At 61.4% G+C, this 57,671-nt stretch carries 47 protein-coding genes and 2 tRNA genes (2 of these 49 running past the window's edge); 29 read left to right on the top strand and 20 right to left on the bottom strand.

The genetic code is table 11. From position 1 onward, the window contains the following. On the bottom strand, positions 1 to 563 hold the 5' portion of the coding sequence (locus HBO11_RS12240) for an iron-sulfur-binding ferredoxin reductase (RefSeq protein WP_169954642.1). It extends 370 nt beyond the left edge of the window; the window shows 563 of its 933 coding nt (coding positions 1–563); it begins with the start codon at positions 561 to 563; the stop codon falls past the left edge of the window. A 243-nt stretch (positions 564 to 806) separates the two neighbouring features. Here HBO11_RS12240 and HBO11_RS12235 point away from each other — a divergent pair, with 243 nt between their 5' ends. The 4 genes from HBO11_RS12235 to HBO11_RS12220 all read left to right on the top strand — a co-directional run bounded on the left by HBO11_RS12235 (position 807) and on the right by HBO11_RS12220 (position 7,241). Next, a complete protein-coding gene (locus tag HBO11_RS12235; protein WP_131062231.1) occupies positions 807 to 2,330 on the top strand; it encodes a fumarate hydratase in 1,524 nt (507 codons plus the stop codon). Positions 2,331 to 2,551: 221 nt separating this feature from the next. Continuing rightward, positions 2,552 to 4,318 (top strand): ATP-binding protein, encoded by a 1,767-nt coding sequence (locus HBO11_RS12230; protein WP_169954641.1) that lies wholly within the window; start codon positions 2,552 to 2,554, stop codon positions 4,316 to 4,318. Then, positions 4,312 to 5,646 carry a sigma-54 dependent transcriptional regulator gene (locus HBO11_RS12225; RefSeq protein WP_169954640.1) on the top strand — a complete coding sequence of 445 codons (1,335 nt, stop codon included), beginning with the start codon at positions 4,312 to 4,314 and terminating at the stop codon, positions 5,644 to 5,646. Before HBO11_RS12230 ends, HBO11_RS12225 begins: the two co-directional genes overlap by 7 nt. A 275-nt stretch (positions 5,647 to 5,921) precedes the next feature. Next, complete coding sequence (locus tag HBO11_RS12220; protein WP_169954639.1) at positions 5,922 to 7,241, top strand: MFS transporter; 1,320 nt, start codon at positions 5,922 to 5,924, stop codon at positions 7,239 to 7,241. A gap of 63 nt (positions 7,242 to 7,304) precedes the next feature. Here the strand turns inward: HBO11_RS12220 and HBO11_RS12215 are convergent, their stop codons facing one another. Next, a complete protein-coding gene (locus tag HBO11_RS12215) occupies positions 7,305 to 8,060 on the bottom strand; it encodes a hypothetical protein (RefSeq protein ID WP_169954638.1) in 756 nt (251 codons plus the stop codon). 196 nt (positions 8,061 to 8,256) lie between these two features. On the opposite strand from HBO11_RS12215, the gene HBO11_RS12210 reads away from it, so the two are divergent. Then, a complete protein-coding gene (locus tag HBO11_RS12210) occupies positions 8,257 to 8,889 on the top strand; it encodes a flavin reductase family protein (protein WP_169954637.1) in 633 nt (210 codons plus the stop codon). 163 nt (positions 8,890 to 9,052) lie between these two features. Here HBO11_RS12210 and HBO11_RS12205 read toward each other — a convergent pair whose 3' ends face one another. Next, positions 9,053 to 9,334 (bottom strand): hypothetical protein, encoded by a 282-nt coding sequence (locus HBO11_RS12205; RefSeq protein WP_169954636.1) that lies wholly within the window; start codon positions 9,332 to 9,334, stop codon positions 9,053 to 9,055. A gap of 8 nt (positions 9,335 to 9,342) precedes the next feature. Beyond that, the gene (locus HBO11_RS12200; RefSeq protein WP_169954635.1) at positions 9,343 to 9,684 is read right to left on the bottom strand and encodes an antibiotic biosynthesis monooxygenase family protein; all 342 of its coding nucleotides are present in this window, start codon (positions 9,682 to 9,684) and stop codon (positions 9,343 to 9,345) included. A 326-nt stretch (positions 9,685 to 10,010) separates the two neighbouring features. On the opposite strand from HBO11_RS12200, the gene HBO11_RS12195 reads away from it, so the two are divergent. After that, complete coding sequence (locus HBO11_RS12195) at positions 10,011 to 10,940, top strand: AraC family transcriptional regulator (RefSeq protein ID WP_169954634.1); 930 nt, start codon at positions 10,011 to 10,013, stop codon at positions 10,938 to 10,940. A 119-nt stretch (positions 10,941 to 11,059) separates the two neighbouring features. On the opposite strand, the gene HBO11_RS12190 is transcribed toward HBO11_RS12195, so the two are convergent. The 4 genes from HBO11_RS12190 to edd all read right to left on the bottom strand — a co-directional run bounded on the left by HBO11_RS12190 (position 11,060) and on the right by edd (position 16,141). Next, positions 11,060 to 12,514, bottom strand: coding sequence for an ATP-binding protein (locus tag HBO11_RS12190; RefSeq protein WP_169954633.1), 1,455 nt, complete (start codon positions 12,512 to 12,514; stop codon positions 11,060 to 11,062). Beyond that, entirely contained in the window at positions 12,504 to 13,235 is a 732-nt protein-coding gene (locus HBO11_RS12185; RefSeq protein WP_169954632.1) for a response regulator transcription factor, read from the bottom strand. The genes HBO11_RS12190 and HBO11_RS12185 overlap by 11 nt, the downstream gene beginning before the upstream one ends. 126 nt (positions 13,236 to 13,361) lie before the next feature. Next, positions 13,362 to 14,318, bottom strand: coding sequence for a glucokinase (locus HBO11_RS12180; protein ID WP_169954631.1), 957 nt, complete (start codon positions 14,316 to 14,318; stop codon positions 13,362 to 13,364). Then, positions 14,315 to 16,141: a phosphogluconate dehydratase gene (edd, locus tag HBO11_RS12175; protein WP_169954630.1), complete on the bottom strand. Its 1,827-nt coding sequence runs from the start codon at positions 16,139 to 16,141 to the stop codon at positions 14,315 to 14,317. Before edd ends, HBO11_RS12180 begins: the two co-directional genes overlap by 4 nt. A gap of 221 nt (positions 16,142 to 16,362) precedes the next feature. Here edd and gap point away from each other — a divergent pair, with 221 nt between their 5' ends. From gap to HBO11_RS12140, 7 genes are all read left to right on the top strand, one after another. Next, positions 16,363 to 17,364 (top strand): type I glyceraldehyde-3-phosphate dehydrogenase, encoded by a 1,002-nt coding sequence (gene gap, locus HBO11_RS12170; protein WP_029295415.1) that lies wholly within the window; start codon positions 16,363 to 16,365, stop codon positions 17,362 to 17,364. Positions 17,365 to 17,565: 201 nt separating this feature from the next. Then, entirely contained in the window at positions 17,566 to 18,084 is a 519-nt protein-coding gene (locus HBO11_RS12165; protein WP_169954629.1) for a sigma-70 family RNA polymerase sigma factor, read from the top strand. A gap of 74 nt (positions 18,085 to 18,158) precedes the next feature. Further along, entirely contained in the window at positions 18,159 to 19,127 is a 969-nt protein-coding gene (locus HBO11_RS12160; protein ID WP_169954628.1) for a FecR domain-containing protein, read from the top strand. Between the two features lie 115 nt (positions 19,128 to 19,242). Beyond that, the gene (locus tag HBO11_RS12155; RefSeq protein WP_169954627.1) at positions 19,243 to 21,810 is read left to right on the top strand and encodes a TonB-dependent receptor; all 2,568 of its coding nucleotides are present in this window, start codon (positions 19,243 to 19,245) and stop codon (positions 21,808 to 21,810) included. Positions 21,811 to 21,937: 127 nt separating this feature from the next. Continuing rightward, positions 21,938 to 22,546: a biliverdin-producing heme oxygenase gene (locus HBO11_RS12150; protein WP_169954626.1), complete on the top strand. Its 609-nt coding sequence runs from the start codon at positions 21,938 to 21,940 to the stop codon at positions 22,544 to 22,546. Positions 22,547 to 22,724: 178 nt separating this feature from the next. After that, positions 22,725 to 23,129, top strand: coding sequence for a YbaN family protein (locus HBO11_RS12145; protein WP_169954625.1), 405 nt, complete (start codon positions 22,725 to 22,727; stop codon positions 23,127 to 23,129). 126 nt (positions 23,130 to 23,255) lie between these two features. Beyond that, entirely contained in the window at positions 23,256 to 25,394 is a 2,139-nt protein-coding gene (locus tag HBO11_RS12140; RefSeq protein ID WP_170058887.1) for a methyl-accepting chemotaxis protein, read from the top strand. Positions 25,395 to 25,598: 204 nt separating this feature from the next. On the opposite strand, the gene HBO11_RS12135 is transcribed toward HBO11_RS12140, so the two are convergent. Beyond that, positions 25,599 to 26,162 carry a nitroreductase family protein gene (locus HBO11_RS12135; RefSeq protein WP_169954623.1) on the bottom strand — a complete coding sequence of 188 codons (564 nt, stop codon included), beginning with the start codon at positions 26,160 to 26,162 and terminating at the stop codon, positions 25,599 to 25,601. A gap of 148 nt (positions 26,163 to 26,310) precedes the next feature. On the opposite strand from HBO11_RS12135, the gene HBO11_RS12130 reads away from it, so the two are divergent. From HBO11_RS12130 to HBO11_RS12100, 7 genes are all read left to right on the top strand, one after another. Then, complete coding sequence (locus tag HBO11_RS12130) at positions 26,311 to 27,741, top strand: di-heme oxidoredictase family protein (protein ID WP_169954622.1); 1,431 nt, start codon at positions 26,311 to 26,313, stop codon at positions 27,739 to 27,741. Positions 27,742 to 27,772: 31 nt separating this feature from the next. Then, positions 27,773 to 28,837 carry an imelysin family protein gene (locus tag HBO11_RS12125; protein WP_169954621.1) on the top strand — a complete coding sequence of 355 codons (1,065 nt, stop codon included), beginning with the start codon at positions 27,773 to 27,775 and terminating at the stop codon, positions 28,835 to 28,837. 2 nt (positions 28,838 to 28,839) lie between these two features. After that, entirely contained in the window at positions 28,840 to 29,937 is a 1,098-nt protein-coding gene (locus HBO11_RS12120) for a DUF1513 domain-containing protein (protein ID WP_169954700.1), read from the top strand. 224 nt (positions 29,938 to 30,161) lie between these two features. Next, positions 30,162 to 31,298: an efflux RND transporter periplasmic adaptor subunit gene (locus HBO11_RS12115; protein WP_169954620.1), complete on the top strand. Its 1,137-nt coding sequence runs from the start codon at positions 30,162 to 30,164 to the stop codon at positions 31,296 to 31,298. Beyond that, on the top strand, positions 31,295 to 34,330 hold the full coding sequence (locus HBO11_RS12110) for a multidrug efflux RND transporter permease subunit (protein ID WP_169954619.1): 3,036 nt from the start codon (positions 31,295 to 31,297) through the stop codon (positions 34,328 to 34,330). The genes HBO11_RS12115 and HBO11_RS12110 overlap by 4 nt, the downstream gene beginning before the upstream one ends. 173 nt (positions 34,331 to 34,503) lie before the next feature. Next, positions 34,504 to 35,667, top strand: a complete 1,164-nt coding sequence (locus HBO11_RS12105; protein ID WP_169954618.1) for an efflux RND transporter periplasmic adaptor subunit — start codon at positions 34,504 to 34,506, stop codon at positions 35,665 to 35,667. Between the two features lie 3 nt (positions 35,668 to 35,670). Continuing rightward, positions 35,671 to 38,703 (top strand): multidrug efflux RND transporter permease subunit, encoded by a 3,033-nt coding sequence (locus HBO11_RS12100; protein WP_170058886.1) that lies wholly within the window; start codon positions 35,671 to 35,673, stop codon positions 38,701 to 38,703. Positions 38,704 to 38,944: 241 nt separating this feature from the next. Here HBO11_RS12100 and HBO11_RS28665 read toward each other — a convergent pair whose 3' ends face one another. The 5 genes from HBO11_RS28665 to colR all read right to left on the bottom strand — a co-directional run bounded on the left by HBO11_RS28665 (position 38,945) and on the right by colR (position 42,714). Beyond that, complete coding sequence (locus HBO11_RS28665) at positions 38,945 to 39,172, bottom strand: hypothetical protein (protein ID WP_262376938.1); 228 nt, start codon at positions 39,170 to 39,172, stop codon at positions 38,945 to 38,947. Further along, entirely contained in the window at positions 39,172 to 39,888 is a 717-nt protein-coding gene (locus HBO11_RS12095) for a lipopolysaccharide kinase InaA family protein (protein ID WP_169954616.1), read from the bottom strand. The genes HBO11_RS28665 and HBO11_RS12095 overlap by 1 nt, the downstream gene beginning before the upstream one ends. 4 nt (positions 39,889 to 39,892) lie before the next feature. Beyond that, complete coding sequence (locus HBO11_RS12090; protein ID WP_169954615.1) at positions 39,893 to 40,573, bottom strand: class I SAM-dependent methyltransferase; 681 nt, start codon at positions 40,571 to 40,573, stop codon at positions 39,893 to 39,895. A 187-nt stretch (positions 40,574 to 40,760) separates the two neighbouring features. Further along, on the bottom strand, positions 40,761 to 42,041 hold the full coding sequence (locus HBO11_RS12085; protein WP_169954614.1) for a HAMP domain-containing sensor histidine kinase: 1,281 nt from the start codon (positions 42,039 to 42,041) through the stop codon (positions 40,761 to 40,763). Beyond that, on the bottom strand, positions 42,031 to 42,714 hold the full coding sequence (gene colR, locus HBO11_RS12080) for a two-component system response regulator ColR (RefSeq protein WP_029295378.1): 684 nt from the start codon (positions 42,712 to 42,714) through the stop codon (positions 42,031 to 42,033). The genes HBO11_RS12085 and colR overlap by 11 nt, the downstream gene beginning before the upstream one ends. A gap of 201 nt (positions 42,715 to 42,915) precedes the next feature. Here colR and HBO11_RS12075 point away from each other — a divergent pair, with 201 nt between their 5' ends. Further along, positions 42,916 to 44,865 carry an LTA synthase family protein gene (locus HBO11_RS12075; protein WP_169954613.1) on the top strand — a complete coding sequence of 650 codons (1,950 nt, stop codon included), beginning with the start codon at positions 42,916 to 42,918 and terminating at the stop codon, positions 44,863 to 44,865. Between the two features lie 74 nt (positions 44,866 to 44,939). On the opposite strand, the gene groL is transcribed toward HBO11_RS12075, so the two are convergent. From groL to HBO11_RS12055, 4 genes are all read right to left on the bottom strand, one after another. Beyond that, positions 44,940 to 46,586: a chaperonin GroEL gene (groL, locus tag HBO11_RS12070; RefSeq protein ID WP_169954612.1), complete on the bottom strand. Its 1,647-nt coding sequence runs from the start codon at positions 46,584 to 46,586 to the stop codon at positions 44,940 to 44,942. 50 nt (positions 46,587 to 46,636) lie between these two features. Beyond that, a complete protein-coding gene (locus HBO11_RS12065) occupies positions 46,637 to 46,933 on the bottom strand; it encodes a co-chaperone GroES (RefSeq protein WP_169954611.1) in 297 nt (98 codons plus the stop codon). A gap of 229 nt (positions 46,934 to 47,162) precedes the next feature. Beyond that, a complete protein-coding gene (locus HBO11_RS12060) occupies positions 47,163 to 47,639 on the bottom strand; it encodes an FxsA family protein (RefSeq protein ID WP_057439377.1) in 477 nt (158 codons plus the stop codon). A gap of 66 nt (positions 47,640 to 47,705) precedes the next feature. Beyond that, positions 47,706 to 48,437 (bottom strand): HugZ family protein, encoded by a 732-nt coding sequence (locus HBO11_RS12055; RefSeq protein ID WP_169954610.1) that lies wholly within the window; start codon positions 48,435 to 48,437, stop codon positions 47,706 to 47,708. 75 nt (positions 48,438 to 48,512) lie between these two features. Here HBO11_RS12055 and HBO11_RS12050 point away from each other — a divergent pair, with 75 nt between their 5' ends. Next, positions 48,513 to 49,271 carry an SDR family oxidoreductase gene (locus HBO11_RS12050; RefSeq protein WP_169954609.1) on the top strand — a complete coding sequence of 253 codons (759 nt, stop codon included), beginning with the start codon at positions 48,513 to 48,515 and terminating at the stop codon, positions 49,269 to 49,271. A gap of 138 nt (positions 49,272 to 49,409) precedes the next feature. On the opposite strand, the gene HBO11_RS12045 is transcribed toward HBO11_RS12050, so the two are convergent. After that, positions 49,410 to 50,417, bottom strand: a complete 1,008-nt coding sequence (locus HBO11_RS12045) for a DUF481 domain-containing protein (RefSeq protein ID WP_169954608.1) — start codon at positions 50,415 to 50,417, stop codon at positions 49,410 to 49,412. A gap of 165 nt (positions 50,418 to 50,582) precedes the next feature. Between HBO11_RS12045 and HBO11_RS12040 the strand changes: the two genes are divergently transcribed. The 4 genes from HBO11_RS12040 to HBO11_RS12025 all read left to right on the top strand — a co-directional run bounded on the left by HBO11_RS12040 (position 50,583) and on the right by HBO11_RS12025 (position 55,387). Continuing rightward, positions 50,583 to 50,936 (top strand): MGMT family protein, encoded by a 354-nt coding sequence (locus HBO11_RS12040; RefSeq protein ID WP_169954607.1) that lies wholly within the window; start codon positions 50,583 to 50,585, stop codon positions 50,934 to 50,936. 43 nt (positions 50,937 to 50,979) lie between these two features. Then, positions 50,980 to 52,512 (top strand): AmpG family muropeptide MFS transporter, encoded by a 1,533-nt coding sequence (locus tag HBO11_RS12035; RefSeq protein WP_169954606.1) that lies wholly within the window; start codon positions 50,980 to 50,982, stop codon positions 52,510 to 52,512. A 185-nt stretch (positions 52,513 to 52,697) separates the two neighbouring features. After that, positions 52,698 to 54,413, top strand: a complete 1,716-nt coding sequence (locus tag HBO11_RS12030) for a proline--tRNA ligase (protein WP_169954605.1) — start codon at positions 52,698 to 52,700, stop codon at positions 54,411 to 54,413. A 20-nt stretch (positions 54,414 to 54,433) separates the two neighbouring features. Beyond that, positions 54,434 to 55,387: a hypothetical protein gene (locus HBO11_RS12025; RefSeq protein ID WP_169954604.1), complete on the top strand. Its 954-nt coding sequence runs from the start codon at positions 54,434 to 54,436 to the stop codon at positions 55,385 to 55,387. 137 nt (positions 55,388 to 55,524) lie between these two features. Here HBO11_RS12025 and dinB read toward each other — a convergent pair whose 3' ends face one another. After that, positions 55,525 to 56,583: a DNA polymerase IV gene (gene dinB / locus HBO11_RS12020; RefSeq protein ID WP_169954603.1), complete on the bottom strand. Its 1,059-nt coding sequence runs from the start codon at positions 56,581 to 56,583 to the stop codon at positions 55,525 to 55,527. A gap of 290 nt (positions 56,584 to 56,873) precedes the next feature. Here dinB and HBO11_RS12015 point away from each other — a divergent pair. From HBO11_RS12015 to mprF, 3 genes are all read left to right on the top strand, one after another. After that, positions 56,874 to 56,950 (top strand) — tRNA-Met (locus HBO11_RS12015). Between the two features lie 194 nt (positions 56,951 to 57,144). Beyond that, positions 57,145 to 57,221 (top strand) — tRNA-Met (locus tag HBO11_RS12010). Positions 57,222 to 57,500: 279 nt separating this feature from the next. Next, positions 57,501 to 57,671 carry the start of a bifunctional lysylphosphatidylglycerol flippase/synthetase MprF gene (mprF, locus tag HBO11_RS12005; RefSeq protein WP_169954602.1) on the top strand. The gene runs 2,472 nt beyond the window's last position, so 171 of the gene's 2,643 nt are visible here — the first part of the coding sequence; the start codon lies at positions 57,501 to 57,503; the stop codon falls past the right edge of the window.

Genomic DNA, 57,671 nt, shown 5'->3' with positions numbered 1-57,671 from the left:
CAGTCCGGATCGTAATGCAACGCCCCGCCGCGCAATTCACCCAGGCGTAATGGGTCACCGGCCTCAAGCCGGCGGGCACGATCGCTGAATTCGCCGGGCAGGCGGCAATCGAGGTGGAACTCCAAAAACGGATCTTCCTGGGGCAGGCTGGCCAGGGAATAAGGCCGCGCCACCGTCCCCGCCCACAACACCAGGTGCTGCCCGGCCCGGTAACGCAGCCCGTGCTGGGGTTGCAGGCGCAGGCGCAACACCGTCGGGTTCAGCCAATCGGCGCTCAGCACCGTTGCCGCCGCGCCGTCGCGCAAGGGGTCAAAGGCCTCGACCTGTACATCGTCTGTGACCTGGCACTGGCAGGCCAGGCGCCAACCGTCCTGGCGCTGGGCCGGGCTCAGCGCGTCGGGCTGCTTGTCCTCGACCTCACCCCGGCAACGCACCAGGCAGGCATGGCAACTGCCCGCGCGGCAACTGTAAGGCACGGCCACACCGGCCTGGTTCAAGGCATCCAGCAGATTGCTGCCGGTGGAGACCGACCACTGGCGTTCGCCGACGTGCAGTTCAGGCATGAAAGGCCTCGAATCAAAATGTGCGATCACTGTAACTGCTTTTTGCAGGAGCCGGCTCCTAGGGTGGTCGGGAGAGTTTGACCATCGTCGGGTGTATCGGCCATCGCGCCGGGTTATACTGCCGCGCCTTTTTAGCGTCGCGCCAGCACTACCCGGCGTGCCTTGGAAAAGGTGGCTTCAGCGACCGATACACCCATCTGAAGCCACCTTTATTGAATGTTCCCTTATAGAGGAGCGCGACTCATGACCGTGATCAAGCAAGACGACCTGATTCAGAGCGTTGCCGACGCCCTGCAATTCATTTCCTACTACCACCCCGTTGACTTCATCCAGGCAATGCACGAAGCCTACCTGCGCGAAGAATCGCCGGCCGCCCGTGACTCCATGGCCCAGATCCTGATCAACTCGCGCATGTGTGCCACCGGCCACCGCCCGATCTGCCAGGACACCGGGATCGTCACCGTGTTCGTACGCGTGGGCATGGATGTACGCTGGGATGGCGCCACCATGGGCCTGGACGACATGATCAACGAAGGCGTGCGTCGCGCCTACAACCTGCCGGAAAACGTGCTGCGTGCCTCGATCCTCGCCGACCCGGCCGGCGCGCGCAAAAACACCAAGGACAACACCCCGGCCGTGATCCACTACTCCATCGTCCCGGGTAACACCGTGGAAGTGGACGTGGCTGCCAAGGGCGGTGGTTCCGAGAACAAGTCGAAAATGGCCATGCTCAACCCGTCCGACTCCATCGTCGACTGGGTGCTCAAGACCGTTCCGACCATGGGTGCCGGCTGGTGCCCACCGGGCATGCTCGGCATCGGCATCGGCGGTACTGCCGAGAAAGCCGCCGTCATGGCCAAGGAAGTGTTGATGGAATCCATCGACATCCACGAGCTGAAAAAGCGCGGCCCGTCCAACCGTATCGAAGAGATGCGCCTGGAGCTGTTCGAGAAGGTCAACCAACTGGGGATCGGCGCCCAGGGCCTGGGTGGCCTGACCACCGTGCTCGACGTGAAGATCATGGATTACCCGACCCACGCCGCTTCGTTGCCGGTGTGCATGATCCCCAACTGCGCCGCCACCCGTCACGCACACTTCGTGCTCGACGGTTCCGGTCCGGCCTCGCTCGAAGCGCCGCCGCTGGACGCCTACCCGGAAATTGTCTGGGAAGCCGGCCCGTCGGCCCGCCGTGTCAATCTCGACACCCTGACCCCGGAAGATGTACAGAGCTGGAAGCCGGGCGAAACCGTACTGCTCAACGGCAAGATGCTCACCGGTCGCGACGCGGCGCACAAGCGTATGGTCGAGATGCTGAACAAGGGTGAAACCCTGCCGGTAGACCTCAAGGGCCGTTTCATCTACTACGTCGGCCCGGTAGATCCGGTGCGCGAAGAAGTGGTTGGCCCGGCTGGCCCGACCACCGCCACGCGGATGGACAAGTTCACCCGCCAGATCCTCGAGCAGACTGGCCTGTTGGGCATGATCGGCAAATCCGAGCGCGGCCCGACCGCCATCGAAGCGATCAAGGACCACAAGGCCGTGTACCTGATGGCAGTCGGCGGTGCGGCCTACCTGGTGGCGCAAGCCATCAAGAAGTCGCGCGTGGTGGCCTTCGCCGAACTGGGCATGGAAGCGATCTACGAGTTCGACGTCAAGGACATGCCGGTCACTGTTGCAGTCGACAGCAAGGGCGAGTCAGTCCACATCACAGGTCCCGCCATCTGGCAGCAAAAGATCAGTGAAAGCCTGGCGGTAGAAGTGCAGTAAGCACGTCCCCGCAAGGATAAAAGGCGACTGTGGCTCCATGCCACAGTCGCCTTTTTTATGACCGGCGATTTTGTGGGAGCGGGCTTGCCCGCGATGCAGGCACTGCGGTCTGGCAGCAGAACGCGTCGATGCAATCGCGGGCAAGCCCGTTCCCACAAGTACTGCGCTCGTCCTGCTGCATGTTATGGTGCTCGCCCCCTACTGCAGCTGTTCATTCTCGTATGATCGCGATCCCTCGCCCATTGCGTTTGACCTTCTACTCCCTGCTGATTATTGCCGGTGCCGTCCTGGCCGCCGCAGTCGCCATGCGCCAGGCGGAACGCCAGTCCCTGGTGGACGATGCCGGCCGTGCGAACCAGCAACTGGCGCTGTATGCCAACTCCTTGCACACCTTGATCGAACGCTACCGCGCCCTGCCCGCCGTGCTGGCCCTGGATTCGGAAATGATCCGCGCCCTGAAAGGCCCGCTGGATCCGGCGACCCAGGAGGTGCTCAACCACAAACTGGAGCGCATCAACGGTGCGGCGCAGTCATCGACCCTGGAACTGATGGACCGCACCGGCCTGGCGGTGGCCGCCAGCAACTGGCGCCTGCCCAGCAGTTATGTCGGCCACAACTATGCGTTCCGCCCCTATTTCAGCCAGACCCGCAGCCAGGGCACCGGGCGTTTTTATGCGGTGGGGGTGACCACCGGGATTCCGGGGTACTTCCTTTCCAGCGCGGTGGTGGATGAGCAGGAGCAGTTCATCGGCGCCATGGTGGTGAAACTGGAGTTTCCGGAGCTGGAGCGCGGATGGGCCCAGGGCGACGACCTGCTGCTGGTCAGCGATGCCCGGGGCATCGTGTTTATCGCCAATAAACCCGGATGGCGTTACCGCAACCTGCGCCCGCTGTCGGCCAACGATCTGGCCGAACTCAAGGCCACGCGCCAATACGACAAGAAGCAATTGCAGCCCCTGGACACCCAGACCTTGCAGCGTTTTGACGAGAACAGTCATCTGGTGCGCGTGGCCGGGCCCGAAGGCAACGCCAACTACATCTGGGAGTCCCTGCCCCTCAAAGCCGAAGGCTGGACCCTGCACCTGCTGCGCAAACCCCAGGTGGCCTTTGAAGACCAACGCAACGCCGGCCTCGCCGCGGCGGGCCTGTGGTTGACCCTGGTGTTCCTGGTGCTGTTCCTCAGCCAGCGCTGGCGCCTGGCCCGCTTGCGCCAGCGCAGCCGCGAAGAGCTGGAGCGCCTGGTGGAAGAACGCACACGCGCCTTGCGCACCGCCCAGGATGGCTTGGTGCAATCGGCCAAGCTGGCGGCGCTGGGACAGATGTCTGCGGCCCTGGCCCATGAAATCAACCAGCCGCTGACCACCCAGCGCATGCAACTGGCTACCTTGCGCCTGCTGCTCGATCACGGGCGCATCGATGACGCCTATCAGGCGCTGACGCCATTGGACGACATGCTCACTCGCATGGCCGCCCTTACCGGCCACCTCAAGACCTTCGCCCGCAAAAGCCCCAGCGGCCTGCGCGAACGCCTGGACCTGGCAACCGTGGTCGACCAGTCCCTGCACTTGCTCGACGCACGCCTGCGCGACGAAGCCATCGGCACCGTGCTCGACCTGACTCGCCCGGCCTGGGTACGCGGCGATGCCATTCGCCTGGAGCAAGTGCTGATCAACTTGTTGCGCAATGCCCTGGATGCCATGGCCGACAAACCGCGCAAGCGCCTGGAAATCCGCCTGCATGCCGATCAACAACTGTGGCACCTGAGCGTCAGCGACAGCGGCGGCGGCATTGCCGAGGAACACCTGAACAACGTGTTCGACCCGTTCTTCACCACCAAGCCGGTGGGTGACGGGCTCGGGCTCGGGTTGGCGGTGTCCTACGCTATCGTGCATGAACTGGGCGGACGCCTGAGTGCGGCCAATCAGGGCGACGGCGCCGTCTTCACCCTGACCCTGCCCATCGCGCTGGAGGCGCCGGACCTATGCTGAACGCGGTGATCGTGGTTGATGACGAGGCCAGCATCCGCACGGCCGTGGAACAGTGGTTGAACCTCTCCGGGTTCGCAGTGCAGTTGTTCAGCCGCGCCGAGGACTGCCTGGCCCACCTGCCCAGGGACTTTCCCGGGGTGATTCTCAGCGATGTGCGCATGCCGGGTCTCAGCGGCCTGGAGCTGCTGGCCGAAGTACAACGGCGCGATGCCGACCTGCCGGTGATCCTCCTGACCGGCCATGGCGACGTGCCGATGGCCGTCGAAGCCATGCGCGACGGTGCCTACGACTTTCTGGAAAAGCCCTTCAGCCCCGACGCCCTGCTCGCCAGCCTGCGCCGGGCCCTGGACAAGCGCGGGCTGATCCTGGAGAACCGCCGCCTACACCAACAGGCCGATCATCGCGCCCAACTGGAGTCGAGCCTGCTGGGGGTGTCGCGCAGCCTGCAGAACTTGCGCCGCCAGGTGCTGGACCTCGCCGCCTTGCCGGTCAACGTGCTGATCCGTGGCGAGACCGGCAGCGGCAAGGAACTGGTCGCCCGCTGCCTGCATGACTTCGGGCCACGGGCCAAAAAACCTTTTGTCGCGCTCAACTGTGCGGCGATTCCCGAGCAATTGTTTGAAGCCGAACTGTTCGGCCATGAAAGCGGCGCTTTCACCGGCGCCCAGGGCAAGCGCATCGGCAAGCTGGAGTACGCCGACGGCGGTACGCTGTTTCTCGATGAGATCGAAAGCATGCCCCTGGCCCAGCAGGTGAAGCTGCTGCGGGTGTTGCAGGAACAGAAGCTGGAGCGCCTGGGCTCGAACCAGAGCATCAAGGTCGACCTGCGCATCATTGCCGCGACCAAGCCCGACCTGCTGGACGAAGCCCGCGCCGGACGTTTTCGCGAAGACCTGGCCTACCGCCTGACCGTGGCGCAACTGCGCCTGCCGCCGCTGCGTGAGCGCCGCGAAGATATCCCGCTGCTGTTCGACCACTTCACCCAGAGCGCCGCCGAACGCCTGGGCCGCGAGGCCGCGCCCCTCAGCGGGCCGCAATTGGGGCGGCTGCTCAGCCATGACTGGCCGGGCAACGTGCGCGAACTGGCCAACGTTGCCGAACGCCAGGTGCTGGGCCTCGGCGAGCCGGAGCCGGAAGGCATCGAGGCCGGGCAATCCCTGGCGGCCCAGCAGGAAGCGTTCGAAGCCCATTGCCTGAAAGCTGCGCTGACCCGGCACAAAGGCGATATCAAGGCGGTGCTGGCCGAGCTGCAACTGCCACGGCGGACCTTCAATGAAAAGCTGCAGCGCCATGGGCTGACCCGGGAAATGTTTCTGTCGCCCGATTGAGAAGGCCCCTTAGGGCCTCATCGCAGGCAAGCCAGCTCCCACACTTGAATGTATTCGCAAATCAAAATGTGGGAGCTGGCTTGCCTGCGATGAGGATAGCCGCCATAAGCGGATTTCCGCTCATCACCAAAAAACCATCAGCGGCTTTCCGCTCAAAAAAATCCCCCAACCCTTCTAGACCGGGCCTCCCCCTGCTTGGCACAGCTCCTGCTATAGCTGCAACCAGGCTGCGCTGACGCGCGCTCCACAAAAACAATGACATGAAGGATCCTTCAATGGATAACTCCAATTCCCTGCCTCTGGGGTCGGCGGCTGCGCCGGCGCAAGAACGCACCACTTCCAGCCGTATCAAGTCGATCTTCAGCGGATCGGTCGGCAACATGGTCGAGTGGTATGACTGGTACGTCTACGCCGCTTTCTCGCTGTACTTCGCCAAAGCCTTCTTCCCTAAAGGCGACACCACCGCCCAACTGCTCAACACCGCCGCGATTTTTGCCGTGGGCTTTTTGATGCGCCCGATTGGCGGCTGGCTGATGGGCCTCTACGCCGACCGCGCAGGCCGTAAAGCCGCGTTGATGGCGTCGGTGCTGCTGATGTGCTTCGGCTCGCTGATCATCGCCCTGAGCCCCGGTTATGAAACCATCGGGGTCGGCGCGCCGATCCTGCTGGTGTTCGCCCGCTTGCTGCAAGGCCTGTCGGTAGGTGGCGAATACGGCACCTCGGCCACCTACCTGAGTGAAATGGCGACCAAGGAACGTCGCGGCTTCTTCTCCAGCTTCCAGTACGTGACCCTGATCTCCGGCCAGCTCATCGCGTTGGCGGTACTGATCGTGCTGCAACAGCTCCTCACCACTGAAGAGTTGTATGCCTGGGGCTGGCGTATCCCGTTCGCCATCGGCGCCCTGTGCGCGGTGGTGGCCCTGTACCTGCGACGTGGCATGGAAGAAACCGAGTCGTTCACCAAGAAGGAAAAAGCCAAGGAAAGCGCGATGCGCACCTTGATGCGCCACCCCAAGGAACTGATGACCGTGGTCGGCCTGACCATGGGCGGCACCCTGGCCTTCTACACCTACACCACCTACATGCAGAAGTACCTGGTGAACACCGTCGGCATGAGCATCTCCGACTCCACCACCATCTCTGCGGCCACGCTGTTCCTGTTCATGTGCCTGCAACCGATTGTCGGCGGCCTGTCCGACAAGGTCGGTCGCCGGCCGATCCTGATCGCCTTCGGCATCCTCGGCACCCTGTTCACCGTGCCGATCCTCACCACCCTGCACACTGTCCAGACCTGGTGGGGCGCGTTCTTCCTGATCATGGCGGCGCTGATCATCGTCAGCGGCTACACCTCGATCAACGCCGTGGTGAAGGCCGAGCTGTTCCCCACCGAAATCCGTGCGCTGGGTGTAGGCCTGCCTTACGCACTGACCGTGTCGATCTTCGGCGGCACCGCCGAATACATCGCGCTGTGGTTCAAGAGCATCGGCATGGAAACCGGCTACTACTGGTACGTCACCGCGTGTATTGCCGTATCGCTGTTGGTCTACATCACCATGAAAGACACCCGCAAGCATTCGCGGATCACCACGGACTAAGCGTTCGCCAGGTGTAGAAAAGGGGCCATGTCATGCAAATGACATGGCCCCTTTTTTATCCCGTCAGGACAGCTCTGCCAGCGGCTGGCGGTTATCCCGGCGCTGTACATACCAGGCACCGGCGATCATCACCAGCAGCACGGCCGCCAGCACCGCCGATGAGCCGACAGTGCCAAAGTCCAGGCCGCCCTTTTCATGGGGTTTGGTCAGGAAGTCCCCGAGGGTCGCGCCAAAGGGCCGGGTCAACACAAACGCTACCCAGAACAACACCACCGACGAAACCGTCGTGCAGTATTTGAGCGCCACCACCAGCAGGATGCTCGCGCCGATCAACATCGCACCGCCAGCAAAGCCCAGGCCCGAGTCGTCGGCCAGGAAGTCCCCCAGGGCCGTGCCCAGGGTGTTGGAGAGCAGGATTGCCACCCAGTAGAACAGCTCGCCGCGCGGGGTCTGCACCTTGTTCACGTTCAGCGAATTGCCGCTCAGGTGCCAGAGGGCGAACACCATCAGTAACAGGACAATCAGGATCATCGAACCGGAGGCGTACCCCAGGCCCAGGGTACGGTCCATAAAATCGGACATGGTGGTGCCCGCCGTGCTCGTCGACAGGATCACGATCCAGTACAGCACTGGGTTGTAGGTTTTCGACCATAACTGCGTCAGCAACGTGATGAGGAACACGCTGAGCAGGATCATCGAACTGATGGCGTAGCCGACATTCAGGGTCATCGACAACAAGTCCCCGGCGGTTTCGCCAAGGGTGGTCGCACAGATCTTCATGACCCAGAACGCCAGGGTAATCTGAGGTAGTTTGTTCATTGTGCAGAAGGCTCCAGAGTTCAGTCTCGAAAGGCCGACTCATGGGGGGGTATCGACCTGGCGTGCAGACTGGCCGTGCAGCTGTGAAAAATAGGTGGGCGATGGATGAAAATTCCATAGGGCAGCGCCAATCCGGTGGAAATCCTGCCCTTGGGCCTGCACTATTGCGCTTTCCCCGCCGCAGGAACCGCCGTCCATGCCTGACGATATCCATTTCTATGAACCCGCCAACGGCCACGGCCTGCCCCATGACCCGTTCAACGCCATCGTCGGCCCGCGCCCGATTGGCTGGATTTCGTCCCAGGACAACCAAGGCCGCCTGAACCTGGCGCCCTACAGTTTTTTCAATGCCTTCAACTACATCCCGCCGATCATTGGTTTTTCCAGTGTCGGGCGTAAAGACAGCCTGAATAACATCGAACAGACCGGCGAGTTTGTCTGGAACCTGGCCACGCGCCCGCTGGCCGAGCAGATGAACCAGAGCTGCGCCGCCGTGTCGCCAGAGGTCAACGAGTTTGAACTGGCCGGGCTGACGCCAGTGGCGTCCAAGGTGATTGCCGTGCCACGGGTCGGCGAAAGCCCGGTGTCGTTCGAGTGCAAGGTCACGCAGATCATTCAGTTGCAGCGGGCCGACAAGGAGCTGGTGCCCAGTTGGCTGGTACTTGGCGAAGTGGTCGCGGTGCACATCGCCAAATGGCTGCTCAAGGATGGGGTGTACGACACCGCAGCGGCCGAGCCGATTCTGCGGGGCGGCGGCCCGGCGGATTATTTCCAGCTGGGACCGCAAGCGCTGTTCAAGATGTACCGACCAGGTGCTACCAAACCCTGATTGAATGCAATGCAGTCAAAAATGTGGGAGCGGGCTTGTGTGGGAGCGGGCTTGCTCGCGAAAGCGGTGGATCAGTTCCAAATTGGCTGGCTGACATGACGCTTTCGCGAGCAAGCCCGCTCCCACACAAAGCCCGCTCCCACAATTGGGTCGGTGGTGTTCTTTAGTTTGCTGCAGTTGCCCAGGCCAACTGGCCCTCTTCATCGATAGCGATCAAACGCTCCAATTGCTGGGCCGCCGCATCGTCGGCGTCGTCGGCAGTCTTGAACAGTTGGCCATCGAGGATCTTGTGAAAGCGCGGTGCGCTCATGCCGTCCAGTGCCTTGACGGCGATGGCGGCGCTATAACCACCCTGGTCTTCGCGTACAAGGGCGGAAACAGCTTCGTGGTGGGCAAACTCTTTACGTGCCATGTTGCAGGTCCTGGCCAATGGAAAGTCGGCCATTCTAAACCTTAACCTGCCAGTTGCAGGTACTCGCCGTAGGCATTGGCGGCGGATGCGTCGGTGAAGGTCTGGAAGTCCATGCTGCGCACGACCATATCGTTCAACAGCTCGGTAAGCAGCATCAGGGCCGGCGAGCTGAAATAAGCGCTCATCGCCTGTTCGCTGCTCCAGAAACCTGAAACCAGCCATACATCGGGGTCAACCTGGGAGTGCTGCAACGAGAATTGCAGGCAACCCTGAGCCTGGCGGCCCGGTTCGATCAAACTGCTCAAGCGTGCACCCAGTTCGGTGCTGCACCCGCTGCGGGCGCGGATAAAGGCCATATGGCTCGCGGGAATGGGGGTGGACATGTTCGACTCTCCCGTTGAGAAGTGATGCTCGGCAAGCACTGTGGGGGCGTGTTGCCACAGGGTCAAAGATACGGGCGCAGGCCCCAGCGCGGTTAGTCGATTCCTGCCGGCTTATTGCACAATCCTGCCAGAAGCGTAGACCCAGGGTTTGGCGTCAGGCTTTATTGCAGGGGTTAGCGCCTTGTTTCAGGCAGATGACAGGCCGTGTGCTTGCCTGATTGAAGACGCGCCGCAGGATCAGGCAAGGATTGTGCAGAATCGACATAACGCTGCTGCACCGCCACCGCTAAGCTGTGCCCATCAAAGAAGCATGCAGAGGACGCCCCATGTCGTCGCCCGAACAGCAGTCCATTCCCCTCGATGCCGAGATGGAAAAACAGCGCGCCGAACTGGCGAGCATTGTGCACCGGCATACCTGGGAAGACGGTTCCTACGGCACAGCGATCACCTCGCTGTACCTGAACCGCCACAACACGCCACGCGACTTCATGCCGGTGCTGGTGGAACCTGCGCTGTGCATCCTCGCCAACGGCAGTAAGGAAGTGCGCCTGGCCGACGAAATTTTTGCCTACGACCCCCTCAACTACCTGGTCTTCTCGGTCGCGATGCCGGTGGCCGGGCGAGTCATCGACGCCACGGTCGAAGACCCCAACCTGTCGGTGCGCATCAATATCGACCCGGCGCAACTGACCGCCCTGATTGCCGAAGCCGGGCCGATGGGCGTGCCCACGCGCCCGACCGCACGCGGCATGTATGTCGACCGGATCGACAGCCAGTTGCTCGACGCCGTATTGCGCCTGGCACGCCTGCTGGATACGCCCAAAGATATCGCGATGTTGGCGCCGTTGATCAATCGCGAGATTCTCTACCGACTACTGCGTGGGCCACAGGGCTATCGCCTGTACGAAATTGCCGTGGCCAATAGCCAGAGCCATCGGGTCAGCCGGGCGATCACCTGGTTGAACGGCAACTATGAACAACCGCTGCGCATCGATGATCTGGCCAAGGAAGTGAATCTCAGCGTGTCGACCCTGCACCACCGCTTCAAGGCCATCACCGCCATGAGCCCGCTGCAGTACCAGAAGCAGTTGCGCTTGCAGGAGGCCCGGCGCCTGATGATCGCCGAAGGCCTGGAAGCCTCGGCGGCGGGGTATCGGGTGGGGTATGAGAGCCCGTCGCAGTTCAGCCGGGAATACAGCCGGTTGTTTGGCGCGCCGCCGTTGCGCGACTTGGCCAGGCTACGCCAGAGCATCTGACCCAACGCCCGTCTGTAGGAGCTGGCTTGCCAGCGATTGCGGTAGGTCAGGTACTGCAAATGTGACTGATGTATCACTATCGCTGGCAAGCCAGCTCCTACAGGGTGACGCGGTGTTGTTTAGTCCAGGGTGCGGGGCAGTTGCAAGGTCACACGCAGGCCACCTTCACGCAAATTTTGCAGGCTGACTTCGCCGCCATGGCTGTGGGCGATATTGCGGGCGATCCCCAGCCCCAGGCCATAACCCTGCTGCTGCCCGGCCAGGCGAAAGTGCGGTTCGAAGACCTGCTCCAGACGCTGCTCCGGCACCCCGGGGCCCTCGTCATCCACATGCAGGATGAACTGCGCGCCATCGTCCTCGATACGCAGATGGGCGTTCTGCCCGTACTTCAGGGCGTTATCGATCAGGTTGCCAATACAGCGCTTGAGCGCCAGCGGCTTGCCCGGATAGGCCGTCAACGCGCGGCCATGCTGGGTCACCCGGCCATTGCCGTTGGGCGCAAGATACGGTTCCACCAGGCAGTCGAGCACATGGTTGAGGTCCACCGGCTCGATGTTCTCGTGGATGTCGGTGTCCTTGACGCACTGCAACGCGCCCTTGACCAGCAGTTCCAGCTCATCCAGGTCGCGGCCGAACTTGGCTTGCAGCTTTTCGTCTTCCAGCAGTTCCACCCGCAGCCGCAGGCGTGTGATGGGGGTGCGCAGGTCGTGGGAAATTGCACTGAACAACTGGCTGCGTTCAGTCAGGTAGCGGCTGATCCGCTCGCGCATGGCATTGAACGCACGGCCCACTTCCACCACTTCGCTGCCGCCACCTTCGGCCACCGGTTCCACATCGGCGCCCAGGGACAGGTCCCGCGCCGCCCGCGCCAGGCGCTTGAGCGGCCGGCTCTGCCAATGCACCAGCAAGCCGATAAACAGCAACAGAAAGCCACTGGTCAGCACGATAAACCACACCTGCTGAGACGGCAGGCCCTGTTCTTCGAGACTGGTGTAGGGCTCGGGCAACAACGAGGCGATATACAGCCATTCGCCGGCGCCCAACTCGATCTGCGTCACCAGTACCGGCGGGTTGACCGGCTCCAGGGTCAGGGCGTAATGCGCCCAGGAGCGTGGCAATTCATCGAGCTTCAGGCCGGCATTGAAGATGCGCAGGTCTTCGGCACTGACAAACTCCACCGAAAAATGCACGTCACTGCCCAGGGTCTGGCGCAGCACTTCGTCCACCGCGCCGAGCACCGCCTGTTTGCGCGGGGTTTGCGGCAAGATCTGCATATCCAGCGGCTTGTCGTTGAGTGTCACCACAAAACGCGTGCCACCCATGCTGCGCAACTGGTCGAGCACCAGCGGCCGATAAGCCACCGGCAGCGAACGGAAATAGCTAACGCTGGCGGTCATCGAATGGGCCAGGCTGCGGGCGCTGGTGACCAGGCCTTCAAGCTGGGTGGCGCGCAGTTGCGAGACCCAGATCACGCTGGATAACGCCTGGGCAAACAGCACCGCCAACAGGGTCAGCAGTAGCATGCGCCCCAGCAATGAACGCGGGACCGGAATGCGCCGGCGTTCAGTGGGCATTGCTGGCAACCACACTGGCCGCCAGTTGGTAACCGCTGCCGCGCACGGTGCGGATCAGCCGTGGAGGTTTCTCGGTATCACGCAGGCGTTGTCGCAGGCGGCTGACAGCCATGTCGACAATACGGTCGAGGGGCATCAGGTCACGGCCACGGGTGGCGTTGCCAATGGTGTCGCGATCAAGAATTTGCTGTGGGTGATCGAGGAACAGCTTGAGCAGGGCAAAGTCGGCACCGGACAGGATGACTTCCTCGCCATCAACGTGAAACAGCCGATGGCTGATCATGTCCAACCGCCACTCATCGAACACCAGCACGTCGCCACCCGTGCGCTCCTGGCCAAACTGGCAGCGGCGCAACAGGGCCTTGATGCGTGCCTGCAACTCCCGCGGGCTGAAGGGTTTACCGATGTAATCGTCGGCGCCCAGTTCCAGGCCGATGACCCGGTCGGCTTCGTCGGAGCTGGCAGTGAGCATGATGATCGGCACCTGGGCCTGGCGCGGGTGCTGGCGCACCCAGCGGCAGAGGCTGAAGCCGTCTTCGTCGGGCAGCATCACATCGAGGATCACCAGGTCGCACGGGGCCTCGTCCATGGCCTGGCGGAACCCCGCGCCATTGGGCACGCCCCGCACCTGGAAGCCGGCGCGACTGAGGTAGGTTTGCAGCAACTCGCGGATTTCCTCGTCGTCGTCGACCAGGAGAATGGATTTACTGATTACGCTCACGGGGGCCTCCTTGTTGTTATGGGGTGCTCTCTAGGGCCCCATCGCGGGCAGGCCCACTCCCACATCTTGATTTGTGAACACCATCAAATGTGGGAGCGGGCTTGCCCGCGATAGGGCCATCACTGCCTACGCAAATGCCTGCTCCAACGCCACACCGGCCCCGGTCAACCCGGAATACGGCGCCGTCACCAACCACACCGGGATACCTTTGAAGTAGTCGCTCATGCAGCCTTTGTCCGCAAAGCTCTTGGCAAAACCACTGTTGATAAAGAACTCGGCAAACCGCGGGATCACCCCGCCCACGATATACACACCACCCCGGGCGCCGGTGGTCAGCACGTTATTGCCGGCCACACGGCCCAGCCAGATGCTGAACTGGTCGAGGACCTCCATCGCCACCGGATCGCCAGCCAGGCCCGCAGCGGTAATCGCCTCCGGGGTTTGCAATACCGCCGGGTGGCCGTCCACCGCGCAGATCGCCCGGTACAAGCGGGGCAAACCGCCGCCGCTCAGGGCCGTCTCGGCGCTGACATGCCCGATTTCGTTGTAGATGTGCTGCCACAACTGGGTTTCCCGTGGGCTGCTCAGGGGCAGGTCGACATGCCCGCCCTCCCCCGGCAACGCAGCCCAGCGGCCGGCGCCCAGGTCGAGCAGAGTGCCCACGCCCAGCCCCGTGCCCGGGCCGATCACCACCGCCGGGCGCCACGGCTCCGGTGTGCCGGCGCAGACCACGCGGTATTCATCAGGCTGCAGGCGAGTCATGCCCAGGGCCATGGCCGAGAAGTCATTGACCAGCAACAGTTCGTCCACTTGCAGCGCCTTGCAGAACGCGGTCTTGCTCAGGCGCCAGTGGTTGTTGGTGAACTTGAACTCGTCACCACTCACCGGCCCCGCCACCGACAGGCACACCGCGCCGATGGACCCCGGCGCCAAACCTTCCTCGGCGAGGTAGACCTGGATCGCCTCCTCGGGGCTGGCGTGATCCGCCGTGGCCAGCACCCGGATCGAATGCAGTGCCTGGTCCCGCCACAACGCAAACCGGGCGTTGGTACCGCCAATATCACCAACCAGCGCAAGCTTCACTTGAGTGTCTCCAGGGCAGAGGTAAAGGCGCTGGCGCCCTGCTCTGCGGAGCTTGCGGCCAGGCGCATAAATGCAAACAGCTCGCGACCGGCCCCCACGTTATTGTCCAACAGGCCCGTGGCAGGCGCGCGCGCTGCAAATTCTTCGGCGTCCACCTTAAGCTCCAGGGTGCCTTTGACGCCATCGATGCGAATGATATCGCCATCCTTGACCCGCGCCAGCGCGCCACCACGCTGGGCTTCGGGGCTGACGTGAATCGCGGCGGGGATTTTACCCGAGGCGCCAGACATACGCCCGTCTGTCACCAATGCGACTTTGAAACCTCGGTCCTGGAGCACGCCGAGGAACGGCGTCATCTTGTGCAATTCCGGCATGCCATTAGAGCGCGGGCCCTGGAAGCGCATCACCGCGACAAAATCCTTCTCCAACTGGCCGGCCTTGAACGCATCGGCCAGGTCCTGCTGGTCCTGGAACACCACGGCTGGCGCTTCGACGATTTGATGTTCGAGGGCCACCGCCGAGACTTTCATCACCCCACGGCCGAGGTTGCCTTCCATCACCCGCAACCCGCCCTCCGGGGAGAAGGCCCGGGCTACCGGGCGCAGGATGCTTTCGTCGAGGCTTTCGATCGGGCCTTCGCGCCAGATCAGTTCGCCGTCCACCAGGAACGGTTCGCGGGTGTAGCGGCTCAAGCCATGACCGGCGACGGTGTTGACGTCTTCGTGGAGCAGGCCGGCTTCCAGCAGCTCGCGGATCAGGAACGACATGCCGCCCGCCGCCTGGAAGTGGTTGATGTCGGCCTTGCCGTTCGGGTAGACGTGGGACAGGGTCGGCACCACTTCCGAGAGGTCGGCCATGTCCTGCCAGGTGAGGATGATGCCCGCCGCCATGGCGATGGCCGGCATATGCAGGGTGTGGTTGGTCGAGCCGCCGGTGGCGTTGAGGGCGACGATGGAGTTGACCAGGGATTTTTCGTCGACGATCTCGCCAATCGGCGTGAAGTTGCCGTTGGCCTTGGTCAGGCGCGTGACCTGGTGCGCGGCCTCACGGGTCAGCGCATCGCGCAACGGTGTGTACGGGTTGACGAACGAGGCGCCCGGCAAGTGCAGGCCCATCACTTCCATCAGCAACTGGTTGGTATTGGCGGTGCCGTAGAAGGTGCAGGTGCCGGGGCTGTGGTAGGACTTCATCTCCGATTCCAGCAGCTCTTCGCGGCTGGCCTTGCCTTCGGCGTAGCGCTGGCGCACATCGGCCTTCTGCCTGTTGGAGATGCCCGACGGCATCGGCCCACCGGGCACGAAGATCATCGGCAGGTGGCCATAGCGCAGGGCCCCCATCATCAGGCCGGGGACGATCTTGTCGCAGATCCCCAGCATCAGCGCGGCGTCGAACATGTTGTGGGACAGCGCTACCGCCGTGGACATGGCAATCACTTCGCGGCTCAGCAGGCTCAGCTCCATGCCCGGCTCGCCCTGGGTCACGCCGTCGCACATGGCCGGGGTGCCGCCGGCGAACTGGCCAACCGAGCCGACTTCGCGCAGGGCTTTTTTGATCTGTTCCGGGAAATGTTCGTACGGCTGGTGCGCCGAGAGCATGTCGTTATATGACGAAACAATTGCCACGTTGGCGGCATTCATCATGCGCAGGCTGTTTTTGTCTTCAGTGCCGCAGCCGGCCACGCCGTGGGCAAAGTTGGCGCATTGCAGCTTGCCGCGCATCGGCCCGTCGCTGGCCGCGCCGCGAATCAGCGCAAGGTACGCCTCACGGGTTGCCCGGCTGCGGGCGATAAGGCGTTCGGTGACCTCAAGTACGCGGGGATGCATGTGTAGAACTCCAGGCTAACGGATGTGGCGACCTGAGTGTCTATGCTGGTCAAAAGCCCGCCGCGAAGAGGTTGGCAGGGAGTTACTTGACCAATCGGACCAGTTGATTCAGGTCACTCGTTGTAGATTGAACAAAATATTGCCACTAAAAAGGCTTGTTTTCTATTTTTATGCGAATAATCTTGTAATTCTTACAACAAATCGACGACAGGCGCTTTCAAATGACTCTTCGAATTGCAATCAATGGTTTTGGCCGCATTGGCCGCAACGTCCTGCGCGCACTTTATACCCAAGGCTACCGTCAGGATTTGCAGATCGTCGCCATCAATGACCTGGGCGACAGTTCGATCAATGCCCACCTGCTTAAATATGACACCGTCCATGGCACTTTCGATGCAGAGGTCGCTCACGATCAGGAAAGCCTGACCGTCAATGGCGACCGGATTGCCGTGAGTGCCATTCGCAACCCCGCCGACCTGCCGTGGGCTGCACACAAGATCGACGTGGTGTTCGAATGCACCGGCCTGTTCACCGACCGTGACAAGGCCGCCGCCCATATTAGCGCCGGCGCGCGCAAGGTGATCATCTCGGCCCCGGCCAAGGGCGCGGATGCCACCGTGGTCTACGGGGTCAACCATGACATTTTGCGCCAATCCCACCAGATCATCTCCAACGCCTCCTGCACCACCAACTGCCTGGCGCCGGTGGCCCAGGTGCTGCATCGCGAGCTGGGTATCGAAAGCGGCCTGATGACCACCATTCATGCCTACACCAACGACCAGAACCTGACCGACGTCTACCACACCGACCCGTACCGCGCCCGTTCGGCCACGCAGAACATGATCCCGAGCAAGACCGGCGCTGCCGAAGCGGTGGGCCTGGTGCTGCCGGAACTGGCAGGCAAGCTGACCGGCATGGCGGTGCGGGTGCCGGTGATCAACGTGTCGCTGGTGGACCTGACCGTGCAACTGAAAAAAGAAGCCACGGCCGATGAGGTCAACGCGCTGCTCAAAGAAGCCAGCCAGCACTCGAAAATCCTCGGCTACAACACCCTGCCGCTGGTTTCCAGCGACTTCAACCATAACCCGCTGTCGTCGATCTTCGACGCCAACCACACCAAGTCCAGCGGCAAGCTGCTCAAGGTATTGGCCTGGTACGACAACGAATGGGGCTTCTCCAACCGTATGCTGGATAACTGCCTGGCGCTGTGTAACGCCGAGTAACCCCCCCCCCTGTGGGAGCGGGCTTGTGTGGGAGCTGGCTTGCCTGCGATGCAGACGGAGCGGTGTATCTGCCGCCACCCAGTGATGCAATCGCAGGCAAGCCAGCTCCCACAGGGATTCGTGCAAGCTCATACATTCGCCACTTGCCATTTGCGCTGATGATAAGCATTATCATTAACTGCCAATCGGTCCGGTATCACTGTGAGCCTATCTCGCTTCAATCAAGTCTTCCTCACCCAACGGGTGGTGCTACTGCGCACCTTGCAGCGGATGGTGAATAACCACAGCACCGCCGAGGACCTGTTGCAGGAAACCTACCTGCGCGTCACACGGGCCCTCAGCGAACGACCGATTGATCACCTCGAACCTTTCGTGTTCCAGACCGCGCGCAACCTGGCCCTGGATCATCTGCGCTCGCGTCGGATCCAGTCCCGCACCTTGCAGGAAGATGTCCCGATGGATGTCCTGCAAAGCGTCGCCTCGCCAGTCACCACGCCCGAAGATGCCGCCCACGCCGAGCAATTGCTGGAGCACCTGAGCGTCAGCCTCGGGCAGTTGAGCGCTCGCCAGCAGCAGATCTTTATCCTCAGCCGCCTGCACGGTTGCAGCTACCAGGAGATTGCCGACCAGTTGCAGGTGTCCTTGAGCACCGTGCAAAAGGAACTGAAATTGATCATGGCCATCTGCATAGGTGTGGCCGAACGGCTCGATCACCCTTAAGCTTTGTCGGGACAAGCCGACAGCAATGTCACAAAAGCTATTGAATAAAACGTGGCGAAGACCCGAGGAACACCGTGACGGACCCGAACAAACTGCACCCCCATGAGCTGGCTCATGAGGTGTTGCAACATGCGGCCATGGACCAAGCCCTCGACTGGCTGATCGCTTTGCAGTGCCCGCAGCCTGGCCAGCAAGCCGAGTTCCAGGCCTGGCTGGATGCCGACCCGAGTCACGCCCAAGCCTTCGCCAAAGCCCAGGCCGCCTGGGGCGGTGCGCCGGTACACAGCGCCGCCGTGGCCCTGAATGCGCCGCGCAAGCCCAGCGCCTGGCGGCGCATCAAGCCGCACTGGAAGCCCTTGGCCACGGCGGCGGTGTTGCTGCTGGGGCTGTTCAGCTTCAGCAACCTGCCGGTGCGCCTGCAGGCCGATCATTTGACCGTGGTCGGTGAGCGCCAGCGCCTGCAACTGGATGACGGCTCCAAGGTGCTGCTCAACACCAACTCGGCGTTTTCCAGCACCATCGACGAGCATCAGCGCATCGCCCGCCTGTATCAGGGCGAGGCGTTTTTCGAAGTCGCGGCCAACCGTGGCCTGCCCCTGCAGATCGACGCCGGCCCGGTGCGCGCCAGCGTCAGCGATACGGCGTTTGCCGTGCGCTATCTCAACGGTGAGGCGCAGGTGCAGGTACAACGCGGGGATGTCGACCTGAGCACCACCTTCGGCAACAACCGGGTGCGCCTGAGTGCCGGCGAGAGCATTCGCGTCGGCCCCAAGGGTTTCGGCCAACCGGCCAAGCTCGATGCCACCAAGGAACTGGCATGGGTCCAGGGCCGGCTGGTCTTTGAAAACTGCCCGATGAGCGAAGTGCTGGCAGAACTGCGGCGCTATTACCCGGGCTGGATCGTCAATACCAACGAGCAACTGGCCAGCGTCGCCGTGACCGGTAATTACCGTCTGGACCAACCGCTGGACGTGGTGCGTTCCCTGGCCCACATCACCTCGGCCAAGCTCTCGGAGTTCCCTGCGCTAGTGATTCTCAACTGAGAATAATTATTTTTACTCGATAGTCACCGCTGGTACGTCTCGTCTTAGCCAATGCAACTGATTCCTATTTGATTCAGGCTCGCAACTATAAGACTCGTCCCTCGGAGCGCTCTCGATGTCCTCTCGTTTCAACCGCCGGTCCTCTTCGCCTACGCTGTGCCTGCTGACCGCCGCCATCCTGCTGGCGGGCAGCCCGGTCCTCACGGCCACTGCCGCCGAACCCGCGGCGCGCAGCCACGCCAACTACACCTTCAGCATTGAGCAGCAATCCCTGGTCTCGGCACTCAACGCCTTTACCGCCGTCACCGGCTGGCAGATCGGCCTGCCCGCCGAACTGGGCCAAGGGGTTTCCTCCCCTGGCGTGCGCGGCTCGCTGCCCCCGGAAAAAGCCCTGGACCGGCTGTTGGTGGGGACCAACCTGAACTACCGCAAACTGGGCAATAACAACATCGTCCTGGAAAAGCGCACGGCGGGTAGCGCTCTCACCCTGCAACAAATGACCATCAGCGCCACCCGTACGGAACAGGCGGTCGATAGCGTGCCCAGCACCGTCAGCGTGCATGAACGCGAGGAGCTGGACCGCCAGAACGTCAACACCATCCGCGAACTGGTGCGCTACGAACCGGGCGTCTCGGTCGGTGGCGCCGGCACCCGCTCCGGTAATTCCGGCTACAACATTCGCGGCATCGACGGCGACCGCATCCTCACCCAGGTGGACGGCGTGGAGGTCCCGGACAACTTCTTCAACGGCCCGTACGCCAAGACCCGCCGCAACTATGTCGACCCGGAAATCGTCAAGCGCGTCGAGATTATCCGCGGCCCGGCCTCGGCCCTGTACGGCAGCAGCGCCATCGGCGGCGCCGTCAGTTACTTCACCCTCGACCCGGACGACATCATCAAGCCCGGCCAGGATGTGGGCGCGCGCCTGAAGACCGGCTACAGCTCGGCGGACGAAAGCTGGCTGACCTCCGGCACCGTCGCCGGGCGGGTGCAGGACTTCGACGGCTTGCTGCACCTGAGCCAGCGCAATGGCCACGAGATGGAGTCCTACAACGGCAACAACGCCACCGGCCTGGCCCGCACCGGCGCCAACCCGGAAGACGTGCGCACCACCAACGTGCTGGCCAAGTTGGGTTGGAACTACGGCGAAGACAACCGCCTGGGCCTGACCTACGAGAAGTACAAGGACGACCGCGACATCAACCAGAAAAGCGCGGTAGGCGGGATCTTCCTCGAAGGCCAGGGCATGAATATGTACCGTGACCGTCGCGGTAACGACACCATCACCCGCGAGCGCTTTGGCCTGGAAAACAAGTTTTCCCTCGACTCGCCGATTGCCGATCACATCAAGACCAGCCTCAACTACCAGATCGCCAAGACCGACCAGGCCACCAGCGAAATCTATCAGGCCGGCCGCCGCGTACTGCGGACCCGCGACACCCTCTACGAAGAAAAGCAGTGGGTGTTCGACGCGCAGTTGGACAAGGCCTTCGTCATCGGCGACACCGATCACTTGCTGACCTACGGCACCACGATCAAGCAGCAGAAAGTCACCGGTTCGCGCGAAGGTGCGGCGACCTGCCTGGCTGTAGGCGCCGGGTGTACCGCCATTGGCGCACCAAGCCCAACCCCTGCCGACAGCGTGAAAAAAGCCAGCGACTTCCCCGATCCGACCATCAACAGCTACGCGCTGTTCGCCCAGGATCAGATCAGTTGGAATGACTGGACCTTCCTGCCGAGCGTGCGCTACGACTACATCCAGCTCAAACCCAAGCTGACCGAAGAGTTCCTCAATACCACCGACCCTGACCGCAAGTTCCCCCACGACGACTCGAACAAAACCTGGCATCGTTTCTCGCCAAAACTGGGCGTGACCTACGCACTGACCGAGCAGTACACCTGGTTTGGCCAGTACGCCGAAGGTTTCCGTACGCCATCAGCCAAAGCGCTGTATGGCCGTTTTGAAAACCTGGGCGAAGGCTACGTCGTCGAGCCCAACTCGAACCTCAAGCCGGAAACCAGCAAGAGCTACGAAACCGGGATCCGTGGCAACTTCGACGCAGGCAATTTCGACGTCGCGGTGTTCTATAACAAGTACCGCGACTTCATTGACGAGGACAACGCCGCGCTGGGCCCCACCGGCACCATCTTCCAGCCAGGCAACATCAAGCGTGCCACCATCAAGGGCATGGAGGTCAAAGGGCGCTTGAACCTGGACGCCTTCGGCGCACCGCAAGGCCTGTACACCAAGGGCGCGATTGCCTACGCCCACGGGCGCAACGACGAAACCGGCCAGCCGCTGAACAGCGTCAACCCGCTCAAGGGTGTGTTCGGCCTGGGCTACGACCAGGACACCTACGGTGCGCTGGTCAGCTGGACCCTGGTCAAGAAACAGAACCGGGTCGACAGCGCCACGTTCTTTACCCCGACCGGCATCAAGGCCAATGGCCCGTTCAAGACCCCGGGCTTTGGCATCGTCGACCTGACCGGCTTCTACAAAGTCACCGACGAGCTGACCGTCAACGGCGGCCTGTACAACCTGACCGACAAGAAATACTGGAACTGGGATGACGTGCGCAGCTACGACGGTGTGGGCGAAGCCGGCGTGACGTCGCCAGCCAGCCTGGACCGCCTGACCCAGCCAGGACGCAACTTTGCGATCAACCTGATCTGGGACATCTGACCCATGCAGCCCCACCTCGCCGGTTTTATCGCCGGCGGGGTGAGGATTTTTTACTGTGACGCGTCTTCTTGTTCGTCTAGTAATAACAGCCTGGCAACAAGGCGCTTTTCCTTCTCAAGGACATCCAATGACCGCTTCCACTACCGCAGAACGCGCAAGCCTGCGCTCCCAGCGCCTGAACCAGATCACCAACGAGCCGCACACCAAGCTCGATGCCCTGGTCAAGGCTCACGCCCCGTTTGAAACCCAGGCCAACTTCGCCCGTTTCGTGGTGGCGCAGTACCTGTTCCAATCGGAACTGGTGGCGCTGTACAACGATCCCGAGCTGATCAAGCTGGTGCCGGACCTGGCCGAGCGCTGCCGCGCCGAAGCCGCCAAGCTGGACCTGGCCGACCTGGAAACCGAAGTACCCGCCCCCGTGGCCGGTGCCGTGCAGAACCCGAGCAAGGCCCAGGCCCTGGGCTGGCTGTTCGTGTCCGAAGGTTCCAAGCTGGGCGCAGCGTTCCTGATCAAGCGTGCCGTCGGCCTGGGCCTGAGCGAAACCTTCGGTGCCCGCCACCTGGGCGAGCCAGCCGGTGGTCGTGCAGAAGGCTGGAAGAGCTTCACACGCACCCTCGACAGCCTGGAACTGAGCGCCGAAGAAGAAGCCGCAGCAGAAAAAGGTGCCGTGGATGCGTTTGTACGCTTCACCGTGTTGCTGGAACAGGCGTACGCTAGCGCCCCAGAACTGGCCTGATCGCGCTGCTGGAATGCAATGAATGTGAGAGCGGGATTGTGTGGGAGCGGGCTTGCCTGCGATAGCATCGCTGCGGTCTAACTGATACACCGCAGCGTCTGCATCGCAGGCAAGCCAGCTCCCACATGTTGATCGCGCTCCATTTTCAGATTTTTCGAAACCCTGACAAATCGTACCTATGACAGCCCCCGTCCAATCCTCCTCCAAACTCGCCCGAATCCTGTTCGGCCTGCTGGCCTATGTCAGCCTGGGGATCGGCTTGATCGCGATTGTCGTGCCGGGCCTGCCCACCACCGAATTCATCCTGCTGGCCGCCTGGGCCGCCACCAAGAGCTCGCCGCGCCTGAGCGCCTGGCTGGAAAACCACCGGCTGTTCGGGCCGATCCTGTTCAACTGGCGCAACGGCAAGATCATCGCCCGTCGGGCCAAGGTCAGTGCCACCGTGAGCATGTTGCTGTGTGCCGGCCTGATGCTGGTGATGCTCGATCACGGCTGGCCGATCTACTTGGCCATCGCCGGTATGAGCCTGGGCAACCTGTGGATCTGGTCACGCCCCGAACGCCTCGCGCGAACCGCTGCCTGAGCGCCCTACCGCTCATCGCCTATTCCTCATGAATTACCCGTCGGTGCCGATGTTCCGGGCATAGCGCCGAATGGACTTGGCCGTTGCCCTGCTTGCACACCAACAAGTCCAATCGCGAGTAAGCCCATGTTCGACACCCTCTCCATCCGCTTGAAAATCGTGCTGCTGTCCGGTCTCTGCCTGTTGGGGGTGATTGCGCTGATCGTCAGCCTGAATATCTACCAGTCCAACCAGAACGACCAACTGGTCAGCGCGTCCAGCTCGCGCATGCTCACCGCCAGCGTGGAGAACCTGCTTCAGGCCAGGGCCGCCGAGCAGGCCGTGCAGGTGCAGAAAGCCTTCGGCGAGAGCCTGTTGGTGGTCACCGCCCTCGCCGACCAGGTCAAGGACCTGCGTAACATGGCCGCCAAGCGTTCGCTGGAAGCGGCCACCGTGCGCGAGGAACTCAACCAGCGGATCAAGACTGCGTTCGAGCGCAATACCAAGGTGCTGGGGATCTGGTTGTCGTTTGAACCCAACGGCCTGGATGGCAAGGACAGCGAATTTATCGACGACAAGCTGCGCGCCTCCAACGAGGCCGGGCGGTTCTCCAGCTACTGGAGCCGTGCCGGTGGCGAAGGGCTGAACACCGTGATGGTGGAAGCGGACCTGACCAAGACCACCCTCAACCTCAGCGGTACGCCCTACAACATCTGGTACACCTGCCCACGGGATACCCGCAACGTCTGCCTGCTGGACCCGTACGCCGATGAAGTCGCCGGCAAGTCGATGCTGATGACCACCATCTCCCTGCCGCTGCTGGCCGACGGCAAGGTCATTGGGGTGATCGGCGTCGACATTGCGCTGGATGCCCTGCAAGCGGCGGCCAATACCGCGCAAAAAGAGCTGTTTGACGGCGCCGGGATCATGGAAATCCTCTCCAGCAGTGGCCTGATTGCCAGCTACAGCGGCGAGCCGGACAAGGTCGGCAAGAGCATCGTCGATGTGCTCGGCGCCGAAGGCAAAGAGATCGTGCAACTGCTGGCCAGTGACACGCGCAAGGTCCGCGAGCAGGACGATACGATTCGCGCGGTGTATCCGGTCAAGCCGATTGCCGATGCCAAGCCTTGGGGCGTGGTGATCAAACTGCCCAAGGACGTGCTGCTGGCCGACTCGGTCAAGCTGCAAGGGGTGCTCGACGAGGCCCAGGCCCGTGGCACGCTGCAAGCGCTGTTGGTCGGCGCCGTAGCCGGCCTGCTGGGCCTGCTACTGATGTGGCTGACCGCTACCGGCGTGACCCGCCCGATCAACAGCGTGGCGGCGATGCTCAAAGACATTGCCAGCGGCGACGGCGACCTGACCCAACGCCTGGCCTACACGAAAAAAGACGAACTGGGGGAGCTGGTCAGTTGGTTCAACCGCTTCCTCGACAAACTGCAACCGACCATCGCCCAGATCAAGCAGAGCATCACCGAAGCCCGCGGCACCGCCGACCAGTCCTCGGAAATCGCCCGCCAGACCAGCGAAGGCATGCAGGTACAGTTCCGCGAGATCGACCAGGTGGCAACCGCCTCCAACGAGATGAGCGCCACCGCCCATGATGTGGCCAACAGCGCCTCAAACGCGGCCAGTGCAGCGCGCGGCGCCGATCAATCGGCCCGCGAAGGCCTGGCGATTATCGAGCGCAGCACCCGCGATATCACCACCCTCGCCGAAGAAGTCAGCAAGGCGGTGACCGAAGTCGAAGCCCTGGCAGTCAACAGCGAGCAGATCGGCTCGGTGCTGGAGGTGATCCGCAGCATTGCCGAGCAGACCAACCTGCTGGCCCTCAATGCCGCGATTGAAGCCGCGCGCGCCGGGGAAAGCGGGCGGGGGTTTGCGGTAGTGGCGGACGAGGTACGTAACCTGGCGCGGCGCACTCAGGATTCGGTGGAAGAAATCCGCCTGGTGATCGAACGTATCCAGAGTGCGACCCGTGGGGTGGTGACCACCATGCATTCGAGCCAGAGCCAGGCACAGAACAACGCCGGGCAGATCCAGCAGGCGGTCCAGGCCCTGGGCAAGATCAGCGATGCGGTGACGGTGATCAGCGACATGAACCTGCAAATCGCCAGCGCCGCCGAAGAACAGAGCGCCGTGGCCGAAGAGGTCAACCGCAACGTTTCGGCGATCCGTACCGTGACCGAGACGTTGACTGGCCAGGCCACTGAATCAGCGGCGATCAGCAGCCAATTGAATGCATTGGCCAATCAGCAGATGAAACTGATGGATCAGTTCCGGGTGTAAGCCCAGGTCCTGAAAACAATGAAATACCCCATGTGGGAGGGGACTTGCCCTAATGCCGATCAGTTAAGCGAACGCAATGCTCAAAGCAGTGAAGATCAAATGTGGGAGCGGGCTTGCCCGCGAATGCGGTGGGTCAGTAATGAATGTATTGACTGACCCACCGCATTCGCGAGCAAGCCCGCTCCCACATAGGTTTGCGGTGGGTCAGAGACCGGTCCAGGCGCTGACAAACGCCGTGATGTCTTCTTTGGCCGCCGTACGCGGCGGGTTCTGCGCGGTCCCCAGATAAAGGAAGCCAATCACTTCCTCACCCGCGCTCAACCCCAGGCCCTTGGCCACATGCGCCGAATACGACAACTCGCCGGTGCGCCACACCGCACCGATCCCCTGGGCATACGCCGCCAGCAAAATACCGTGGGCCGCACAGGCCGCCGCCAGCAACTGCTCGGACTTGGGCACCTTGAAGTGTTCCTGCAGACGGGCAATCACCACCACCACCAGCGGCGCACGCAATGGGCCGTTCTGCGCCTTGTCGATCACCGCTTGCGGGGCCTCGGGGTCTTGCAGGCGGGCCGCTTCGGCCAGCAGGGTGCCCATTTGCTCACGGGCCGCGCCTTCCACGGTGAGGAAGCGCCAAGGCCGCAGTTGGCCGTGATCCGGTGCACGCATGGCTGCCGCGAACAGCACTTCGCGCTGCTCGGCAGTGGGGGCCGGCTCCAGCAGGCGCGGTACGGAAACACGGTTGAGCAAAGCGTCGAGAGCCTGCATTGGCCACCTCCAGGAAAAATGTGCGGCCATTCTAGCGGGAATGCATCAGATTGGAGCAAACGATAATTGCTCTTATTCAATCCGCCCCGCCCTGTTAGACTTTGCCCCCTGAATTTCATCCACCGTCGCCCGTCTTCCAGGATTATCGATGCCCCGCTTGCCTCTTCGCCTGTCTGCACTCTTGATGGCCATGAGCCTGAGTGCCTGCGATGACGCCCCGCCGCCGACGTTTACCCAGGCCGAGCCGGGTGAGGCGCGTTCGGGAGGCAGCACGACGGTAAGGAAGACCGACCAGAATGCCTTTTCGCTGCCCTCGGCCAACCTGGCGCCAACGCGCCGCCTGGACTTCAGCGTCGGCAACAGCTTTTTCCGCAATCCGTGGGTGATCGCCCCGGCCACCACCACCGCCCGTGATGGGCTGGGGCCGCTGTTCAACACCAATGCCTGCCAGAACTGCCATATCAAGGATGGCCGCGGTCATCCGCCCTTGCCTGAGGCCAGCAACGCGGTGTCCATGCTGGTGCGCCTGTCGATCCCGGATTCGCCGCCCTACGCCAAGGTCATCGAGCAACTGGGGATCGTCCCCGAGCCGGTGTACGGCGGGCAGTTGCAGGACATGGCCGTGCCCGGTGTGGTCCCGGAAGGCAAGGTGCGAGTCGACTACACCCCGGTCAACGTCACGTTCAAGGACGGCATGGTGGTCGAGTTGCGCAAGCCGAGCCTGCAGATCACCCAGCTCGGCTACGGGCCGATGCACCCGGATACGCGGTTTTCTGCGCGCGTGGCGCCGCCCATGATCGGCCTGGGCTTGCTCGAAGCCATCAGCGACGCGGACATCCTGCAAAACGCCAGCAAACGCCCGGACAAAAACGGCGTGCTCGGCCGCCCGAACTGGGTCTGGGATGATGCCCAGCAAAAAACCGTGCTCGGGCGCTTTGGCTGGAAAGCCGGGCAGCCGAACCTCAATCAACAAAATGTTCACGCGTTCTCTGGTGATATGGGCCTGACCACCCGCCTGCGGCCCATGGACGACTGCACCGACGCACAGGTTGCCTGTAAGCAGGCGCCCAACGGCAATGGCGAAAATGGCGAGCAGGAAGTCAGCGATAACATCCTGCGCCTGGTGCTGTTCTACACCCGCAACCTGGCCGTACCGGCGCGCCGTGATGTCAATGCGCAACAGGTGCTGGCCGGCAAAAACTTGTTTTTCCAGGCCGGGTGCCAGGCGTGCCACACGCCCACGTTCACCACGGCCAGCAATGCCGCCGAGCCGGAGCTGGCCAACCAGGTCATCCGCCCGTACAGCGACTTGCTGCTGCACGACATGGGCGAGGGCCTGGCCGATAACCGTACCGAATTCAAGGCCGGTGGCCGCGACTGGCGCACGCCGCCGTTGTGGGGCATTGGCCTGACACAAAACGTCAGTGGCCACACCCAGTTCCTGCATGACGGCCGCGCCCGCAACCTGCTTGAAGCCGTGCTGTGGCACGGCGGTGAAGCCCAGGCGGCGCAGCAACAGGTGTTGTCTTTTAATGCGCAGCAGCGAGCAGCATTGCTCGCGTTCCTGAATTCTCTATAAGCTTTGCCCCAATTATTGAAGGGAGCTCGACATGTTCCGTCCCAAGTTGTTGTTCACCAGCCTCGCCGCCCTGGCCCTTGGCGCCTGCGCGCCGCAGGATCCGCAAGCGGTCACCTCGGCGGCCATTGCCAAGCAAGTGATCCTGCCGACCTACAGCCGCTGGGTCGAAGCTGACCGGCAGTTGGCCGTCAGCGCCCTGGCTTACTGCCAAGGCAAGGAATCCCTGGAGACCGCCCGCGCCGACTTCCTCCACGCGCAAAAAGCCTGGGCCGAGTTGCAACCGCTGCTGATCGGCCCGCTGGCCGAGGGCAATCGCGCCTGGCAGGTGCAGTTCTGGCCAGACAAGAAAAACCTCGTTGGCCGTCAGGTCGAGCAACTGGCCACCGCCCAGCCGCAGATCGATGCCGCTGCCCTGGCCAAGTCCAGCGTTGTGGTGCAAGGCCTGTCGGCCTACGAATACATCCTGTATGACGCCAAGACCGACATCGCCAACGACGCCCAGAAAGCCCGCTACTGCCCGCTGCTGATCGCCATCGGCGAGCGCCAGAAGCAATTGGCCGAAGAGATTCTGGCCAGTTGGAACAGCACCGACGGCATGCTGGCGCAGATGACCAAGTTTCCTAACCAGCGCTACGCCGATTCCCACGAAGCCATCGCCGAACTGCTGCGCGTGCAGGTCACGGCCCTGGACACCCTGAAGAAAAAACTCGGCACACCGATGGGTCGCCTGTCCAAGGGCATCCCCCAGCCGTTCCAGGCCGATGCGTGGCGCAGCCAATCGTCCCTGCAAGGCTTGCGAGCCAGCCTCGCGGCGGCCCAGACCGTTTGGGTCGGGGTCGACAACAAGGGCCTGCGCGGCCTGCTGCCTGCCGACCAGAAGCCTCTGGCCGAGAAGATCGACGCAGCCTACGCAGCCTCCCTGAAACTGTTCGACAGCAACCAGCGTTCGCTCAATGAACTGCTGGCCGACGACGCCGGGCGCGAGCAACTCAACGCTATCTACGACAGCCTCAACGTGGTCCACCGCCTGCACGAAGGCGAACTGGCCAAGGCGCTGGGCATCCAACTGGGCTTCAATGCCAACGATGGTGACTGATGATGCTCAGGCGACAGGCTTTGGCCATTGGTAGCGTGCTGCTCAGTGCAATCACCCTGGGCGGCTGGACGCTGTTCAAGCGCAAGGGCGACAGCCCGCTGCTGCTGTCGGCCCGGGATGATGGCGATGGCAAGCACTACGCCGTGGGCTATCGCCTGGATGGCAGCCAGGTGTTCGCCACCCAGGTTGGCCAGCGTTGCCACGACATCATCAACCACCCGAGCCTGCCCATCGCGCTGTTCGTGGCCCGCCGCCCGGGCACCGAGAGCTACCTGGTGGACCTGCGCGACGGCACGCTGCTGCAAACCGTGACGTCCCAGGCCAACCGGCACTTTTATGGGCATGCGGTGATCCACAAGAGTGGCGACTGGCTGTATGCCACGGAAAACGACACCACCGACCCCGGTCGCGGCCTGTTGGGGGTGTACCGGTTCGAAGGTGAGCGCCTGGTGCACAGTGGGGAGCTTTCCACCCACGGCATCGGCCCGCACCAGGTGTCGTGGATGCCCGATGGCGAGACTCTGATCGTGGCCAATGGCGGGATCCGCACCGAGGCCGAAAGCCGGGTCGAGATGAACCTCAACGCCATGGAACCCAGCCTGGTACTGATGCAGCGCGACGGCACGCTACTGAGCAAGGAAACCCTCGGCCAGCCCATGAACAGCGTGCGCCATATGGGGATCGCCAGCGATGGCACGATCCTCACCGGGCAACAGTTCATGGGCCCGTCACAGGAGCGTTCCGAGCTGCTGGCGATCAAGCGTCCGGGCCAGCCGTTCGTGGCGTTCCCGGTGGCGGACGAGCAGTTGCAGGCCATGGGGCACTACACCGCCAGCGTGGCGGTACACAGTGAGCTGCGCCTGGTGGCACTGACCGCGCCACGGGGCAATCGCTTCTTTATCTGGGACATGGACAGCGGCGAACTGCGCCTGGACGGGCCGTTGCCCGACTGTGCCGGCGTGGGTGCGGTAGCGGACGGGTTTGTCGTGACATCCGGCCAGGGCCGCTGCCGTTTCTACGATTGCCGCCAGCCTCAACTGGTGGCCAAGCCCCTGGATCTGCCAACTGGGTTCTGGGATAACCACCTGCATTTGATCTGACGCCATCGCAGCGCTCCCGGGCTGATACCTGGGAGCCGCCCCACTGAAAAAATCCTACGCGACCTGTGAAAACGCCCCTCGACGAGGGAGCAGACTTCACACACACACTCGCGACTTTGCGTCTTATAGCACCCGCCTTTCTCGTGAAGACTGCGTGGCTCACCGTGCCAGCGGCGCTCCTGCGTGCGCCCCACGCACCACGTCACCCTCACAAGGAAGCAACTATGCCGGGCCGCCGGATGATTACCATGCTCAGCATCGTCCTCTTGGTCGTGCTGATGCTTGCCAGCTACAAGGCATTCTGGATTTACCAGCAACTGCAATTGCTGCATGCGCCCAAGCCCCCCGTCAGCGTGGCCGTGGCCAATGCCGTGGAAAAACCCTGGCAGCGCCAGTTGCCCGCGGCCGGTACGCTCAAGGCGTTGCAAGGTATCAACCTGAGTATCGAGGTACCCGGCGTCGTCACTCAGTTGCACTTCGACTCGGGGCAGGCGGTCAAGGCCGGGCAAACCCTGCTGCAGCTCGAACACCAGGCCGAACAGGCCGAGTTGGACGTGGCCCTGGCCGATCGCAGCCTGGCGCTGCAGAACTTTCAGCGTGGGCACCAACTGGTGGGTATCAATGCCATCTCCCAGGGCGAGTTCGATCGCCTGTCCGCCGAGCTCAACCGCAACAAGGCCCTGGTTGCACAGCGCCGCTGGGCCCTGGCAAAAAAACAGATCGTCGCGCCGTTCGACGGCACTATCGGTATCCGTCAGGTCAACATCGGTGACTACCTGCAAAGCTCCACGGTGATCGCCAGCCTGCAGGACACCCGCAGCCTTTACGTGGACTTTCATGTCCCCGAGCAGGCCGTCCAACTGATCAAGATCGGCCAGCCGGTGCAGGTTGAAGTTTCGGCACGGCCAGGGCTTTTCAGTCGCGCCAGCATCAGTGCCATCGACCCCATCGTCGACGACAACACGCGAAATGTGTTGGTGCGTGCGACCCTGGCCAACCCGGACAAATATCTGCTACCGGGGATGTTCGCCCATTTGCAGGTGCTGTTGGACACCCCCTCCTCCCATGTCGTGACCCAGGAAAGCGCGATCGCCTACAGCCCATACGGCCAGTACGTATACGTCGTGAAACCCCACACCGGCAATGAGGGCCCAGGGGGCCTGATCGCTGAACAACGCCTGGTTGAAACGGGCGAGCGACGCGATGGCGATATCGTGATCGCCAAGGGCCTGGCCAAGGGCGAACAGGTCGTCACGGCGGGCCAAATCAAGCTGCAGAACGGCACCCCGGTGCATATCAGTATTGATCGCACGCAACCCGATGAACCGCCCTTGGCGCCCCCTCCGGAGCACGCCGAATGACCTTCACCGACCTGTTTATCCGCCGCCCCGTGCTGGCCTTGGTTGTCAGCCTGTTGATCGTGCTGCTGGGCTGGCAGGCCTACGGGAAACTGCCGCTGCGCCAGTTCCCGCAGATGGAAAGTGCACTGATCACGGTGACCACGCTCGCGCCGGGCTCCAGCGCCGAGACCGTGCAGAGCTATATCACGCAACCGTTGCAGAAAAGCCTGGCAAGCGCGCAAGGCATCGACTACATGCGCTCTTCCAGCCGGCAGAATGTGTCGATTATTTCCATCTATGGCCGCGTCGGTGCCGACAGCGACCGCTTGTTCACCGAGCTGCTGGCCAAGACCAATGAAGTGCGCAATCAACTGCCCCGGGATATTGACGACCCGGTCCTGAGCAAAGTCGCCGCAGACAACACCGCGCTGATGTACCTGAGCTTTTCCAGCGACACCATGAACAACGCGCAAATCACCGACTTCCTGCTGCGGGTGGTACAGCCGCGCCTGGTGACGTTACCGGGCATGGCCGAGGCGCAGATCATCGGCAACCAGAGCTTTGCCATGCGCCTGTGGCTCGACCCGCTGAAGCTCGCCGGGTTTGGCTTGAGCGCCAGCGATGTGACCCAGGCCATCAAGCGCTACAACGTGCAGTCCATCGCCGGCGATGCCACCGGCGAGTACGTGGTAACCAGCGTCACGGCCAATACCGAACTGCAATCGGCTGAAGGCTTCCGGGCCATTACCTTGAAAACCAGCGGCGACAGCCAGGTGCGTCTCGGTGATGTAGCGCGAGTGGAGCTGGGCGCCCAGAACTACGACAGCTTCAGCTCTTTCAACGGCCTGCCCGCAACCTATATCAGCATCAAGCCCACCCCCGATGCCAACCCGCTGGAGCTGGGCAAGCGCGTGCGCGACCTGATGCCACTATTGCAGGCGCAACTACCGCCCCAACTGCATGCGGACATTGCCTACGACTCGACGCTGTATATCAACGCCTCAATCGAGCACGTTCTGTCGAGCCTGATGGAAGCCATCCTGATTGTGGTGCTGGTGGTGTTCCTGTTTCTCGGCTCGTTACGCTCGGTGGTGATTCCCGTCATCACCATTCCGCTGTCGCTGATCGGCAGCCTGTTTTTCATGCAACTGATGGGTTATTCGATCAACGTCCTGACGCTGCTGGCCATGGTGCTGGCCATCGGCCTGGTGGTCGATGACGCCATTGTGATGATGGAAAACATCCACCGGCATATCGAAAAAGGCCGATCTCCCCTCGAGGCCGCGATCAAGGGTGCCAGGGAGGTGTGTATGCCGGTGATCTCCATGACCATCACCCTGGCGGCGGTGTATACGCCCATCGGCTTTCTCCAGGGCCTGACCGGGGCGCTGTTCAAGGAGTTTGCCCTGACCCTGGCCGGCGCCGTGGTGATCTCCGGCATCGTCGCACTGACCCTGTCACCGATGATGTGCGCCCTGTTGCTGCGCCCGGAACAACAGCCACAGGGCCTGGCACTGATCCTCGACCGTTTCTTCAATAGCCTGAAACAACGCTATCAGCGCCGCCTGCACCAGATCATGGGGGCACAGTCGGTGGTTATCGTGTTCGCCCTGCTGGTACTCGGCCTGATTCCGGCCATGCTCATCTTCACCCTCTCGGAACTGGCCCCCGATGAGGACCAGGGCCTGATCTTTATCCTCGCCAGTGCGCCGCAGCCGACCAACCTGGCCTACCTCAATACCTACACCCAGGCGTTTATCGAGCAGTTCAAGACCCTGCCCGAATACCAGGCCTCGTTCCAGATCAATGGCCTGGACGGTGTGCATTCAGGGGTTGGTGGTTTCCAGTTGCAGCCCTGGAACCTGCGCAAGCGTACGCAGATGGAGGTCCTGGCGCCCCTGCGCAAAAAGCTCGACAGCATCCCCGGCCTGCAAGTGTTTGCCTTTAACCTGCCGTCCTTGCCGGGCACCGGCGAGGGCCTGCCCTTTGGTTTTGTGATCAGCTCCCAGCAGGACCACACATCGATGCTGGAGGTGGCCGAACGCGTCAAGCAACGGGCAATCGACTCTGGGAAATTTGCCTACGTGGATATCGACCTGGCGTTCGACCGGCCCGAGGTGATGATTGACATCGACCGGGTCAAGGCCGCGCAGATGGGCGTGTCCATGGAAGACCTGAGCCTGACCCTGGCGACCCTGCTGGCAGAGACAGAAATCAACCGTTTCAGGATCGATGGCAATCTCTACAAAGTGATTGCCCAGGTCGAACGCAGCTACCGGGACAATCCGGGCTGGCTGAGCCACTACCACGTAAAAAATGCCAAGGGCCAGTTGATACCGTTGTCGACACTGATCAGCGTGTCCAGCCAACAGGTACGCCCACGGCAGTTGAACCAGTTCCAGCAGCTCAATTCGGTGCTGGTCTCGGCGTATCCGATCGTCGGCATGAGCAACGCGCTGGAGACCGTGCAAACCATCGCCCGGGAGGAGGCGCCGGCGGGCTACACCTTTGACTACAGCAACGCCACGCGCCAGTTCGTGCAGGAGGGCAATGCGCTGTGGGGCACCTTCGGCCTGGCCCTGGCGATCATCGGCCTGGTGCTGGCGGCACAGTTTGAAAGCCTGCGTGACCCACTGGTGATCCTGGTGACCGTGCCGCTGTCGATCTGCGGTGCGCTGATCGCGCTGTTCCTCGGCTGGTCGACCCTGAACATCTACACACAAATTGGCCTGGTCACACTGATCGGCCTGATCAGCAAGCACGGCATCCTCATCGTCGAATTCGCCAACCAGTTGCGCAAGGAGCAAGGCCTGTCTGCGCGGGCCGCCATCGAGGAAGCCGCCGCGACTCGCTTGCGGCCGGTACTGATGACCACGATCGCCACCGTACTGGGGGTGGTCCCGCTGGTGTTTTCCAGCGGTCCGGGGGCGGTCAGCCGTTTTGATATCGGCATGGTGATCGCCACCGGCATGTCCATCGGCACCTTGTTCACGTTGTTCGTCCTGCCTTGCGTGTATACGGTGCTGGCCAAGCGCGATACGCCCGCCCCCTGACCTCCTGCGGGAAAGGCCTGCCCCCCTTTCCCACTCCCCTGCGCCTCAAAACCATTGCCCTTGAGCCTGTGCGCACGCGGCGGCATTTACCAGTTGGAATCGCGCCGAAACTCGGAGTAATGTGCCCAATCGTTCGTCTTCGTCTGCCTCAGTTTTTTCCAAGGAACCGGAATATGCTGCGTCGTCGCATGCTGATCATGTTGGCCGTTGTGCTGTTAATCGTCCTGCTGTTGGCGGGCTATAAAGCCTTTTCCATCTATCAGCAGATCCAGGTCTTTTCCGCGCCCAAGCCGCCGATCAGCGTGGCGGTGGCCACGGCGGTCGAGCAACCCTGGCAACAGCGCCTGCCGGCGGTGGGTACGCTCAAGGCCTTGCAGGGGGTGAACCTGGCCCTGGAGATTGCCGGAACGGTCAAGGACGTACAGTTCGAGTCCGGCCAGAAGGTCAGGGCCGGGCAACCGCTGGTGCAACTCGACAGCGCGGTCGAAGACGCCCTGCTGCAAACCGCCCAGGCCGACCTGGGCCTGGCCCAGCTCGATTACGGGCGCGGCAGCCAACTGGTGGGCAGCCAGGCGATCTCCAAAGGCGAGTTCGACCGGCTCTCGGCGCAACTGCAAAAAAACAAGGCCACGGTCAACCAGCTCAAGGCTTCCCTGGCCAAGAAACACATCGTCGCGCCATTCAGCGGCACTATCGGCATCCGTCAGGTCGATGTGGGCGACTACCTGGCCAGCGGCACGGTGATCGCCACCTTGCAGGACCTGAGCAGCCTCTACGTCGACTTTTATGTGCCCGAACAATCGGTGCCCAAGCTGGCCGTGGGCCAGGGGGTGCAGGTGCAAGTCTCGGCCTACCCGAAACTGACCTTCCCCGGCACCCTCAGTGCGATCAACCCGAAAGTCGAGAGCAGCACCCGCAACGTGCTGGTGCGGGCCACCCTGGCCAACCCGGACACTAAACTGCTGCCGGGCATGTTCAGCAGCCTGCAGGTACTGTTGCCCGACCCGCAGGCCCAGGTGGTGATACCGGAAAGTGCAATTACCTACACCCTCTACGGCAATTCAGCCTACGTCGTAGCGCAGAAAAAGACCGAGGACGGCAGCCTCGAAAAAGATGCCAATGGCCAACCGATCCTGATCGCCGAGCGGCGCTTTATCGAGACCGGCGAACGACGCGACGGCCTGGTGCTGGTCACCCAGGGCCTGAGCAGTGGCGAGCAAGTGATCAGCGCCGGGCAGATCAAGCTCGACACCGGTGCGCACATCGCCATCACGGCGGATAAAAACTTGCCGGCCAGCCCTGGCCAACCTCCGCGCAACGACGGTTCAAGGAACTGAGCCATGGCGTTTACCGACACGTTTATCCGCCGCCCGGTGCTGGCCATGGTGGTCAGCCTGCTGATCGTGCTCCTGGGTTTCCAGGCCTACAGCAAACTGCCGCTGCGCCAATACCCGTCCATGGAAAATGCCCTGATCACGGTGACTACCGCTTACCCCGGGGCCAATGCCGAGACGATCCAGGGCTACATCACCCAACCGCTGCAGCAAAGCCTGGCGAGCGCCGAAGGCATCGACTACATGACCTCGGTCAGTCGCCAGAACTTCTCGGTGATTTCCATCTATGCGCGGATCGGCGCCAACAGCGACCGGCTGTTTACCGAACTGCTGGCCAAGGCCAACGAGGTCAAGAACAAGCTGCCCCAGGACGCCGAAGACCCGGTGTTGAGCAAGGAGGCCGCGGATGCCTCGGCGCTGATGTACATCAGCTTCTCCAGCCAGCAACTGAGCAACCCGCAGATCACCGATTACCTGTCGCGGGTGATCCAGCCCAAGCTTGCGACCCTGCCCGGCATGGCCGAAGCCGAGATCCTCGGCAACCAGGTATTTGCCATGCGCCTGTGGCTGGACCCGGTCAAGCTCGCCGGCTTTGGCCTGAGCGCCAGCGACGTCACCAATGCCGTGCGCAACTACAACTTCCTCTCCGCCGCCGGCGAAGTGAAGGGTGAGTATGTGGTCACCAGCATCAACGCCAATACCGACCTGAAGACCGCCGAAGCCTTCGCCGCCATCACCGTCAAGACCGATGGCGACAGCCGGGTGCTGCTCGGCGACGTGGCGCGGGTGGAAATGGGCGCGGAAAACTACAACGCCATCAGCTCCTTTGGCGGCACGCCCTCGGTGTATATCGGCATCAAGGCCACGCCCAGCGCCAACCCGCTGAATGTGATCAAGGAAGTGCGCAAGCTGATGCCGGAGCTGGAATCCCAGTTGCCGCCCAACCTCAAGGCAGAAATCGCCTACGACGCCACGCTGTTTATCCAGGCCTCCATCAACGAGGTGGTCAAGACCTTGTTTGAAGCGGTGTTGATCGTGATCGTCGTGGTGTTCCTGTTTCTCGGGGCGCTGCGCTCGGTGGTGATCCCGGTGGTGACCATCCCGCTGTCGATGATTGGCGTGCTGTTTTTCATGCAATTGATGGGCTACTCCATCAACCTGCTGACGCTGCTGGCGATGGTGCTGGCTATTGGCCTGGTGGTGGATGATGCGATTGTGGTGGTGGAAAACATCCACCGCCACATAGAAGACGGCAAGACGCCGCTGGACGCCGCGTTGGAAGGCGCGCGGGAGATTGCCGTGCCGGTGGTGTCGATGACTATCACCCTGGCGGCGGTGTACGCGCCCATCGGCTTCCTGGAGGGGCTGACCGGGGCGTTGTTCAAGGAATTCGCCCTGACCCTGGCCGGTGCGGTGGTGATTTCCGGCATCGTCGCCCTGACCCTGTCGCCGATGATGTGCGCCCTGCTGTTGCGCCACGACGAAAACCCCAGCGGCCTGAGCCACCGCCTGGACCGCATCTTCGAAGGCCTCAAGCGCCGCTACCAGACAATGCTGCATGGCACCTTGAACACCCGGCCGGTGGTGATTGTGTTTGCCTTGATCGTGCTGTGCCTGATCCCGCTGTTCCTCAAGTTCACTCAGTCGCAACTGGCCCCCGACGAAGACCAGGGCATCATCTTCATGATGGCCAGCGCGCCGCAGCCGACCAACCTGGACTACCTGAACACCTACACCGACGAGTTCATCGCAATCTTCAAGGACTTCCCGGAGTACTACTCCTCGTTCCAGATCAATGGGTTCAACGGGGTGCAATCGGGTATCGGCGGCTTCCTGCTCAAGCCGTGGAACGAGCGCGACCGCACGCAAATGCAGATCCTGCCTGAGGTGCAGAAACGCCTGGAGCAGATCCCCGGCTTGCAGGTCTTCGGCTTCAATTTGCCGTCGCTGCCGGGCACCGGTGAAGGCCTGCCCTTCGGTTTTGTGATCAACACACCCAATGACTACGAGTCATTGCTGCAAGTGGCCGCCCGTGTGAAAAAGCGCGCCATGGAGTCGGGCAAGTTCGCCTTCGTGGATATCGACCTGGCGTTCGACAAGCCCGAGGTGGTGGTGGACATCGACCGCGCCAAGGCGGCGCAGATGGGGGTGTCGATGCAGGACTTGGGCAGCACCCTGGCGACCTTGCTGGCGGAGGCAGAGATCAACCGGTTCACCATTGATGGGCGCAGCTACAAGGTGATCGCCCAGGTGGAACGGGCCTACCGGGACAACCCCGAGTGGCTGAACAATTACTACGTGAAAAACACCCAGGGCGAACTGCTGCCGCTGTCGACCTTGATCAGCGTCAGCGACCGTGCCCGCCCGCGCCAACTGAACCAGTTCCAGCAACTCAACTCGGCGCTGATCTCGGGCTTCCCGATTGTCAGCATGGGCGAGGCTATCGACACCGTGCGCCAGATCGCCATCGAAGAAACCCCGGCCGGCTATGCATTCGACTACAGCGGCGCCTCGCGCCAGTTCATCCAGGAAGGCAGCGCGTTGTGGATCACCTTTGGCCTGGCGCTGGCGATCATCTTCCTGGTGCTGGCGGCACAGTTCGAGAGCTTCCGTGACCCGCTGGTGATACTGGTGACGGTGCCGCTGTCGATCTGCGGCGCGTTGATCCCGTTGTTCCTCGGCTGGTCGAGCATGAACATCTACACCCAGGTGGGGTTGGTGACGTTGATCGGGCTGATCAGCAAGCATGGGATCCTGATCGTCGAGTTTGCCAACCAGTTGCGCAAGGACAAGGGCCTGACACCCCGAGAAGCGGTAGAAGAAGCCGCGGCGATTCGCCTGCGCCCGGTATTGATGACCACGGCGGCGATGGTGTTTGGCATGGTGCCGTTGATCTTTGCCACGGGGGCCGGGGCGGTCAGTCGGTTTGATATCGGAATGGTGATTGCCACGGGGATGTCGGTGGGCACCTTGTTTACTTTGTTTGTATTGCCGTGTGTGTATACGTTGCTGGCCAAGCGTGATCCCTTGGCTGATTGAGTACCTATCCATGGGCGCGGTAACGGCACTGACCTGATCGTTGACGCCCACTGTAGGAGCCGGCTTGCCGGCGATGGTCGTTAACGATCACGTTGGATACCTGACATCCCCGAGGTGTTCTTACTGGCGTCATCGCCGGCAAGCCGGCTCCTACAAGGGATGTAGTTGCGCGCTCGGGCTCTGCCGTGGTCCACAAAAAAGGCCTCGCTATGCGAGGCCTTTTATCGGGGCGTCAATCTCTTCAACTCGCAGGCCTCATGCCTTGGGACATCCCAAACATAAACAGCAAAAGCTGATGATCAGGCTGCGTGACCCCAGCGGTCTTGGCGATCCGTGGCAGCGGGCATTGCCCGCCACTGTGCACCGCGCTGAGGACTTCTGTGCGGGGCTGCTCCCAGGCAGCCAGGGCCAGGGATGCGATGCCCAAGGCCCCCAACAGAAACAAACCTCGTGCTATTTCTAGCTTCATTAGGTTAAACCCTTGATAGCGCTGCCAAACGCCGCTTGGTAAAAGTAGCTGAGTTTTTGCCAGTCGGCGGTATTCCACGACGAATGGCGACGCAATTGCTGCATGTCATGGGCGGCGGCCCGGCGGGCGGTCAAGCGTTGGCGGCACTTCTCGAGATCCAGCAGCGCCACTTCGACCGTCGCGCCCTCACCCGCCCCGCTGACCCGCACAAAAATATGCTTGCTGTACAGGCAGCCATGCTGCCAGCGCCCCTTGTGCATGCGCGCCAGGGTCTGCGCCAATTCAGCCAGCAGGCGCTCATGCACCAGCTCCCCGCATTGCTCGCGACCGCCGGCGGCGTACCAGTTGTCGATTTCCACGAATCCGTCCAATGAAGCCGTCACCAGCAAGGCCTTCCACTGGTGGTCCGGATCACGACGGGCACCACAGAACACCAGCTCCGGAACACCTACATCGAGCAAGCGCAGGCCCCTGAGCGCATCACGCTCGCGTAGCACCGTAGGCCGCCCAAAGGGATGCAGCCAGCTGCGGTAGGTATGGCCTGTCTGGCGCTTGCTGTAGAGCAAGCGCCCATTGGTACCGATCACCCGCTGTACGCCGCTTTCGCCACCCCGACGTCGATTGGGTTCCTCGACCCACTCGCCCTGCTGCCGCCAGAAATAATCGAACCGCTCCTCAGGAGCTACGTGACTGCCTGCTACGTACTCAACCACCATCCTGCTACCTCTTGCGCAATACGTACACTCGCCACATGGCATACAGCGGTATGAAGTCCAAACACTCCTGGACGCGGAAACCTGCTTGCTCAAACTCAGCCTCAACAGTAGCAGCCGGTAACACAAATCGATTTCGGTAACTGTCCTGCTCACTTTTGTTGCGGCGCTGCACTTCCAGGCGCTTGCGTTTCCAGGCCTTGAAATTGCCATCCACCCACAACGAAACAATCACACTGTCGCGGGTAACTCGTTGAAATTCCTTCAATATCGCCATGCGATGCGCCGGCTCGCCGATGTGATGCAACAGGCGCATGCAAAAAATGCTGTCCACGGCGTTATCTGGCAAATCGATATCAAACGCAGATGTCTGCAAGGGTCGTACCTGCTTGACCACATCCGCCGGTTGCGCCCCCATGGCGATGTTCAACATGGACTCGGAATTGTCCGCCCCAATAATGATCCGGTTGGGCTTTTCGGCCAGCAGCGGCCAGAAACGCCCGGCGCCGCACGGCAAGTCCAATACCAGGCCGGGCTCGCCGGCCATCGCCAGCGCACCACGGGCTAATTGTTCGTCGCGTTTGTGGGACAGCCGGCGCGCCAAAGTGTCCTGGTGCTTGTGCAAATATTGCTGAGCGTGCCGGTCATCGTACTTTGCGGAAAATTCAAGCTTGATCGGAGTAGCCATCAACGAGTCTCCTGGACTGATGCCTACAACCTTAAGCAGTCGCACGTCATCCGCAGGTCAACCCTTTGTGAAAAAAACGTCCCGTCTAACCCTAAAGAATTACAAGGTTTTACAGGGAAAAAGCATGGCAGGAAGCCATCTTCGTCGAACAGGAAGGAGTCTGCCCCAGGATAGGGGCAGGAAGAGATCAGGATTTGACGTGGCTCAATTCAACATGGAAACGGCAGCCGCTAGGCTCCATGGTGCTGAGGCTGACCACCCAGCCCTGGCTTTCGCAGATGCGCTGGACCAGCGACAAACCCAGGCCCAGGCCATCACCGCGCTTTTCGTTGCCGCGCACAAACGGCTCAAACATGGCCTCGCGCTTGTCTTCGGGAATCCCCACGCCGCTGTCTTCCACCACAAAGCCGGTGGGTTCCAGGGTCAGGCGGATAAACCCCTGCTCGGTGTAGTGCAGGGCATTACGCAGCAGGTTGCCCATGACCGCATGCAGGAAGGTGGCGTTGTAGCGGGTATCGAGTGGATTGCCCGGCTGGTAGAACAACTCGATGCCCTTGCGCTCGATGGGTTCGCGCCAGATCCCCAGCAAGCCCTCCGCGACCTCGGCCAGGCTGACCTGGGGCGACATCGTGGTGTCATCGTGCTGGGCACGAGCGAGCATCAGGAAGGTCTGTACCAGTTCGCGCATTTCCTCGCAGGCCCGGGCGATGCGCTCGACCTGTTTGCGTCCCCGTGAATCAATGGCCGGGTTTTCCAGCAGCAGCTCGCAGGAACTGGCCAGCACCATCAAGGGGGTGCGCAACTCATGGCTGACATCGCTGGTGAACAGGCGCTCGCGGGTCAGGGCCTGGCGCAAACGGCCAAGGGTCGCATCGAAAGCCACCGCCAACTCGCCTACTTCGTCGGCCGCGTAGTCCGGGGCCAACGGTGGGGCCAGGCCCAACAACTGGTCACGATGCCGCACTTGGCGCGCCAGGCGTACTACCGGTGCCATCACCTTGCGGGCAAGGACCCAGCCGAGGAATACCGCCAGCGCCAGGCTGAGGACAAACCCCACCAGCACCACCGCAAACAGCACGCGCTCGCGCTCTTCGAAATCGCTTTGGTCTTGCAATAGGACATACCGACGGCCATCGACGATTTCGACCATCGCATGGTAGGAAAGCGCATCGCGAAACACTTCGTGAAAGCCGGCGTCCAGGTGCCGCAAGTCCTTGGGCAGCTGGAAATCCCCACGCCCGCCGCTGAAGTAGAACAACTGGTCCGGCTCGGGGCGGTGACGCCAGTCTTCGACACTGTCCATCAACAGCAGGCGTTGCAGGTCGCCGCCCAGGCCCGCCGAAATCAGTTTTTCTTCCACCAGGTGCACCGTGGCAACGATGCCCATGGCAAAGGCCCCCGCTACCAGCGCGCTCATCAGCGCAAAGGCGATGATGATCCGCTGGGCAAGGCTTTGCTTAAACTCCATCACGGCCCTCGGCCAAGCGATAACCCACGCCATGCACGGTTTGCAGCAATGGCTTGGCAAATGGCTTGTCGATCACCTGGCGCAGTTGGTGGACGTGGCTGCGCAGGCTGTCGCTGTCCGGGCAGTCATCGCCCCACAGGGCTTCTTCCAGCACTTCGCGGCGCAGGACGTGAGGGCTTTTCTGCATCAGCACCGCGAGCAATTTCAGGCCGACCGGGTTGAGCTTGAGCAGGCGCCCTTCGCGGGTCACTTCCAGGGTGTCGAGGTCGTAGGACAAATCGCCGACTTGCAACTCCCGCCGCCCGCCACCCTGGGCCCGGCGCAGCACCGCTTCGATGCGTGCGGCCAACTCCGACAGGGCAAACGGCTTGAGCAGGTAGTCGTCGGCACCCGATTTGAAGCCTTGCAGGCGGTCGTCCAATTGATCGCGGGCGGTGAGCATGATCACCGGCGTATCGCGGCGCGCGTCTTCACGCAGGCGTTTGCACAGGGTGTAGCCATCAATGCCGGGCAGCATGATATCGAGCACGATCAGGTCGTAATGCTCGGTGGCGGCCAGGTGCAGGCCTGACAAACCGTCCTGCGCACAGTCCACGGTGTAGCCCTTGAGCCCCAGGTAATCCGCCAGGTTGGCCAGAATATCGCGGTTGTCTTCAACCAATAAAATTCGCATGGGCAGTGTCTCCGTACGCGGTAACGGCCGTGTTGGCTCGCGCAGCTTAAGGCCAAGCCGGGCTTACCGCTAGGCCTGAGGGGCTGACCTATTACTCTTTTCAACTGATTGACTGGTGCAACGAGTTTTTCACTATCGGTTCACAGCTTGACTACAGTACCAGAGTGAAAATCGCCCCCCATTGATATAAGGAACTTGGATATGGGTTTTATCAAAACTGCGCCAATGCGCTATCTGCTGTTGCTGACCGGCGCTTGGCTGGTTATTTTTCTGTTGACCCGCAGCGTACTGCTCATTACCCACCTGGATGAAGTCGGCGGCAACCTGCTGCCGGTGTTCGGTGTGGGCCTGCTCTACGACCTGGGTTTCCTGGCCTATGCCGCGCTGCCCCTGGGCCTGTACCTACTGCTGTGCCCACCGGCTTTGTGGCGGCGGCGCGGCCACCGCTGGTTCCTGCAAGGCGTACTGACCGTCAGCCTGTTCGCCATGCTGTTCACCTCGGTGGCCGAATGGTTGTTCTGGGATGAGTTCGGCGTGCGCTTCAACTTTATCGCCGTCGACTATCTGGTGTATTCCGATGAGGTGTTGAACAACCTGCTGGAGTCCTACCCAATCGGCAAACTGTTGGGCCTGTTGGCAATACTGGCGATTGTCCTGAGCCTGGCCTTGCGCAAGCTGTTCAACGCAGCACTCGACTCGCCGCTGCCGGCCATGCGTGGGCGCTTACTCAATGCCGTGGGATTGTTGGTGGTTGCCGGCCTGAGCCTGCAGTTGGTCAGCCAGGACAGCCCGCGTACCCAGGGTGGCAACGCCTATAACAACGAACTGGCCAGCAATGGCCCATACCAATTCTTCGCCGCGTTCCGCAACAATGAACTGGACTACAGCCAGTTCTACAAAAGCCTGCCGAGCGATATCGTGGCCCGCCAGCTACGGGCAGAACTCAGTGAACCCAATGCCCGGTTCATTGGCACCGATCCACTGGATATCCGCCGCGCCATCGACAACCCCGGCACGTTGCGCAAACCCAATATCGTGCTGGTGACCATCGAAAGCTTCAGCGCCAAATACATGGGCAGCAATGGCGACGACCGCAACCTGACCCCCAACCTTGATGAGTTGCGCAAACACAGCCTGTATTTCAGCAACTTCTACGCCACCGGCACCCGCACCGACCGAGGCCTGGAAGCCATTACCCTGGCCATCCCGCCCACTCCGGGGCGCTCCATCGTCAAACGGATTGGTCGCGAAAGCGGCTTCGCCAGCCTGGGCCAGCAGCTCAGTGCAATCGGTTATGACAGCGTGTTTGTGTATGGCGGCCGCGGCTACTTCGACAATATGAATGCGTTTTTCAGCGGCAACGGTTACCGGGTGGTTGATCAGAGCAGTGTCGCCGAATCCGAAATCAGCTTTAAAAACGCCTGGGGCATGGCCGATGAAGACCTCTTCAAGCAAACCTTGAAGCTGGCGGATGCCGGTTATGCCAAGCAGCAACCGTTCCTGCTGCAGTTGATGACCACCTCCAACCATCGCCCCTACACCTACCCGGACGGCAGGATCGACATCAAGTCCGGCAACGGTCGCGACGGTGCGGTGAAATACACTGACTACGCCATCGGCCAATTCCTACAGGCTGCGCGCCAAAAACCGTGGTTCGACAATACGATCTTTGTGTTTGTCGCCGACCACACCGCCGGCAGCGCGGGCAAGGAAGACTTGCCCGTCGCCAACTACCAGATTCCACTGTTTATCTATGCGCCGAAATTGATCGAGGCCCGGGAAAGCGCGCAACTGGCCAGCCAGATCGACCTCGCCCCGACACTCCTGGGTCTGTTGAACCTGAGCTATGAATCGACGTTTTTCGGACGCAACCTGCTGCAAGACAACCCGCTGCCTCCTCGCGTAGTGATCGGCAACTATCAGCACCTGGGCTTGTTTGACGGCACCAACCTGGCAATCCTCAGCCCCCGCCAAGGCCTGCGGCGCCATGACCAGGCCCTGGGCGCGAGCCAGGAGTCCCGGGTAGACAGCAATGACCCGTTGATCCAACGTGCGATCACTTACTACCAGGCAGCCAGTCATGACTTCAAGCAACACCTGTTAGCCTGGAAAGGCGCGAAAGACGCCGCCCCTCAAATGAGTGCGCGCTGACTCGATAAGCGCCCATAAAAAAGCCCCGCCTGATCACTCAGGCGGGGCTTTTATGCATCAGGGGTAAGGCTGGCTTACATCATGCCGCCCATGCCACCCATGCCGCCCATGTCTGGCATACCGCCGCCAGCCGAGCCTTCTTTCTTCGGTGCATCAGCGATCGCAGCTTCGGTGGTCAGGATCAGACCGCCGATGGAGGATGCCGCTTGCAGCGCGGAACGAGTCACCTTGGTAGGGTCCAGGATGCCCATTTCGATCATGTCGCCGTAGACGCCAGTCGCAGCGTTGTAACCGTAGTTACCTTTGCCGTTCTTGACTTCGTTGACCACAACGCTCGGCTCGTCGCCGGAGTTGGCAGCAATCTGGCGCAGCGGTGCTTCAACAGCACGACGCAGTACAGCAATACCCACGTCCTGGTCAGCGTTGTCGCCGGTCAGACCGACCAAGGCTTCCAGGGCACGGATCAGCGCAACGCCACCGCCAGGTACCACGCCTTCTTCGACGGCTGCGCGGGTTGCGTGCAGGGCGTCTTCAACGCGGGCTTTCTTCTCTTTCATTTCAACTTCGGAACCAGCGCCAACCTTGATCACTGCAACACCGCCGGACAGCTTGGCCAGGCGCTCTTGCAGTTTTTCACGGTCGTAGTCCGAGGAGGTTTCAGCAACCTGGGCACGGATCTGGGTGATGCGCGCCTGGATGTCCTGCTCCACGCCAGCACCGTCAACGATGATGGTGTTTTCCTTGGAGATGGTCACGCGCTTGGCGCTACCCAGGTTTTCCAGGGTGGCACTTTCCAGGCTCAGGCCGATCTCTTCGGAGATAACGGTACCGCCAGTCAGGACGGCGATGTCCTGCAGCATGGCCTTGCGACGATCGCCGAAGCCTGGAGCCTTGACGGCTGCGACTTTAACGATACCGCGCATGTTGTTCACAACCAGAGTCGCCAGGGCTTCGCCTTCAACGTCTTCGGAAACGATCAGCAGTGGACGGCCGGCTTTGGCAACGGCTTCCAGTACTGGCAGCATTTCGCGGATGTTCGAGATCTTTTTGTCGACCAGCAGGATCAGCGGGCTGTCCAGCTCGGCAACCATGGTCTCTGGCTTGTTGACGAAGTACGGGGACAGGTAGCCACGGTCGAACTGCATGCCTTCTACAACCGACAGTTCGTTTTCCAGGCCAGTGCCTTCTTCAACGGTGATCACGCCTTCTTTACCGACTTTTTCCATGGCTTCGGCAATGATGTCGCCGATGGAGCTGTCGGAGTTGGCGGAGATGGTGCCTACCTGAGCGATAGCCTTGGTGTCAGCGCATGGCTTGGACAGGCTTTTCAGCTCAGCAACGATGGCGATGGTCGCCTTGTCGATGCCGCGCTTGAGGTCCATCGGGTTCATGCCGGCAGCGACGGCTTTGTAGCCTTCGTTGACGATTGCCTGAGCCAGAACGGTGGCGGTGGTGGTGCCGTCGCCTGCGTCATCGTTGGCACGGGAGGCAACGTCTTTGACCAGCTGCGCGCCCATGTTTTCGAAACGGTCTTCCAGTTCGATTTCTTTGGCGACCGAAACGCCGTCCTTGGTGATGGTCGGAGCGCCGAAGCTCTTCTCGATGATCACGTTACGGCCTTTCGGGCCCAGGGTCGCTTTTACTGCGTCAGCCAGGATGTTGACACCGGTGAGCATTTTCTTACGGGCGGAATCGCCGAATTTAACTTCTTTAGCAGCCATGATCGATATTCCTTAAATACTTTGTAGTAACGGGAAAATGAGCGGGAAAATCAGCCTTCCAGTACAGCGAGAATCTCGTTCTCAGCCATCACCAGCAGGTCTTCGCCGTCGATTTTCACAGTGTTGCTGCCGGAGTAAGGACCGAATACAACCCTGTCACCCACTTTCACAGCCAGCTCACGTACTTGACCGTTTTCCAGCGTCTTGCCTGGGCCAACTGCGAGGATCACACCGTGGTTGGCTTTTTCAGCAGCCGAACCTGGCAGAACGATACCGCCAGCGGTTTTCTTTTCTTCTTCGCTGCGACGGATAACGACGCGGTCGTGCAGAGGACGAAGCTTGCTCATTGTCGATCTCTCCTAATTGTAAGTTTCATCGGCCGGTATCAGTACCGGCTGGTGGTAGTCCGGCGGTGCCGGTCGCGGTTCGCCAAGCGAAACGCGGAAGTCTGTCTGGTGTCGCCACCAGAAACCTTGCGGTGACCGTTACATAAGGGCGTATATGCTTATTACAAGGGCCAGCGGTGAAAATTTTTACTCCGGCAAGGCACCCGCAGGGGCCATGCCAGGGAGGGTATTACTTGGAGTCGCGGTGCTCGAACTCGCCTTCGATCACATCACCTTCACGCCCCAGCGGCTGGCGAGGTGCCGGGCCGCCACGGGGTTGCAGGTCGTCGGCAAAGGCACGCTGGCGGATCGCCGCTTCTTCGGCACGCTGGCGCAGCTTGCCCGCCAGCAACCGACGGGTGAATGGCAACAGCAGGATCAAACCGAGCACATCGCTGACAAAACCCGGCACGATCAGCAGGCCACCGGCCAAGGCCATCATCAGGCCTTCGAGCATGGTCTGGGCCGGCAATTCGCCACGGTTCAGGCTTTCACGGGCACGCAGTGCCGTGGCCAGGCCGGCGATCCGCAGCACGAACACGCCGAGCATCGAGCCGAGAATGATCAGCAGCAGCGCCGGGAAAAACCCGATAGCCCCGCTGACCTTGACGAATACGAACAGCTCCAGCACCGGAAACAGCAGAAAGAGCAATAAAAAAGGGCGCATCAAATGGTTCCTCAACGCAAGAATGCCTTGCTACTAGACCTTAGATGACGTCGCCCTTTCGTGAATTCAAGCGTGTGTGACGGCTTTTTTCGGCCATGCCTCGGCATGGGCCAGGAAAACCAGGGCCTCGCGCACTTGTGTCGGAGTGTTGCAAGTATCCGCAAAAGGCAACCAGTGCAAGCCCTGGCCGATGCGCAAATGCATGCCCTCGCTGTCGATGCCGGCCAGTTGCGCCGGCTCGAAGGTCGGCAGGCCGGCCAGTTCGACATAGTGGGCGATGGCCTTGGTATGATCGCTGTTCATGTGCTCGATCATGCTCAACTCGGCCTTGCCGGCGAACGGGTTGGCCAGGGTCAGATGATCCACCCAGTGGATCGCCCCGAAACCGCCGATATAGCGATGCCGCACCGGCTTGAGGACCCAGAAATCAAAATCATGGGCCTTGTGGTAGTTCGCCGAATCCGGGAAGTACCGATAGTAACGCTCGGCGGCGGCAGCAATGGCCGCCTCGTCCTCGAGTTTTTCGGCTTCGGCAAGATAGGTGAGGCGCCCGACGGCCTGCACGTCATCCGCCTCACGCTCACCCACCAGCAACGAACATTTAGGGTCTTTTTGCAGGTTATGGGTGTGCTGGGCAATACGGCTGATCAGGATCAGCGGCCGGCCCTCGGCGTCCAGGCAGTAAGGCACCACCGAACCAAAGGGGAAGCCGGGCATGGCTTTGGAGTGTGTGGCGAGCGCCCCACGGTATTCCTTGAGCAGTAGTTCTCGGGCATTCTTGGCGACGTGGACGCTCAACTTATGACTCCTTCGATAAATTCCGTCAAAAAACGGACTTGGGCAACCGCTTAAATCTGCTCACAGGACATGCGAATGCATATCAACGACAAAGTAATCATTATCACCGGCGGTTGCCAGGGTTTGGGCCGTTCCATGGCCGAGTATTTTGCAAGTAAAGGTGCCCACCTGGCGCTGGTGGACCTCAATCAGGAAAAGCTCGATGCGGCAGTGGCTGCATGCCAGTCTCATGGCGTCACCGCGCGCAGCTATCTATGCAATGTGGCAGACGAAGAACAGGTGACCTACACCGTGGCACGGATCGCCGATGATTTCGGCGCGATCCACGGTCTGATCAACAACGCCGGGATCCTGCGCGATGGCCTGTTGCTCAAGGTCAAGGACGGCGAGATGACCAAGATGAGCCTGGCCCAGTGGCAGGCGGTGATCGACGTCAATCTGACCGGCGTGTTCCTCTGCACCCGCGAAGTGGCGGCGAAGATGGTGGAGCTGAAAAACCAGGGCGCCATTATCAATATCTCGTCGATCTCCCGCGCGGGTAACGTGGGCCAGACCAACTATTCGGCGGCCAAGGCCGGCGTGGCGGCGGCGACGGTGACCTGGGCCAAGGAACTGGCGCGCTATGGCATTCGCGTGGCGGGCATTGCGCCGGGCTTCATCGAGACCGAGATGACCCTGGGCATGAAGCCCGAGGCGCTGGAGAAGATGACGTCGGGGATCCCGCTCAAGCGCATGGGCCGCCCGGAAGAAATCGCCCATTCGGCGGGATATATCTTCGAGAACGACTATTACACCGGGCGCATCCTGGAGCTGGATGGCGGGTTGCGCCTGTAACAACGCCGAAAAACAACTGTGGGAGCGGGCTTGCTCGCGATAGCAGACTGGTCAGTTAACGAATATGTCGACTGATACATCGCTATCGCGAGCAAGCCCGCTCCCACATTAAAAGTCCGCATTCGTACCGTGGCAGGCTTACCAGGTCACGCCAAAACCTGCGGTGTAACGGGTCTTGCTCAAGTCGCTGTCCGAACCGCCGCTGATGATGTCGCGCTCGGCCTTGAGATTGAGCGAGGCCCATTCGGTGACTTTGTAGCGCAGGCCCATTTCGGCATCGAGGGCGTAGTCGGCAGGACCGGCCAGGGGCTTGCCCACTTCGCCGTTGGTGAAGAACTCCACGGTCTTGCCGATCAGGTAGCGGTTGTAGTCCCACTTCATGGCCAGGGAATAGAAGTTGTCCTTGCCGCCGTCCTGGTATTCATAGTCAGTGCGGTTGAGCAGCGAGCCGAGGGAAAACGCGCCCAGTTCATCATCCCAGAACTGATAACCCGGACCGGTACCGACGGTGCGCTGGCGACGCAGGTCTTCAACCCTGTCGTGCTTGTAGGTCAAGCGCCCCTGCCAGAACCACTGGTCGGTAATAAAGCGGTCCAGCGCGTACTCGGCACTCCAGTTGTCGGTGGTGACCACATCGTTCTGGAATTCGCGGTTGTATTCGCCTTCAGCGATATGCCGCCACTTGCCGTGACGGGCGGTGGTCTTGAAGTCGATGTCATAATCGTCGGTGTCTTTTTCCGCACGCTTGTAGTCCAGCGCCACGTCGACGTTGCCCTTCCACACCAGATCCTCGATCACCGGCTTGGGCTTGATGATCTGCTGGATGCTGGCCAACTCCACCGTCTTGGGCGTCTCGCCGTTGGCCAGGACCACCTTGCCATCCTCCGCCGGGTGCAGGGACTTGGCCTTCTCGCCGGTGTAGGCATCCTGCTTGACCAGCAGTTCCTGGTCGCTTTCCAGGGTTTTCACCTGCTTCCAGTCCACCGGGATTGCACCCGCGTATTCGGTCTGGATCAGCAGTTTGCCGCCGTCGAAAACCTTGATCTTGCCGGTCAGGCGATCACCGTTTTTCAACCAGACCGTATCGGCCAGCACAGGGGTAGAAGCAGTAAAGACAGCGAGGCACAACAGGGTTCTGGACAACATAAGCGGTTACGGGGCTCAAGTTTGGCGAAAAAGGAGGCATTATCGGCGTAGCTGAAGTCTTAGCAAGGACTGACTCAAGGTTTTCTATTGAGTTCAATTCTCAACGGCATTTTTACAGACGTTTCTTACATATCGACGACCAATTTCAACCGAGCTGCCAGAACAGTGAACGAGCCCGCCGACACCCCGCAAAACCCGGCCGAAATGCGCCGTACCGCGCTGTACCTGACCTTGGCCCAAGTGCCCGAAGGCTGCGTGGTGAGCTACGGCGAACTGGCGCACCTGGCCGGCCTGGGGCGCGCCGCACGCTTCGTGGGCCGCACCCTGAGCCAGCTTCCCGAGGGTTCCAAGTTGCCCTGGCACCGGGTAGTCGCCGCCGGCGGTCGGATAAGTCTGCCTGTGGGTAGCGCTTCGGGCGATGAACAACGTGCGCGTTTGCGCAGCGAAGGTGTCAGTATCCTGAACAATCGCGTTGATATTCAGCGTCATGGCTGGCGCCCGGTAGAGCACAGCGGTTAGAGTGCGCGCTTTGTTTCCGTAAATCTGAGGCAGACTCCAGCCCATGCCCCGTAAAACCTGGCGCGCCGCGCTCGCTGCCTATGCCAGCCCCTCGACGTTAGTGCTGTTACTGCTCGGCTTCGCCGCCGGTCTGCCTTACATGTTGGTGTTCTCGACGCTCTCGGTCTGGTTGCGTGAAGCCGGTGTGGCGCGCGAAACCATTGGCTATGCGAGCCTGATCGGCCTGGCCTATGCGTTCAAGTGGGTCTGGTCACCACTACTGGACCAATGGCGCCTGCCGCTATTGGGCAAGCTGGGGCGTCGTCGCTCCTGGCTGGTGCTGTCCCAATCCCTGGTAATTCTCGGCTTGATCGGCATGGGCTTCTGCGACCCGCAGAAACACCTGTCCTGGCTGATCGCCATTGCCGTTATCGTGGCATTTGCCTCCGCCACCCAAGACATCGCGGTAGACGCCTATCGCCTGGAAATCGCCGACGACAGCCGCCAGGCCGCACTGGCCGCCAGCTATATGTCCGGCTACCGTATCGCCGCCCTGCTGGCCACCGCCGGCGCGCTGTTCTTTGCCGAGGGCTTTGGCTCCACCGGCTTTAACTACAAACATTCGGCGTGGACCGGCACCTATGTGCTGTTCGGTGTACTGATGATCCCCGCCCTGCTCACCAGCTTTTTCATGCGCGAACCCGATGTGCCGTTGCGCACCCAGTTGCAGGCCGGGCGCTATACCTTTGCCCACCAACTGATGTCGGTATTCGTGTTGATCGTCCTGCTGGTGTCGGTCCCGGCGATGTTCACCCAGCTCTACAACACTGACTTTGCCAGCGTGCTGTTCGAAGGCGTGAGCCTGTTCGACCTGCTGCTCGAAGACCGCGCGTTTCTACGCGCCATCCTCTATATCACCCTCACCACCCTGTGCCTTTCGGCCATGGGCCGCCGGGGCCTGGCGCCGGTGCTGACGCCGGTCAACGACTTTATCCTGCGCTACCGCTGGCAGGCCCTGCTGCTGCTGGGGTTGATCGCCACCTACCGGATGTCGGACACGGTGATGGGCGTGATGGCCAACGTGTTCTATATCGACCAGGGGTTCACCAAGGACCAGATCGCCAGCGTCAGTAAGATCTTCGGCCTGATCATGACCCTGGTCGGCGCCGGCATGGGCGGCCTGTTGATCGTGCGGTTCGGCATCCTGCCGATCCTGTTTATCGGTGGTATCACCTCGGCCGGCACCAACCTGCTGTTCCTGATGCTCGCCGACATGGGCGCCGACCTGCAGATGCTGATCTTCACCATCTCCCTGGACAACTTCAGCTCGGGCCTGGCGACTTCGGCGTTCGTCGCCTACCTGTCGAGCCTGACCAACCTTAAGTTCTCCGCCACCCAGTACGCCCTGCTCAGCTCGATCATGCTGCTGTTGCCACGTTTGATCGGCGGGTACTCGGGGGTCATGGTGGAAAAGTTCGGCTATCACAACTTCTTCCTGATCACCGCGCTGCTCGGCGTGCCGACACTGCTGCTGATTGCCTTGCATTGGTACCAGGAAAGCCGGCGGATCCGTTTGAACCCGCCCGAAGAAGGCTGATACCTGTGGGAGCGGGCTTGCCCGCGATAGCATCACTGCGGTTTGCCTGACACAGCCAGGCGCCGGCATCGCGGCCAAGCCCGCTCCCACAGAAATCCCGTCAGCACCTGATGCCTGTACTCTGGCGGCGACCGCCCGTACAATCCCAGGTCACTTCAAGTCCAAGCAACCGACAACGGCCTACCATGCGTACCAGTCAATATTTGCTCGCCACACAGAAAGAAACGCCTTCCGATGCGGTCGTGATCAGCCACCAGCTGATGCTGCGCGCCGGTATGATCCGCAAACTGGCCTCTGGCCTGTACACCTGGCTGCCCATGGGCTTGAAGGTGATGCGCAAGGTCGAAGCGATCGTTCGCGAAGAAATGAACGCCGCCGGCTCTCTGGAAGTATTGATGCCGAGCACTCAGCCGGCTGAACTGTGGCAGGAATCCGGGCGCTGGGAAGAGTACGGCCCTGAGTTGCTGCGCTTCAAGGATCGTCATGGCCGCGACTTCTGCGCAGGCCCGACCCATGAAGAAGTGATCACCGACCTGATGCGCAACGAGTTGAGCAGCTACAAACAGCTGCCCCTCAACCTGTATCAGATCCAGACCAAGTTCCGTGACGAAATCCGCCCACGCTTCGGCTTGATGCGTGGCCGCGAGTTCATCATGAAGGACGCCTATTCGTTCCATGCCGACCAGCCTTCGCTGCAGGTCACCTATGACCGCATGCACCAGGCCTATTGCAACGTGTTCACCCGCCTGGGCCTGAAATTCCGCCCAGTTGAAGCGGACAACGGTTCCATCGGCGGCGCGGGCTCCCATGAGTTCCACGTGCTGGCAGAGTCCGGCGAAGACGATATCGTCTTCAGCGACGGCTCCGACTACGCGGCCAACATCGAGAAAGCCGAAGCGGTGCCACGGGAAACTTCCCGTCCTGCGCCGGCTGAAGAGCTGCGCCTGGTCGACACCCCAGACACCAAGACCATCGCGGCCCTGGTCGAAAAATTCAATCTGCCGATTGAAAAGACCATCAAGACCCTGATCGTGCATGCCGAGGAAGAAGGCAAGCTGATCGCCCTGGTTATCCGTGGCGACCACGAGCTCAACGAAATCAAGGCTGCCCAGCAATCTGGCGTGGCCAGCCCGCTGGTCATGGCTTCGGACGCCGAACTGCGTGACGCCATTGGCGCCGGCGCTGGTTCCCTGGGCCCGCTGAACCTGCCATTGCCGATCATCATCGACCGTTCCGTCGAGCTGATGAGCGACTTCGGCATCGGCGCCAATATCGACGACAAGCACTACTTTGGCGTCAACTGGGAGCGTGACCTGCCGGTGCCGACCGTGGCCGACCTGCGCAACGTGGTGGCCGGTGATCCAAGCCCGGACGGCAAGGGCACCCTGGAAATCAAGCGCGGCATCGAAGTGGGGCACATCTTCCAGCTGGGCAACAAGTACAGCAAGGCGATGAAGTGCGAAGTGCTGGGCGAAAACGGCAAGCCGGTGACCCTGGAAATGGGCTGCTATGGCATTGGCGTTTCCCGCGTGGTGGCGGCTGCCATCGAGCAGAACCACGACGACAAAGGCATTATCTGGAGCGACACCCTGGCGCCGTTCCAGATCGCCCTGGTACCGCTGCGCTACGAAACCGAGCAGGTTCGCGAAGCCACCGACAAACTGTATGCCGAACTGACGGCCGCCGGTTTCGAAGTGCTGCTCGATGATCGCGACAAGAAGACCAGCCCGGGCATCAAGTTTGCCGACATGGAACTGATTGGCATCCCTCACCGGATCGTGGTCAGTGACCGCGGCCTGGCCGATGGCAATCTGGAATACAAGAGCCGGACCGAAGCCCAAGCCCAACCGTTGCCGGTGGCTGACGTGCTGCCCTTCCTTCAGGCGCGTATTCGTCGCTGAAAACCAGATCAAGAGAAGTCATGTTCAAGCGAAACACCAAAGCCCTGGGGGGCGCCGCCTTGTGCGGCGCCCTGCTGGTCAGCGGCTGCGCCAATCAGATGTCGCAGCGTAGCGAGCACGAGGAACGGATCGAGCGCAAGTTGCTCGACCACAGCCTGCAGATCGATGTCGGCGAACCCAAGGTGCTCGAACTGCCGCAACGCCGCGTGCGCATTCATGAACAGCGGACTTTCGAAGTCACTGAATTTGAAGTCACGCGCCACTATGATCGCTACACGCCCTACCAACCCTGGCGCGAACTCTACGAGATCCCGCTGGGTGCGGTGGCAGTGGTGGCGGGCGCCGGGGCCAACGTGGCGAACATCTTTGCCCTGGGCAACCTCCCGGACAGCATGACCCATGACTGGATCAGTTACGGCGTGGCCGGGCTCAACCCGTTCATGAACGTGCAATCCCACGGCCGGGCGCAACAGAACCTGGCGGGTATCGATGAAATCCAGCGTGACCGCCGCCTGGAGTACACCAGCCTGCCGTGGAGTGAGCGACCGGTGCAGGTCAAGGCTGGCAAGCAGACCCACGAGATGACCACCGATCGCAACGGCGTCCTGCGCCTGAACCTGTTGGACAGCCCGTTTGCCGAACAGGATTTGAGCCAGGTCCGCACCTTGCGGATCAGCATTGAAGATGCCCAGGATGATGTGCATTCGGACTCATCCCTGGCCATCAGCACGACCTTGCGCGGCAAGCTGCTGGAAGCCCACGCCTTGATCTACGACGACCTGGAGGATGACGAAGTCAGCCAATGGGTGCATCGGGTCAAGCGCTTGTCGGAACTGGGCCTGGAAGAAGAAGCCAGCGAACTGGAACAGAGCCTGATTGAACTGACCCGCAATGATCCGGAATTGCAGCAGGAATTTCTCAAGGCGCTGACCAAGGATGGCGGCCGGCTGGTGGCGGATCCGGGTACCCGCTGAGGCAGCACTCAATGTAGGAGCGGACTTGTGTGGGAGCGGGCTTGCCCGCGATAGCGGAGTGTCAGGTTAGATACATTCGACTGACCCACTGCCATCGCACGCAAGCCCGCTCCCACATAAGGCCCACCTCCAGCCATCTACCAGGACAGCTCCAGCTGTTCATTCCCCACGCTCAAGTCGAGCAAGCGCACGCCAATCCCCAATAACCGCACCGGCTTGCCCCCACGATTGAACGCCTGGGTCAGCAATTGCTGGTAACTCTCCAGGTCCCGCCCCGCCCCCGCCTGCTCCAGGGTGGTCTGGGTAAAGTCATGAAACTTCACTTTGACAAAGGGTTTGCCCGGCCGATAACTGCTGTCGATGCGCTGTATGCGCCCGGCCAGGGTCGCCATCAGTTCCGGGAGTTTTTCCAGGCAACTGGGCAGGTCCGGCAGGTCGACGTCGTAGGTGTTTTCTACACTGATCGATTGCCGGCGGCTGTCGTTGTGTACCGCACGCTCATCAATCCCACGCGCCAAACTCCATAACCGCTCACCGAAACTGCCGAACTCCCGCACCAGCGCCAGCTTGTTCCACTCGCGCAATTGCAGGCAGTCCTCGATCCCCAGGCGTGCCAGCTTGTCGGCAGTGACCTTGCCGACGCCATGCAGCTTGCTTACCGGCAGTTGCGATACGAAATCTTCCACCTGGTCGGGGGTGATTACAAACAGCCCATTGGGCTTTTTCCAGTCGCTGGCGATCTTGGCCAGGAACTTGTTGGGCGCCACCCCCGCCGAAACCGTGATATGCAACTGGTTGGAGACGCGCCGGCGGATATCCTGGGCAATACGCGTGGCACTGCCGCCGAAATGCGCGCAATCGGAAACATCCAGGTAAGCCTCGTCCAGCGACAACGGCTCGATCAGATCGGTGTAGTCGCAAAAAATCGTGTGGATTTCCTTCGATGCTTCTTTATAGGCATCCATGCGCGGCTTGACGATGGTCAGGTCGGGGCACAGCTTCAATGCATGGCGCGATGACATCGCCGAACGCACACCGTAGGCCCGCGCCTCATAGTTGCAGGTGGCGATCACCCCGCGCCGGTCCGCCGAGCCACCTACCGCCAGGGGCTTTTGCGCCAGGCTCGGGTTATCCCGCATTTCGATGGCAGCGTAGAAGCAGTCACAGTCGACGTGGATGATTTTGCGCTGCGTCATATAAAGAGAGGCGTGGTCAGGACATAAGTAGACGGATCGCCAGTATCGCATTCACACCTGTATATAGCACCAGTACTTTGAATCATCTGACAAAGTGGTAGGAAAAAACCTGGATGAATTCATTTTTTCAATCGAACAACACCCTCCAATAGAGCTGGAAGCCACGGCTAGACTGGCCGCAACCCCATACTGCCCTTGCCTTGGAGAGCTAACCGATTGAAGCACAAGCGCTTTTCTTGGAATCAGCAGTTGACACACTGCCATTCCTCTGTAGAATGCCGACACACAGACGCGGGATGGAGCAGTCTGGTAGCTCGTCGGGCTCATAACCCGAAGGTCGTCGGTTCAAATCCGGCTCCCGCAACCAAACATCAAGAAAGGCTACTCGAAAGAGTGGCCTTTTTTGTGCGTGCAGGTTTTTGCCCTGCTACCCCCGGCGATGCGCCAGGGCAGTGAAAAGTCTTTTTCAATCGAGCACTTAGGCTAATTTGCAGTTATTTTGCGCTTTATGTCATTAACGGTTGACACCTCGTCGTTGCGCTGTAGAATGCCGCCCACAGACGCGGGATGGAGCAGTCTGGTAGCTCGTCGGGCTCATAACCCGAAGGTCGTCGGTTCAAATCCGGCTCCCGCAACCAAACATCAAAAAAGGCTACTCGAAAGAGTGGCCTTTTTTGTATCCGCAGAAAAAGTTCTTTTGAAACAATGGCATGGCATCTTTCATGAAACCGCGCGCGGGTTTCAGAGTCCATCCATTTGCAAGCTATGCTCAAGTGTCGAGCGCGTCCTTGCGCGACCAATGGACGCTGTCGCCGGGACCGGTGATCCGCGTTACTATTTGTAATTATTTTGTACATAGGGATTGGTAACTTGGCTGGATACCCCCATCCTGTCGCGCACAATCCACGAGGTGATTGATGCGCGCCAATTCGTCTGAACCACAAGACACCGTCACAGCCACACAACCGATCGCCCCCACTCGCCTGCGCTGGCTGGATCTGTTGAGCAAGTATCGCCAACCCATTGGGCTGGCAGTCACTCTGCTGCTGTTTGCCATTGCCTTGATCGCCTGCCGCCACTTGCTGCTA

The organism is Pseudomonas sp. WS 5010, from assembly GCF_012985565.1.
In the GTDB taxonomy this organism is placed as follows: Bacteria; Pseudomonadota; Gammaproteobacteria; order Pseudomonadales; family Pseudomonadaceae; genus Aquipseudomonas.
This window is presented reverse-complemented; position numbering and strand designations above follow the sequence as displayed.

Excerpts from the sequence above, each read along its gene's own strand:
- edd (WP_169954630.1), bottom strand. The coding sequence starts at position 16,141 with ATGCATCCCCGCGTACTTGAGGTCACCGAACGCCTTATCGCCCGCAGC.
- HBO11_RS12135 (WP_169954623.1), bottom strand. The coding sequence starts at position 26,162 with ATGCAGGCTCTCGACGCTTTGCTCAACCGTGTTTCCGTACCGCGCCTG.
- HBO11_RS12145 (WP_169954625.1), top strand. The coding sequence starts at position 22,725 with ATGACAGCCCCCGTCCAATCCTCCTCCAAACTCGCCCGAATCCTGTTC.
- HBO11_RS12025 (WP_169954604.1), top strand. The coding sequence starts at position 54,434 with ATGTTCAAGCGAAACACCAAAGCCCTGGGGGGCGCCGCCTTGTGCGGC.
- HBO11_RS12195 (WP_169954634.1), top strand. The coding sequence starts at position 10,011 with ATGTCGTCGCCCGAACAGCAGTCCATTCCCCTCGATGCCGAGATGGAA.
- HBO11_RS12215 (WP_169954638.1), bottom strand. The coding sequence starts at position 8,060 with ATGAACAAACTACCTCAGATTACCCTGGCGTTCTGGGTCATGAAGATC.
- HBO11_RS12075 (WP_169954613.1), top strand. The coding sequence starts at position 42,916 with ATGGGTTTTATCAAAACTGCGCCAATGCGCTATCTGCTGTTGCTGACC.
- HBO11_RS12085 (WP_169954614.1), bottom strand. The coding sequence starts at position 42,041 with ATGGAGTTTAAGCAAAGCCTTGCCCAGCGGATCATCATCGCCTTTGCG.
- HBO11_RS12035 (WP_169954606.1), top strand. The coding sequence starts at position 50,980 with ATGCCCCGTAAAACCTGGCGCGCCGCGCTCGCTGCCTATGCCAGCCCC.
- HBO11_RS12130 (WP_169954622.1), top strand. The coding sequence starts at position 26,311 with ATGCCCCGCTTGCCTCTTCGCCTGTCTGCACTCTTGATGGCCATGAGC.
- HBO11_RS12100 (WP_170058886.1), top strand. The coding sequence starts at position 35,671 with ATGGCGTTTACCGACACGTTTATCCGCCGCCCGGTGCTGGCCATGGTG.
- HBO11_RS12230 (WP_169954641.1), top strand. The coding sequence starts at position 2,552 with ATGATCGCGATCCCTCGCCCATTGCGTTTGACCTTCTACTCCCTGCTG.
- HBO11_RS12190 (WP_169954633.1), bottom strand. The coding sequence starts at position 12,514 with ATGCCCACTGAACGCCGGCGCATTCCGGTCCCGCGTTCATTGCTGGGG.
- HBO11_RS12090 (WP_169954615.1), bottom strand. The coding sequence starts at position 40,573 with ATGGCTACTCCGATCAAGCTTGAATTTTCCGCAAAGTACGATGACCGG.
- HBO11_RS12050 (WP_169954609.1), top strand. The coding sequence starts at position 48,513 with ATGCATATCAACGACAAAGTAATCATTATCACCGGCGGTTGCCAGGGT.
- HBO11_RS12115 (WP_169954620.1), top strand. The coding sequence starts at position 30,162 with ATGCCGGGCCGCCGGATGATTACCATGCTCAGCATCGTCCTCTTGGTC.
- HBO11_RS12095 (WP_169954616.1), bottom strand. The coding sequence starts at position 39,888 with ATGGTGGTTGAGTACGTAGCAGGCAGTCACGTAGCTCCTGAGGAGCGG.
- HBO11_RS12235 (WP_131062231.1), top strand. The coding sequence starts at position 807 with ATGACCGTGATCAAGCAAGACGACCTGATTCAGAGCGTTGCCGACGCC.
- HBO11_RS12200 (WP_169954635.1), bottom strand. The coding sequence starts at position 9,684 with ATGTCCACCCCCATTCCCGCGAGCCATATGGCCTTTATCCGCGCCCGC.
- HBO11_RS12220 (WP_169954639.1), top strand. The coding sequence starts at position 5,922 with ATGGATAACTCCAATTCCCTGCCTCTGGGGTCGGCGGCTGCGCCGGCG.
- HBO11_RS12030 (WP_169954605.1), top strand. The coding sequence starts at position 52,698 with ATGCGTACCAGTCAATATTTGCTCGCCACACAGAAAGAAACGCCTTCC.
- groL (WP_169954612.1), bottom strand. The coding sequence starts at position 46,586 with ATGGCTGCTAAAGAAGTTAAATTCGGCGATTCCGCCCGTAAGAAAATG.
- colR (WP_029295378.1), bottom strand. The coding sequence starts at position 42,714 with ATGCGAATTTTATTGGTTGAAGACAACCGCGATATTCTGGCCAACCTG.
- HBO11_RS12155 (WP_169954627.1), top strand. The coding sequence starts at position 19,243 with ATGTCCTCTCGTTTCAACCGCCGGTCCTCTTCGCCTACGCTGTGCCTG.
- HBO11_RS12150 (WP_169954626.1), top strand. The coding sequence starts at position 21,938 with ATGACCGCTTCCACTACCGCAGAACGCGCAAGCCTGCGCTCCCAGCGC.
- HBO11_RS12125 (WP_169954621.1), top strand. The coding sequence starts at position 27,773 with ATGTTCCGTCCCAAGTTGTTGTTCACCAGCCTCGCCGCCCTGGCCCTT.
- HBO11_RS12140 (WP_170058887.1), top strand. The coding sequence starts at position 23,256 with ATGTTCGACACCCTCTCCATCCGCTTGAAAATCGTGCTGCTGTCCGGT.
- HBO11_RS12105 (WP_169954618.1), top strand. The coding sequence starts at position 34,504 with ATGCTGCGTCGTCGCATGCTGATCATGTTGGCCGTTGTGCTGTTAATC.
- HBO11_RS12120 (WP_169954700.1), top strand. The coding sequence starts at position 28,840 with ATGCTCAGGCGACAGGCTTTGGCCATTGGTAGCGTGCTGCTCAGTGCA.
- HBO11_RS12110 (WP_169954619.1), top strand. The coding sequence starts at position 31,295 with ATGACCTTCACCGACCTGTTTATCCGCCGCCCCGTGCTGGCCTTGGTT.
- HBO11_RS12045 (WP_169954608.1), bottom strand. The coding sequence starts at position 50,417 with ATGTTGTCCAGAACCCTGTTGTGCCTCGCTGTCTTTACTGCTTCTACC.
- HBO11_RS12210 (WP_169954637.1), top strand. The coding sequence starts at position 8,257 with ATGCCTGACGATATCCATTTCTATGAACCCGCCAACGGCCACGGCCTG.
- HBO11_RS12065 (WP_169954611.1), bottom strand. The coding sequence starts at position 46,933 with ATGAGCAAGCTTCGTCCTCTGCACGACCGCGTCGTTATCCGTCGCAGC.
- HBO11_RS12205 (WP_169954636.1), bottom strand. The coding sequence starts at position 9,334 with ATGGCCGACTTTCCATTGGCCAGGACCTGCAACATGGCACGTAAAGAG.
- HBO11_RS12225 (WP_169954640.1), top strand. The coding sequence starts at position 4,312 with ATGCTGAACGCGGTGATCGTGGTTGATGACGAGGCCAGCATCCGCACG.
- HBO11_RS12060 (WP_057439377.1), bottom strand. The coding sequence starts at position 47,639 with ATGCGCCCTTTTTTATTGCTCTTTCTGCTGTTTCCGGTGCTGGAGCTG.
- dinB (WP_169954603.1), bottom strand. The coding sequence starts at position 56,583 with ATGACGCAGCGCAAAATCATCCACGTCGACTGTGACTGCTTCTACGCT.
- gap (WP_029295415.1), top strand. The coding sequence starts at position 16,363 with ATGACTCTTCGAATTGCAATCAATGGTTTTGGCCGCATTGGCCGCAAC.
- HBO11_RS28665 (WP_262376938.1), bottom strand. The coding sequence starts at position 39,172 with ATGAAGCTAGAAATAGCACGAGGTTTGTTTCTGTTGGGGGCCTTGGGC.